The organism is Vibrio sp. 10N.261.45.E2, assembly GCF_002875705.1.
Classification (GTDB): Bacteria; Pseudomonadota; Gammaproteobacteria; order Enterobacterales; family Vibrionaceae; genus Vibrio.
Map to the genome: position 1 here is coordinate 55,846 of NZ_MCZZ01000172.1, position 42,197 is coordinate 98,042.

Here is a 42,197-nt window from a genome sequence, read left to right on the forward strand (position 1 = left end):
ACGTGGTTGATAAAGACAAGATCAGCAATGACCTGTTTGTTCGACACACCACAAACCAAGACAAAGACGACTTCACGTTCCGATCTGGTTGGTACTATTCCGGTCAAGGCGATAAGCAAGCGCTAAAACTGAGTATCGAAAAGACGACTGATGGTGAAACCCAGGTGTGGAATGATGAACACCCGATGGTGGCCTTCACGTTTAAGGAGTTGATCGAGATATTGAAGCCCTACTTTGAGGTGAATATCTTCGAACATGATTACGACAAGCTGATCCCTTGGGATACTCAGTCAGGCAATGCGCTAATCACGTGTGTGAAAATCTAAATAAATAGATACACAACACGTTAATCCAAACCTATAGATCAAAAAAGAACCCACACTCGCCGTTCTCCTTATAGAGCCTCAGCCTGTGTGGGTTCTTTTGTATCAAGCTATCTGTTTTTGAACTATGGGTTTTCTAATTCTGGATTAGAAGTCCGCTGTCATACCTACGTAGTAAGTACGTGGCTCTTCTACATAGCCCATGCTCTCAAGCTCTTGTGACACCGCTTCGTCCGTCAAGTTTGTGATACCCGCACGCAGTCGTACTGAAGCATTCACATTGTAGACAGCACCTAGGTTCAGCGTTGTATATGCGTCTTGAGTTAGGTCGCTTTCAATCTGACGCTCACCACGGTAACGGGCACTAACAAATGTATTCAGGTCGTATGTTGGGCTCCAGTTTAACTTAACTAAACCCGAGTGCTTGTAACGCTCAAGCAGCTCTTCACCTGTTGATTTATCTTCTGTATCTAGGAATGTGTAGTTACCAGAAATGCCCCACTCGTCTGTGATCTGGAATTGACCGGTAAGCTCAGCACCTTGAACTACAGCCTCTGATACGTTTGTATAAGTACGCTTACCATTCACATAGCCAGTTGAGCTTGAACTATCAGCACACCCTTTACCCGATTCAAACACTCCGCCGTTCTCACAGTAGGTTTCATCACGATCAATTAGGTCGTTGATTTCATTTCGGAACAAAGCACCTTCAACATTCCAACGAGGTTGGCTATAAATCGCAGCGATCTCATAGTTCAAACTTGTTTCTGGCTTAAGATCTTCATTTCCGTGTAAATCACACACACCTTTACAGCTGTTAACTGTGTAGTCAGCTTGGTTTTGAGTTAACGTTGGAGCTTTGAATGCTTTACCCACACCACCCTTAATGATTAAGTCATTCGTCGTTTGGTGAACCAAATACACACGTGGGCTGAATTCTTCGCCGTACAGCTCATGCTTATCTAAACGACCACCAATGGTTGCCGTTAGTTGATCCGTCATTAACCATTGGTCTTGAACAAATAACGCACCTTGATAAGCTTCAGATGTACCATTGACCAAGTTTTCTTTGTTGGTTAATTCACTCAACTGGTAGTCCATACCAAACGTTACTGTGTGACTATCACCAAGATAAGTGGTCGCCGACGCTTCAACAATTTGAGTTAGCTCTTCAACATCACTGCTATAGCTTTTGTCAGAATCTGCAGCATCGTTGTCCGTCACGTTCTCACGAGAGTAACGCACTTGCGTGTCACCCCAACTCCAAAAGCCGCTGTGTGTAATCGCTTGGCTCTGACGTACAACACGCGTGTCAGACTCAATCACAGACGATACATTTTCCGCAGATGACTCACGTTCATCATCACTGTAGCCAAAATCGAAATCGATGGTTTGATTATCTGTTGCATTCCATGTAAGGCTTGCAAGTAAGCTTAGCGTGTCACGTTCTTCTAGAGCTGTTACGTCTGAACGATCGTAACCGGAGCTGTGTGTACCAGAATATGGTTGCCAAGCGTTACGGCTTGTTTGGTTAACAGAAAGACGAGCAAACAACTCATCTTCAATCAACGCACCCGATGTCGTGAAGCCCATCGAGTACTCTTCCCCTCCATCACCATCAAGTGGAGATGAAGTGTCCATGCTTAGTGTAGAACTCCAATCGTTTTCCGGAGCCTTAGTGATTATGTTGATTGTGCCGCCCATACCATCTGAACCGTAAAGTGCCGACATTGGGCCAAGGATGATTTCAACGCGTTCGATCGAATCAGCAGGGATAGTAGAAAGGTCGAAATCGTTGCCACGGATAATGGCACTCGCCGAGCTAAGACGGCGGCCGTTTACCATGATAAGTGTGTAATCAGAATCCATACCACGAATAGAGATCATCTGACGCCCAGCACGTGTGCTATAAAGTCAGACTCGACACTCGTCGAATCTGCGACGATGTCAGCCAAGGTGATACCTGGGCTGTCTTCGATATCTTGAGCCGTAATAACCGACATGGAAGCTGGCGCTTGTTTTAACGCCATCTCGGTACGAGTAGCAGTAACAACCATTTGCTCGTCTGTTGCTTGCGCTTCTTCCTGCGCTAATACGTTAGCTGAAAGTGAGGTACAAATAACAGCGACTGCGATCGATAGAGGTTTGCGAATCAAAAGAGATCTCTCAGACATGATATTCATTCTTATATGTGATTAGTAATGATAATGGTTTGCATTAAACAACCAGCTACCATTCTTATCAATTAAAGTTTCATGCCAAAATTTGATTCTCGCTATTCACCTTTCACATAAGATAGATTTCTATATTCAAGTCCATATACATCTCGCGACCACATTCCTCTACCGTATGATTTAAGTGTACAACTCTTTGAATAGCTCACGAACCCAACGGCACATAGGATCGTTGTGGAAGCGTTTATGCCAATACAGGTACACATCTTCTGAGGGGCTTCTGATTGCTTTTGGTACACGTTTACAAATTAGGTCACGCTGTTTAGCGGCTTGTGTCGCAAAGGGTGTAGGCAGATGAAAAATGATGTCGGTCGTCTCTGCAAGGTCTGCAGCAATGTTAAAGTTAGACAACTGGACTGGGATGGATAACTGGCGCTGCTTATCAATCAAACCGAGATCTTTAAATCGATTTTCGATGGAGAGTTTCTTATCCCCTTGCAACGAGATCTGCCCAAGTTGACTATTAAGCAAGTCATCGACCGTGATCTCTTTATCAGCCAAAGGATGATCCTTGCTCATTAACAAGCGGTAATCACGGCTTATTACAAACATTCGATACAGGTTCTGCTCTGAACTTAATGGCTCATGAGTCGACAATACAAAGTGTGCGTCGCCAGATAACAAGGGTTCGAAATGACGTTTTGGAATAGAGTCGATATCAACAACCATGTTTGGCGCTTGCTTGCGGATCTCCGCGACTACCTTGGGTAATAAATGCGAAACCTGTGGCACCAAACCGAAGAAGCGAACGGTACTGTCGCTTGTTTGTGGTTCGAAAACATCGCCATGAACTAATTTTTCTAAACGTGTAAGTACGGAGTTTAGGTCTTGCTTAATCGCTTCAGCTTTCGGCGTTAATTCGTAACCGTAAGCTGCCCTTACCAACAAATCATCGTTAAACACGGTGCGCAGTTTTTGCAGAGATCGGCTCACCGTCGGCTGGCTCATATCTAGCGCCAGCGCTGTGTTAGAAACGTGCTTCTCTTCAAGAAGGTGTTTAAGAATAACGAGTAAGTTAAGGTCGACTTGAGCAAGATTCATTATTTAAATATTCACAAATTTAAAAATTCAGTGAGCGCATAGTGCATTTTTCCATTAACTAATACAATTGATAATCACTCTTGTTTTGATCTGGAGCAATACAACCTAAGACATAAGATAAATAGTCCTTTTATCCATTAGTAAAATGAACTAACGCAACACAGTTTTGACTAATATTGAGCTCTGGTTCTATAACGATAGTATTCTCAAACGGTCGTAACAGTGGAACGAAAATACCCTAGAGTCAGAAGAAAGGTGATAGAAAAGGCAAAAAAAATGCAAGGTTTGAAACACAAAAACTAAACATCAATCAGCACAGTAAACATATGGACTCAGCCTCGTATATTGCTACTATACGTACCATCATAAAAGTTTAAGCCGTACAACAAGGTGTTCCCTTTTGGAGGGAGTCGAAACACTACGATGGCAACGGTTATAGCACACTTAATATAAAGAACATTATGGCAAACATAAGAGACGTCGCGAAAGAAGCTAAGGTATCCGTTGCTACTGTATCGAGAGTAATCAACAAATTACCTCATACGAGTGAAACAGCAACGAAAGCAGTTCACGAAGCGATGGAAAAATTGAATTATCGCCCAAATGCGAACGCAAGAGCTCTTGCAAATAAAACTTCGTCTTCCATTGGTGTGTTAGTGGCAGACGTATCTAACCCATTTTATGGTGCTATGGTTCAAGCTATTGACGAAATCGCGCGTGAACACAAAAAGCATATATTGATTACGCATGGTTACCACAACGAAACCTATGAAAGAGAAGCGATCGAGCTGTTGATAAACAACCAGTGTGAGCATCTTGTTATTCATAGCAAAGGCCTATCGGATCAAGAGCTGATTGAGTTTTCGAAACAGATCCCTGGTCTTATCATCATTAACCGCTTTATCCCAGAAATAGCCGAACGCTGTGTCGCTTTAGATAACATTCGAGGCAGCAACCTGGCACTAAGCCACCTAATCCGCTTTGGCCATAAGAGAATTGGTTACTTAGCCTCTTCTCATAATATCGATGATTCAATAGATAGAAAACTGGGTTATCGTTCTGAACTAGAAAAGAACCAACTGCCCTACTCGGAGGCTCTGGTGGTGTCCGGCGAACCGAATGAGCTTGGCGGCGCAGATGCCATGCGTAATTTGTTAGCGAAGAATGAACCGTTTACCGCGATTGCTACATACAACGATTTAATGGCTGCAGGTGCCATTGCAGTGCTTAAAGAAAACAACCTACGCGTACCAGAAGATGTCTCTGTCATCGGGTTTGATGATGCCATGATAGCCAGCTATTTACAGCCAACCCTGACCACCGTCCGCTACCCAGTACAGATCATGGCGAGCCAAGCGGCAAAGCTGTCTATCCAGTTGGTAGAAAAGTCTCCTCACGAGCATAAAGGAAACCTTTACCTTCCTACACTGGTGAGCCGCAATTCCATTGCTTCACCTAACAATTAACCTATGATTTGTTAGGGAATCAACACTGAATACAATTCTCGCATTCTGTTTATAAAAGAAACCCCAGCCTTATTCAGACTGGGGTTTCTTTATTATTACTAGCTAAATTTTACGTTATAGTGAGCCAACAAATGTCACTGTTGAGCGCGGAGGCACAAGGTAATCGTCTTGTTCTTTTTCTAATTCAACCAACGCCAAATCATGCTGCGCATTGGTAATGTGTGTTGTATAAGTGGCAGAATTAACAACGCCTTCTAAGTTAATAGAAACATTCTCTACCTTGTCACTCGTATTAACGGCAACAATCACCACTTTATCTTGTGTTGGACTGACATAAGCCGATGCCATCAAGCCATCAAGGTTGTCTACCCCACTCAGTTCTACACGCTGATAACCCGGGCGAACAAAGCGACTGAAGTTACCGACAGTCCACATCATTTTCGAATCTTCTACCGTATTGGCTTCTAAAGATGGGTCAATTTTCACCATACCATCTTTGTAATCATATGGCGTCAAACCTAACCACCAATGCCATGCTGAAGCGTTCAAACGAGTCAGGTCTCGATGCATGATACGCCCCACATGTAACGCATAATCCATATCATCAGCCTCAAAGCCATGACCATCAAAGTCACGAGAATAACCGCCACCACCCAAGATGCTCATTTCACTCATCCAAATTTCTGCACCCGGAGACACATCCTGTAGGTTTCCATATGTCATATCACGCAGCTTGCCTAAACGGTCTGGCCAAGCGTCAGAAAAGTAGCCATGTACTGAGATTTGGTTACCAATAATGTCTCTAATTTCAGGATCCCCTAACAGTTCATCAATGTAGTTTCGGTACAAGCCAACACCACGAGAATTCATACCATTAGTTTGAGATGAACCGTCAAAGTTACGCTTATAAGCATCACGAAGTGCTGCTGTGAATTCGACCACTTCACCGCCATCAATATGAATGTCGCTACGAATACCCGCTTCGGTCAGCTTTTTATCTAAACTACGGTATACCGCTTTAACTTCTTGCATATTGTAGCGATTGCCTTCTTGAGTCTGTCCTTCCCATTCCCACGTTGGCTCGTTAATTGGACTGATGTAATTAACCGGGATCCCTACTTCTTCACTACGTAAGTAGGTCAACACTTCAACCAAAAAGTCGGAAAATGCATCCACATTTTCAGGTTTAAGGTTAGTAGAGCCTAGGTCATCAGCTGCCGTTGGGTGAGTTAAGCCGTTTTTTGTTAGGTAATGCGGTGGGCTATTAGAAAACGCGATAAAGTTATCGACACCACGTTGATGAGCCTCTTGCATGAAACGAATTTGTCCTTGCTGCTTAGTCGTGTCTATTGCGCCACCCGGCTCAGGGACCAATAATTCCGCACGGCGTAATGGATCACGAATAAAGCTACCATCACCTTGCTCGGTACTGCCTGCACCTATATTAAATCGCCACGCTGTTAAGCCAATACCATTGTCAGTAGAGAACAATAAATCAGCGAGGTGGTCGATAGCCGCATCGTCCCCTTTTTTCTGCCACTTGTTAATTGTTGGGTTAATAGACCAAGCATCCGAAGCACCAAAGCTGTGTATTGTTTGTTTGGTATTTTCAATTTCCACATCTAGTGTTTGGGCATAACTCGGCACTGACAGTATTGATGCGACTGCCATTGATAATAATATTTTTCTCATTTCACATCTCGATATTATTAATTTAATAATCGTATAGATTTAGGATATATTCAGAATTAATTAGAAAGAACGGCGATATCCAAGTTTCACAAAGAAGTAATCATCTTCCCACTGATTTTGGTTCCAATCCTGTTCAAAGTTCTCTTTATCTTCAGTTTGGTAATAAGTTTCGAATACAAACTTAGACTTATCATCTATTTTATAGTCACCCCAGAAGCCCGCTCGAATTCGCAGTTCGTCTTTATCACCGTAATCAACACTCTCTGCGTTTCGGTAGAAGGTATAGCGCACAAATGGCGTTACAGTCAGGTCATTGAATGTCTGTGTATAGTTCATACGCACTTGCCACTCTACGCGCTTTTCTTCTTCCCAAGCACGGTTATCCCCTTCGAACTCGCTTTGCTTACTGACTTCACTATATAACGTTAGTTGCAATGTTTTGTCGTAAGCCAAACGAGAGCGAACACCAAAATCTATCTCGTGATAATAGTCTGTATAGCTGGTTCTTAGGTCGTTGTTTGCTTCATCCTGACAGCCATTTTCGCCGACACAATCTTCACCACGAGGGCGATTTCTAACACCAACGGGGGCGATAAAACCATCAAGGATTAAGTCATGGTCTTCTGCTAGGTAATACGCCATATTGTTGTAAAATCGATATTCCGTGCGGCGAGTATCATTCGCGTACATTTCATTTCGAATTTGGAATTTAGGTCCCCACCAAAAATCTTTGTACCCCTCGGACCAACCAATCGCGACATCCTGTCGAGAACGGTCATTCCAAGTTCGCTCTTCACTCTCAATCATGTGGCGGTAGCTGAAGTTAGCGTACAAAAACATAGATGAATCTTCGATTGGATTAAATTCCATTGCTATGTATGGCATGGTATTCGATCGTTGCTCTTGGTCACCCCAGTTCTCATATTCATTACCTAGCTCGATATAACCAGCCATAGTCGATGAAGAAAAAGCAAGCGCTGAGCACATCAAATAAGATGCCTTATTATTTAATTTCATTGTTAACCTTTATTATTGGATATAATTATGTAGAAGAAATTTCTTTTAAAACCATATTTTGATATTCACCATTCAGGCGATATGTTTTTTGATATATATAAGCGCTAAGTAATACTAACAATGTAGGAATACCAACCATTAACGCTCTTAAACCTAATATAGTTTCTTCACTCTGCTCAATATTAGGAACATAACCCACTGCGGTTAATCCAATGCCGACAAAGAAACCTGAAAGCGCACCTGCAAATTTAACTAGCATGGTTTGAATAGAGAAAATAATACTTTCACTGCGGTGCCCTGTTTTGTATTCTCCATAATCGACTACGTCAGCTAACATCACTGTCGATAGGCCGTTTGATAAACCACCACCAAATTTGAGCGCTGCACCAGCAATACCGACTAAGATGCCGTTTTCAGGAGCGAAAATGCCCGTTAGAACAAGAATTAAGCTACACAGCAGCGGGAACAGACATGCTACCAGCCACATAAACTTTCGGTTGATTAAGTTACAAAGCTTAGGGAACAAAAACACGCCAGCAATTTCAGCCATACCAGATACTAAAGCGAACATTGGGAACAAATCTTCACGCCCAATTGCGTAACTGAAGTAATAGATAGCAAAGCCGCCAACCAACTGAATAGCGATATTGAACGTTAGCACTACGCCAATTAGTGACTTCAATTGATCATTTTTGCCAATAATGTCTTTTACATCTTTGAACGTGAATTTGTCTGTAGATACACGCTTATCTTTAATGCGTTCCTTGACGTTAAAGAACGTAATCAACGCGCTCGCTATGAATGCCGCGATAATTGCCAAGCTCAGATATACAAACCCAGAACCCTTGTCTTCACCACCAAAGAAACCAACTAAATACAGTCCGTACGTCCCCATTAGTGTCCATGCACAACTAGCAAACAGACGGGGCCAAACCACTAATTTTTCACGCTCAACGCGCTTTGAAGACATTGAAGGAATCATCGACCAGTAAGGAATGTCCATGATTGTGTAAGTTACACCCCATAGAATATACGTGACCGTTGCGTACACATACACCATGTTCCCTTCAATATTATGGGTGTTAAATACCAACAATAAGAATACCGAATTGACGAGCGTACCTATCACAATCCAAGGTCGAAACTTACCAAAACGAGTTCGAGTGTTATCAACAATCATGCCCATAACAGGATCTGTCACTGCATCAACAAATCGCGCGACAAGAAATAGCGTACCAACGAAGGCGGCAGAAATACCAACCACATCGGTGTAATAGAACATAAGAAAAATGTAAATAATGGAACAAGCGAAGTCTTTTCCCAGCGCACCAAGGCCGTAAGAAAATTTTGTTTTTATCGATATACTACCTTCAGACATATAAGGCTCCTTAGCCTTTGTAGTTAAAATAATTCAGAGTTCAGAGGGTGGCTCACCCCTCAATGGAGGTGAGCTCAAGTTGTTATTTTAAAACGAATTTCCATTGATATTGGTTGCGTAGCAAGCGATATTCAGGTCGAACACTTGGTGTCCAAGAATCATCCCCGCCTACTCCCATATGGAAGCCATCGAAGTAAACAAATAACCCCGGTTGCCTTTCCAGTTCATAAGTATGTTTAGCTCGAGCGAGTTGTTGCTGCCCGTACTGACTAACACTGAAATAGAAGTGACCTAATAGCTCAATGTCACCGATTTGAAGTTGTTGGGTATCGCAACGTAATCCGTTATCAGACGGGAATATGTATGGCGTATGCATACTCGCAATTGGTTGAATCCAACGGCCAAAGTCAGCACTTGCCTTACGGTCAGGATAGTTTTCATGTGGACCTCGCCCTAGCCAAGCCACACTTTGAGGACACTCGCTCAAATGCATTTCAGCGCCAATTCTTGGCATTGGTGGCATTGAGTTATCAACATCGACAGATACCGATACTTGAGCCTCACCCTGCTGCGTAAAGCGGTAATCCCAAACAGATGTTAAAACCAACTTATCGGCTGAAAAATACGCATGTCGCACACGTACTTCTCCAATCGCGACATTAACCTCAACACCCTTACAGCGGTGCTCTAAGTCAAACAATCCAGCATTTTGCCAACGAACCATCCAAGCATTTGGGTCTTGGCGGTCGACTTCACTCACACCAATATCGTTATCAAGTGGTGCTCGGAAGAAGTTATCGCGAATTGGAGAAAGCAGCTGTTCACGGTCCGCTTTTTTCCAACTTTCCACTTCACCGGTGGTCGCATTGATATACCATTGATTATCCGCTGCCGTGACACGCAGCCCGCCATCAACCTGTTCGAATTTAGCGGGTACAAATGTTTTGCTCTCAACGACTTCAAGCTGAAGTTTTTTGCCTAATGTAGCCTGATGTTCCGCAACAATATGTCCAGCATTAGCCCAGTTAGTATCTTGCTGCAATCGAATAGCGACATTAAGATGAGCCTCAGCGTTAAGCAGTCCAAACTCAGAATCTAATTCAATCAGCTGCGTCTGTTGAGCTGTTAGATTTAGGCTCAATTCACCGCTTCTGATGACAGCCCCCTTATCATCAATGACATTCCAATCTAAGCTGTGGTGAGCCGTATCAACAAACAAATGTTCACTGGTCACTTTAATTGCGAGCGGTTGTGACGACACAAGTTCAAAACTGAATGGCTGCTGAGCCCGTTTTGCTTCGAATAATGTAGGGTGTGGTGTTCTGTCAGGAAAGACTAAGCCATTAATACAGAACTGACGGTCGTTAATTTCGTCACCGAAATCGCCACCATATGCCCAGTAATGAACACCATCTTCGCTGATTTTATCTAGCCCTTGGTCGACCCAATCCCAAATAAAGCCACCTTGTAGACGTGGGTGAGCTCTAAATGCATCCCAATACTCTGCGAAGCCACCAAGGCTATTACCCATAGCATGCGCGTATTCACACAAGATGATTGGACGGTTTTCATCACCAATACCAACCCATTTCTTTAATGAAAGTTTAGGTTCATTGGTATGCCCTTGCTCTTGATCAGCGTCGGTTCTAGCATACATAGGACAGATAATATCGGTGACGCTTGTGTTAGAACCGCCTCCCTCATACTGAATAACACGAGAAGGATCGACTCGTTTGGTCCACTGATACATCGCGTTATGGTTTGAGCCATAACCAGACTCATTGCCAAGTGACCAAATAATGATACTAGGGTGATTAAAGTCTCGCTCCACCATGCGGGTCATTCGCTCTAAGAAAGCACTCGCCCATTGAGGATCATCGGCAATTCGTCCCATTGGTGTCATGCCGTGAGTTTCAATGTTCGCTTCATCGACAACGTATAAACCTAAGCGATCACATAGACTGTAAAAGCCAGGCTGGTTAGGGTAATGAGAGCAGCGGACAGCATTAAAATTATGCTGTTTCATCAGTTTTAAATCCTGCTCTACACGTTCAAGGCTTTCTGCATGACCTGTTGTTGGATCGTGCTCGTGCTTGTTTACACCACGAATCATCAGTGCTTGACCATTGATGCACAACTGACCCCCTATGACTTCGATTTTTCGAAAACCGACATCGTAGCCTTCACACTCAATCACATCACCTTCACTTGTCACTAAGCTCACAACCAGGCGGTAAAGGTTTGGAGCTTCAGCACTCCACTTCTTTGGGTTGTTTGTCTTTAACGTTGCGAAACAACGTTCGCTGTATCCGCCTTTTTCATCGACCGGCGCCGTACCGACTTCCGTAACATTTGACGCAATTTCTTTCTCACCATCATACAGTGAGGTTTTAACCGACAAGCCGTCACCATTCATGGTATCGACATTGATTTTCAGCTCACCATCTCTATAAGCTGCATCAAGGTCTGGCGTCACTTTTACGTCTTTAATGTGGCGAACTGGTTTATTGAGTAGACGAACAGAGCGGAAAATACCACTCATCCACCACATGTCCTGACCTTCCATGTAACTGCCATCACACCAACGAAGAACTTTGACGGATAATGTGTTATTGCCTTCGATTAGATATGGACTAAGGTCAAACTCAGCAGCAAGGCGACTATCTTGTGAGTAACCTACAAACTCACCATTGCACCAAACGTAAAATGCACTATTTACCCCATCGAAAATGACTCGCGTTTGCGACTCTTGCTCCCAATTCTCAGGTAGTTCAAAAGTCGTCTGATAACAACCTGTTGGATTCTCTTTTGGAACAAATGGAGGGTTGCATGGAAATGGGTATTTCACATTGGTATAAATTGGGAAATCATGCCCCTGTAACTGCCAGTTACCTGGAACTGTAATTTTCTGACTCGGAAGTTGTTCATCTGCCATCCAGTTTTCAGGAACAGAATCAGGAGATGGAAATAATGAAAAATCCCACTCTCCATCTAGGCTCATTACCGATGAGCTTATACCTCCAACCTGAGCACAAAATTCACTACGCCAACTAGATAGTGGCGTGTGTGCTCGTAGTCGATTGAAAGAAGTAATTTCTGGACTTTCCCAGACACGTGTATTCGTAACGTACATTTCAGGACCTAACGTTTAAATGATCTTGGAATCATGTTAACGAAGACATTTAAACCACACCGTGATTAAAGCCACAGTAATTGTAACCGGTTACAATTGAAACTCAAAAGATCCACCCCATCTAAATTTCACACACCAAGCAGCATTTTATAATTATCAAAGTTAAAAACTGACACAGCAACAGCATAAATCACTACTTTAGTCCATAAAAAAGCGTTAAGCTCGAAATGTATCATTTAGAAAAGTCATACATCGACTAACAACCATACAGCCCCGTTAAGAAATCTTTGCCATTACATATACAAACCCCATTGTTACACATGCATTTACAGGCGCTGTTACAGTAACACTTCATAGTATTTGCACCGCACATTACTTTAATCGTTCATAGGTCATTTACCGTGAGAGTAACGTTTAACTTCGGTAAAGTTGGTTAAATCTATAGCGAAGATCACACCTTTTTAGGTTGCTTTATAGGTTTGAAATTACCCAAATAAAAAAGAGAGGCACAATGGCCTCTCTTTGATCGTCTACTTTATATTGCTAGCGTTGAGTTATAATACTAAAGCTTTGTCCAAGCATCCTGCCAGTACTGACTATCCCCTGGCGCATACGAAGCACTTGCACACCATGCCGTGTATGGCCAAGGCTTACATTCGTACAAGCCATTGTCGCTGCCTACTACAATATCGCCCGCTTCGTAATTCGTTCCGGCTTCATATGGAGGGTAGTTCCCCGGAGGAGGTGTTGTGCCGCCCTCTTCTTTTATCGAGAACGAGTTATCTACCATCACCATTTCGCCGTCTGTCGCAGTACCTACCACTTCAAGTTTATACTGACCTTCTGCTACGTCGTACAAATCCATGGTAACGGTACGATTATCAGTCAGATTCACTTTTGTCTGTCCAACAACAGTGCCTGCGTTTTTGATTACCATTGCAGTTACATCAAGCGCTTCATTTGACGCGAGTGTGAACTCTAAACGTACATTGCCATTATCTAGAATGTATTCAGACTCAAGGCCAGTTACGTTTAGCTCTAGATCGCCACCTGGGTCTGGGTTACCGCCACATGAGCTGTCTGATGCTTTTCTCCAAACACCCCACTCACCGGTTGTTCCCGGCTCTTCGCCGCGAGTGTACCAACCTGCGTCCCACGTTGCTCCGTCATGTGATACTTGGTCACCTTCAACATACACGGTGTTAGCATCCCATGCAGGCGCACAGTTAGAACCATCAGTCACAGACACTTTACGCTCTGCAGTTACCGTTTGGTTAGCGCTATCTGTTACACGATATACCAGCGTGTAGTTGCCAATTTCATTCACATCAACACTGCCAGTGTGTGTGATAGCACTTGTTAGGTCGCCATCTTCAGCATCATTCGCCGTCACGCCCGCCATAGGGTCAAATGCAGTGCCAAGTACAACGGTAGTATCAGACACACCATTGAAGACTGGCTTCTGGCTGTAAACTTCTATCGTTCTTGCTTTAGTGGTTTCGTTATTATCGCTGTCTTTCACTCGGTAAGTCAGAACATACGTGCCAATCACACTCGTTTCAACGTAACCTTCAACGTCGATTGAAGACGTTAGGTCACCATCTTCTTTGTCTGTTGCCGTCACGCCTTCCATTGGGTCAAATGCTGTACCGTGAAGAACACGCGCGTTTTCGATACCTTTAAGAACGGGGTCACCCTCTACTGGCGGTGGCGTCACTTGACCGTGTACAAACGGGCCGTAATCTTTAATAAATTGCTCGTTATATTGCTGACCATTTTTGTTGGTACCCATGTCCCAGTTGATAGACCAAGTCATCACACCACGTAGCGGTTGGCCTTGTGCTGTTAGACTATCAAATGCGTCGTACAAATCTTGTGGCTTTTGCACAAAACCCGTTGCGGCTGCATCAATGCTAGAAGGGATACCAAACACAAGTTTGTCGTGTGGGATCTTATGGAAGCCACGCGTTCCGTTGATAAGCGAATCAGAGATGTAGTAGATAAACTCTTCTTTTAGTGCATCGTTATTTTGAGCAATCCAACCCACGCCCTCAACCCAAATACCATCCCCACCTTGGTTGTAGAACTGTGGGTTAATCCAGTCGTAGTAACCTTCTAGGTTATCGATGTAAGGTACGTACTTACCACCCGTCGTTAGATACGGGAATTCAGGTGCCATGGTAATAAGGAAGTTTTTGCCTTCAGCACGGTAGTGATCTTTCACCAACTTAAGTGCGTCTGGAATCACGGTTTGGTTGTTGGCTGCTGTCACTGCGGCTTGTTCAAGGTCGATATCTAGACCATCAAAACCATAGCGTTCAGTAAGGCGAATGATCTCATCAGCAAAGGCTCTTTCATCACCTGTTTCTAGTTCTACGTGTGCATCTGCACCACCCAGAGCCAACAATACAGAGCGACCTTGCTTGTTGAGTTCTGAAATTTGGTCAATAAATTGTTCTTCTGAAAGCCCAATAGTTGGGTCCAGTTTAAAAGTTGGGATTCGACCATCAGCCACATCGTAAACCTTCATGAATGATACATTCACGATGTTGTACATCGGGTTCACTTCATCCAGCGTCACACATGGCGCATTACCACCTTGATAACCCGCTCCATCACACCAGTTATGCCAATACCCAACCACAACGCCTGAGTCTGGATTCGTCATATCTGAGCCATTCGCATAAACAGCGCCAGACATAGCCGCCATGCCGACCGATATTGCTAATTGTAGAGCTTTACGTTTCAACATTAGTCCCACTTCCTTACTTAACAGCTGTGCCAATCACAACCGAACCCATTCATTTTAGCCATGAATATTTATAGATAAGTAATGGAATTTATAGGAAAAGATGACCTTTGATTTAACTTGGGATTTTAAGTCACAGATTGAATATCAGAATCAATTATATTTTGACTTTTTATTGAAATCAAAGTGCTAAAATATTGTAAATTAAGCCATTTTCATTCACCAAGCAAATTATTCAAGTGCACTTAATTTTCTTGGAGAATTATCAATTTTTGTCAAAGCGACTTAGATGAGGGTTCTGAATGTTCAATCGCTTAGTGGTTTCGCTCACACAATAAAAAGGTATTGATAAAGGCTTCTAGATAAATACGTACCTATTACTTTTTAGCGCTATTGTGTTAGTCTTCTAACTTAAATTTCTGGAGACATGTATGGCAAGAATCACCAAAGCACAATGGGAAGAAAATTTCGCTTCGTATAACGCTCTTATCCTAGATATTTTTCTGAGCGAAGGTTGGGACAACGTTACTTATGATCGCTTAAGTAAAGAAACAGGTCTTAGGAAAAGTACCTTGCAAGGCTATTACCCAAGCAATACTGATTTTGAAGCCGCACTCAAAGGCAAGATATTCCCCATCATTGTGCAGCATCTAGATTTCTCGTCAAAGAGTGCACTCATTGAATCCTGGAAAAGTGCTATGCACGTTAATCAGTTCAGAATGATAATGCGCATGTTCGTTATGCACGCTCATAAGAAAGGTTCTGAAGGAAATGGGAGAATTGGTGTTCTTGGCTTAGCCAATTTCATCTCCGATAAAATGCCAAACGAAAATACTCTTGAGGTAATTCAATTGCTGTTTGGTTTAACTGTTACTGAACTACTCGGTATCGATCAATCCCATATGCCAAGTTAGCTCTCTACTTATCGCTTCCGAGAGACTCAGAACTAAGACTCATTACGCAAGCAATCAAGGTTTTAGTTCTGTCTGAATAGTATGCTGCTTTAACAAGAAACACGGCTAAAATCGCACACTCAGGTTCGATAATATTTCGTTAACGCTTCGATGAAACGCTCTTTATCGGACTCTGGGAGTTTATTGATGCCCGCAGCCGCTTTGCGTCCGCCTCCAGTTTCAAAACTAGAACAAACATCATCCGCGCCAGTTCTATTTGATAACGGCGCTCTTAGACTCACTGTATAAGATTCACCATCTTGATTTTTCGTTAATACCGCTTGTGCTCGACCGGGGTCTTGATTAACGATTTCATTGCCAAACACCCCACTGATTCGTCTTGCCCAGGTTTCAGCTGGCAGCTCAAACACACGTGCGACTTCATTTTCATAAATGGGAGTAAAGTTTGATAGCTGCTGGCGATCATTTTGATAAGCAGCTTGGAGTTGATAAAACACACTATCTTTATCATCTAAAAGAGAAAACGGATTCGGGTATTGATAAAGGGCTTGGTAAAGATCAACTGGCGTGAAATGCAAATCACTTAGTGACGAACCGTAACCATTGTAGTTGACCAATATTCCTAGTTCCTCCAAGAACTCTGTTTGAGATTGATTGAATCCATTTTCATCCGCTAACCGTGAAGCGACAGTCTTTAAATTATCACCAAAGGTAGCCGCGATTGCCCATGCCACATGTGCACCATTCAGCTTTTGATTGATGAGTAAACTCGTACAACTCTCTGGCGCGGTATCAATCAGAGTATTTAAATAGTGAGAAGTTGGAACATCCCCTGTTCGATGATGGTCGCAATAAAATACATCGATGTTTGCCTCTAGCAGTAACTTCAATGCTGGTAGGTTTTTCTCCATCGACACATCTAAAACAGTAACAGATGAAACGTCACCTTGTTTACCCTGTTCTACAACTTGAGAGACTAAGTGAATATCACGTTTTACACCAGTAACGAGCACGCTGTCTTTTGGCTCACTTAATCGAAGTTGTAACAACGCGATAATACCGTCTGCGTCCCCATTAAATACGTCGTAGTGCATCTTGTACCTCTTCCGTAGGATTTAACCGTTTGAGTGAAACGCACCGAGAGTATGGATTACATCTAGACGTTCGTTTCTTATGTAGTCTGTCACCATTTTAGTTATATTTCACAGATACTTAAGTCTATTTTGGAATGCCTTATTCTCATTTGATAAAAAACCCACACAAGATTAATAATATTGTATGACTTATATCACAGTAAGTAAGACAAGAAAGGTTATAAAATATACATCCCCAACTTAACGATAAAGAGACGAATGAACACTACCACCACTCTTGTTTATGACACTTTGAAAAGCCTTGCTGCTCACGCTCCTGAGCAACATGCCGAGATTCGCCAGCGTTTATATGAGCAGTTGAGCCTGCCATTTAACAAGCAGCTCTCGTTATACGCTAACGTACTTGGGCCAATCAGTTCAGGTAAATTAGCGGGATGCGAAAACATAGATAAAGCGGTTGAGCTGGCACTTGATGTGTTAGAAGGTCGTAATAAGTAATTCCCCTGTAAAACTAAGATACAACGGCCCTTGCTTCCCCCAATACACATAGCAAGGGCCGTTTTCTTTTTGTTCATTCCTCTTCAAACATCTGTATTCCATCAAATGTCAGGCACAAAAAAGGCGCAGATTATCCACGCCTTTGGTTTAGCTTGCTCTAAGCATTTATGAAGTCTTAAACTGCGCAACCGCTTTGTCCATGTCGCTCGCTTGTTCGGCAACTTTGTCTACTTCAACTAAGCAGTGTTGCGCCGATGCATTGTTATCGTTTGAAATGGTGTTCAGCTCGGTAATAGAGTCGCTCACCTGCGCCATCACAGCGCCCTGCTCCTCAATTGCAGATGCAATACGCTCTGAGTTGCCTTGGATGCTCTCCATATCGCTCAAGATAAGTTGCAAGCTCGCGTCCAGTTCTTCCGAGTCTTTGAGCGTTAGTTGACCTTGTTGGTTACACTCGCCAATTTCGGTCATTGATGCCTGCATCTGGCTTTGAATTGCGCTAACCACAGAGGTGATTTCAGTGGTGGACTGATGCGTTCTGCTAGCCAGTGCGCGTACTTCATCGGCAACCACAGCGAAGCCACGCCCTTGTTCACCCGCACGTGCTGCCTCAATGGCTGCGTTGAGTGCCAATAAGTTGGTTTGTTCGGCAATGCCTTGGATGATATTCACTGCATCACCAATTTGATCAACATGATGGTTCAATGAGCTGATTGAGTCTTGGCTACTTGAAAGACGTTCAGATAACTGAGTAATGTTGTCGATTGTCGCTACAACCACTTCGCGGCCTTTGTCTGCATTCACTTTCGCTTGATGAACACCTTCGGCTGCAACGGATGTGCTTTCAGAAATCTCACCAATCGTCAGTACCATTTCCTGCACGGAAGTCGTCATAGTTGAGGTGTGGTTTGCTTGTACTTCAAACTGTTGGATAACCGATTCAAGCTCATCATGCATGTTGGATGTGCTTTGGTTTAACTGTAACGACTTAGCTTGAGATGCGGAGATCAAACCTTCAAGTTGATCCAGTAACTGGTTGAAGTATTCACCTAACGTTCCAAGTTCATCTTTACCGTTGTTTGTAGAACGAATAGACACATCGTTTGAATCAACGATATTGCGGATCACTGACAGCAGCGATTCAATCTTACCGATGATTGAACGAACGATAAGCCAGCTAAACAGGATGATTGATGCAAGTAGGATGGCACAAAGGATGTTGTTGATTAACGAAAGTGTTGCCATTTCTTGTTGGGTTTCTTTGTCTAACACCGCAGAGAACTCTTTAAATTGAGTTTCAATGATGTGAGAACCAGAGCGAGCATCACCAAGCAATCCAGATTTATGATCTAAACCAATCACTTTTTTCTGTTCGACAACTTGCTTAGCCGCTTCTAATAGTGCGTTTGAATTCGCTGAAAGTTGGAGTAAATCAGAAGACAACACGCTAGGGTCAAACTCACCCTTTTCAATTAAGTCATTGAACAGGTAAAGCTCGATTTTTTGTTCAGCACTGGCTGTCGCACTGATGTTATCGAGTAAAGCATGAAACTCGCCTAGCATGCCTTTGTCACGCGCTAACCCATACACTTCATAGGCATTCACCAATTCAACAAAGCTTGTGTGGTAGGTTTCAATGTCTTCTCTTAGATGGGTGCTATTAGCAAGGCCCAAATCAGCAAGCACAGTAGTAAGTTGAGATTCAGACGCCAAGAATTTGTTGTAGTTTGCATCAAATTTATCGAGGTATTTTATGTCGCTGCGCAGTAAGAAATCTTTCTCGTTACGGCGTAGGTTGAGCAAGCGAACTTCAAGCTCTTTGGTGATCTGCTTGGCTTCATTCATCTGAGCCGTGGTGTCTGCAAAATGCGAAGTGGTGAACAGCAATGAAATCATGCCGAAAATGGAAAACATTCCCAATGAATAGAGCTTTTTCTTTATATTCATATGTGTGACTCGTCTTTACTAATAATAGGTATCTAAGGCTGGGCAACTAACTGTGTCATCTCGCCCATGTCATTTTGTTATTTTTATCGTTTTTACCAATAGTGGGCGTCTTACAGGGGCTGATTCGCCCTTACTTCTTGCTGCTTTCAAATCGATTGAAGCAGCAAATAGAAATGCCACTAAAGTTAGAATTATCAATAACACAATTTATTAAGATGTACATTAGCAAGATTATAAAATTGGGATACAAAGGTTTCTCATGTTTGATACAAACAGGAAAAACAGCCCTACAGCCTTTAATTTAAAGGCGTTTAAGCATTTTCTAGATCTGATTGATGTTTACATCTTCAAATAACACTAAGCATCTAATCTTACTTAATAAATCATTATTAAAAGTAAGGATTTGCCCATTCGCGATGCAGTAAAAAGCCGACTAACAATGTCGGCTTTAATGGTTCACACGCTAATAAGTGCAGAAAACGGTGTTAGTTGAAGGTATGCGTCCAGAAGCTATTGGTAGAATAAGTAGAGCTAAGAACGATATAAGGGGTGTACCCGATACCAACTTCGGTGTGTTTTGGATCCATCATATCTGAACATGATGTCACACGACCGGCTTGTGAGCCTGAACCTGCATTGTTGCTCTGACCGAAGACATTCGTTGGTGTCGGATTCTTTCTGTTGGGCTAGTTATTAAAACGCTTTTACCATCTTGGTTAGGCACTTCAATAACACCGCTTTTTCGTCTTCTTCGATGTTTTGGGTCAACTCATTAACGAGGTTGAGGTGCAGTTGATTATGATGAACGTGGATCTTCTGACCGGCATCAGTTAATGCCACCACAATTGCGCGGCGATCGGTTGGATGTTCATGTCGCTCAATCAATTTAGCTTTAACCAACTTTTCGATTTGAACAGTAAGTGTACCTGTGGTGATACCAAGCTTTTCAGCGAGCTCTTTCATTCTTAAAGCGCCATGCATACCCAACACTTCAATAGTGTGGACCTGTGCGAGTGAATAACCCGTTTCTTTAACAACGGATTGCTCCCACGAAGACATTTTGTCGTAGAACTCAGTCAATATTTGGTTAAGCTGTTCTATATTTCGCATGGTCGTTTGAATGCACTTCAAGAGTAAGATGATTAATCTTATCAAACTTGGCGAGCATTTGTTTATATTCAGAGACGGTTTTACCACTGTTTGATTCAAGAGTAATCGCTGCTGAATAGTGATGTCCACTTACCTTCCACATATGGAAATCAGTCACCGACGCATAAGGCGTTAATGTTTCAATTACTGAGTCACGATAATCTTGATGGATATTCTCATCAAGAAGGATTGGACTGGTTTGTTTCATCAGGTTCATCGTCCACTTGGCAATGACAAATGCGCCAACCATTCCCATTGCTGCATCTAACCAGTTCCAACCGTAAAACTTACCAAATAGCAGCGCAACAATCGCAAGCAGTGAGGTTAAAGTATCGGCCAACACATGCATGTAAGCTGCGCGTAGATTGTGATCATGATGGTGTCCGTGGTGCTCACTATGTTTATGAGCATGGTCGCTGTCATGATCATGACTATGTGAATGACCGTGATTCTTACTATGATTGTGGCCATGCTCGTGTCCGTGATCATGATGGTGATCGCCAAGTAAAAACATACTCACCACATTCACAGTTAAACCAATACAAGCAACGATGATCGCTTCATTGAACTGAATCGCTTGTGGGTTAAACAAACGATGCACCGATTCCACCAGCATCAACAATGCCACAATCCCCAACGCAATCGCGCTAGTGTAGCCCCCTAAAACGCTGACTTTACCGGTACCAAACGAGAAACGTTCGCTCTCAGCATGTTTCTTCGCATATCGGTATGCAAATAAGGTAATACCAAACGCTGCAGCATGCGTCCCCATGTGCCAACCATCGGCAAGTAATGCCATAGAGCCGTAAATAGTGCCCGCTACAATTTCGACAACCATGGTAACGACGGTCAATAACAAGACATAGAAAGTGCGTTTCTCACCTTGGCTGCTATGTGAAGAAAAGTTGTGTTGATGACGTGCTGTAAAACTCAAAATGGCGTCCTTAGCTGGTGTTAGTGGTAGATGGTCGTTGTTAATAAAATCCCTTTGATGAACAAGTAATTTGATGATCAAAGTAATTAATTGGAATTTAGTTTGATTATCAAACTTTGTCAATGAAGAGTTTTGAGGCTCTGATTTGTAGAACAAAGAGTTGATGGGGAGCACTAGGTTGTTACAGGGCTTGCTTATGCAGTAAAACCGGGCTTTACAGAAGCAAAAAAGCCCACATAAAGCGGGCTAATTGAAACAAACTCAATGATAGTATTTATTTGTTTTGCAATGAAGTGATCTCATCATTCACCCAACCTAACAACTGCTTGGTCGCTTTCGACAATACTTGGTTCTGCCGAACAATATAACCAAGACTGGTGCTCGAAAAGTGGGTCAATGGTGTCACTTTCGAATGCAGATGCTGCTTGGTTGATACCGCGAATTCAGGGACTATAGCCACACCAAAGCCGGCTTCTGCCCAGTCGATTTGAGCATCGACACTCCCTACTTCCATCACCCTATAATTTGGTAGATTAAGGCTTGGTAAACCTTCATCAATGAAGTCACGGGTTCTCGTATCATGGCCTAGTAAAATTAATGTGAGCTCTGCATCAGAGTCTTGGATATCAAACCCATCGCCCAGCGCACACCAAGAAAGCTCTTGCAGCTTAGTAAAATACAATGACTCGTTGTGCTGTTCTTTAGCGATAACAAAGCCAATATCCGCCTGAGCATTTTTAACTAAACTCGATGCCTGAGATGACGTGGTATTTAAGAGCGTAAGGTCAATACCAGGATACTTTGCCTTAAACTTCTGGAACGGGCGAATTAGCAAGAATCGAGAAATGATGTCGCTCACGGCAATGGTTAAAGTCCCTATTTTAAGATCGTTAATTGCATTGAGGTCAGCCTGACAAATCTGCAGTTCGAGTAGCGTTCTTTGGCTTGTTTCCAATAACCGTTCACCCGCTTGAGTCAATTGAAATGGGCTTCTCTCTATCAACTTTATGCGTGTTTGTTGTTCTAATTGTTTTAGGTGCAAACTCACATTGGGTTGTGTCATATGAAGCGCATTGGCCGCTTTCCCGAAATGCTTGTACTCCGCAAGCGTCACAAACGTCTTCAGCAAATTAATATCAAGCATCATACCTCTCCTGTTTTTCTTGCATCATTCCCTAAAAATGAAGAATGCCCAACCCTATTATTCCTTCAGTAAGGAACACCGTTCCCCTTCATTCCCTACAGTGAGGAACGAACATGATAGGGAATCTCACTTGTGGTTTGAGATTCCTGATACCTCGGTTCTGGAATGACGATCATGGGTAGATTAAGACTTTAAAGATATATGGAATCCTTATCAAGATAATAAAGATAATTAATTTCTCTTATCCAGACTCCAGCACTAACATGATTTCTCAATCAGTTAGGAGATAAAATTATGCCATCTATCGTTGTTGTAGGCGCAAACTGGGGTGACGAAGGCAAAGGCCGCATCGTCGATTTTTTAGCAGACCAAGCTTCTGCTAGCATTCGTTTTCAAGGCGGAAACAATGCAGGTCATACTGTGGTAAATGACTTTGGTACATTCAAACTACACCAGCTACCTAGTGGTATTTTTAATCCTGATTGTACAGCGGTTCTTGGCCCTGGCATGGTGATCAGCCCTGCTGCGCTAACTCAAGAAATTGCAGAAGTACAAGCGGCTGGCATCAAAGTGAAAATGGCAATTTCAGACCGTGCCACTCTATGCCTACCTTTACACGCCCTTGAAGATACGCTTGAAGAAGAACGTTTAGGTGATGGCGCTTACGGTTCAACACGTCAAGGTATTGCACCAGCATACGGCGATCGCGTGATGAAGAAAGGCATTCTTGTTGGTTGGTTGAATCAACCTGAGATTTTAGAGCAGCGTATTCAATTCTTACTTGATTGGAAGATGCCTCAGCTTAAAGCGCTATATCCTCAATGTGACTTCTCTCAGACTGCTTCTGAAATGACAGAATGGCTACTAAAAGTAACGAAAGAATGGCGCCCGTTCATTTGCAACGTGACAGAACCGCTTAAAGCACTGCAATCGCAAGACGCAAACTTACTGTTTGAAGCTCAACTCGGTGCAGGTCGTGACTTGGTTTACGGTGAATACCCTTGGACGACATCTTCGAATGTAACTGCAGCTTATGCAGGCATTGGTAGCGGTTTACCTGCCCTTCGCCCTGAGCGCGTTATCGCTGTTGCTAAATCGTTCAGCTCGTCTGTTGGTACTGGCACGCTTGTAACTGCAATGGAAGAGCAAGACAGCTTCCGCGAAAGCTCTAACGAGTATGGTGCAACCACAGGTCGCCCACGTGATATGGGTTACTTTGATGCAGTAGCAACTCGTAACGGTGTTGACCTGCAAGCTGCAACAGAAATCGCATTAACTAAGATCGATTGCCTGTCTGGTTTATCTGAACTTAAGATCTGTACCGCTTACTCTGGTGAACACACTGAGAACCCGATTTGGCCACAAACGGCTGAGCTAAAACCTGTATATGAAGATATGGCTGGCTGGGATGAAGACATCACAGGTTGCCGCACGTTTGAAAGCCTTCCTCAAGCAGCACAAGATTACGTGACTCGTATCGAAGAACTGATAGGTGTGCCAATCGTAATGGTATCGGTAGGCCCAGAGCGCGAACAAATGATCATTAGAGCTTAGAGCTCAGTTCAAGTATTTCAGCTAAAATGATTGTTTTAGCTGAAATACGACAGACACAAAAAAGCCCACGCTAGGTGGGCTTTCTGCTTGTTCATAAAGAACGAATTTGGTGCCGCTACTGGACTCGAACCAGTGACACCTTGCATGTCATGCAAGTACTCTAACCAACTGAGCTAAGCGGGCGATGTTCTAATTTCTTATTACTACCATTGTGACAAACTCAATAGTTATGCAATAAAAACTGAATAAGGAATGGTGCGTCCGAGTGAACTCGAATCACCGACCCCCGCCATGTCAAGGCGGTACTCTAACCAACTGAGCTACGGACGCATTCCTTTAGAACGAGGAAGATATTAACGACTGATTTATTGTGGTGCAAGTAGAAATTACACTTGAATCAACCGTTTGCTCTTATTCCCATCAATACGTTGAATTTTTAGACGTCGAACATCAATAAAGTTGAGTTACATCACACTCGAAGATGTGCCCTACTTTGCGTTATTCCTCATCCACATCGAATACAACGTTGTAGTTTTCGGTATAGGTACAGTTTGGCTGACGGCTACACGTAAAGAAACGTCGGCCTTTATAGTCGCCTTGGCTTGCCAGTTTGATGATCATTGGGCTGCCACATTTCTTACAGAATCGAACTTCTTTGGATGGCTCGATCAAATCGATGTGTGCTGCCAGTAACCTCTTCAAACGACTCACTTGATAGCTGTGTTTAATAGATGCACCAATCAGCGGCAAGCCAGCCGATTTACAAACATGAATCAGAAGCTTCTCGCGGTCGACTTTCCCTTTATTAAGCTCTTTGCCGTTATCAAGTTCGATGATAACTCGAGGTTCTAGCGTTCGCGGATCACAAACAACAAAATCAAAATAACTACGTGAAATCTTATTGTTGGCGATAAACCAATTCTTTTTGTTGTTGGCTTTAGCGGGAACAAGAACGTTCGACATGCTGACTTTGGCAAACACTTCACCGTGGTTACCCACTGCGGATTTAAGCGCGTTATAAAATGTAGCCTGTTGCGCCGACATCAACGCCCCTTTCTTCTGATAAGCATGGTCTTTGGTGTCATCGTGTTTCACCACATACTTTTGAATAAAGTAAAAGAACACAACCAGAACAATTACAACGATAAAGATATTAGTCATTTTCCAACACAATCAAGTCTGTATAGGGATTAGAGAGTGGCTAGCGTATGTAGAAAAGCATCACCTGGCAAGCAAAAGAGCGAGAGTTACCAACCAGAATCACGACCTTTGAGCACCGTGCTCAACGAGAAGCCGCTCCTTCGCTAGACACACCTCTCCTATTTTGATGTTCAAATCATCAATTACACTCTAGATTGATTTAGATCAATTTACCTGAATTTGTGATCAACTAGTCTGAAAAACGTTAGGCAAATGTTAATAAGGAAATTGATATGGAACTTAAACAAGACCCAAGATGTTATACCGATGTGTGTGTAGATGGTAAATGGTTCCACTATGACCATTGCGGAACTCAAGCCTATATGTTAAAAGGCGGCGCTTCAGCGGTGATTGAATTAACGAGTGAACCGGCAACAGAAGGCGAATTGGTTGAAATGCTTCAAGGTGTCGCTAAGTAATTCACCAAGCCAAATCAATATATGAATTAAGCGAATAAGAGTAGATAGCTGTATTAGTTGAGACAGGCACTCTTATTCGCTTAGTTATTGGAGTTCAGATTTGATTGATTAAAGGGAGCTACTAAACTTGGGCATTCAAGCGATAACCACTTTATTACGCCCTGACTGCTTAGCTTGATACAAAGCATCATCTGCCGATTTCAAGTGCTTCTTGTAGGTACGGCTATTTAATTCTTGGTCCGTTAGTCGAGTCGTCGCACCGATTGATGTGGTTAATTCCAGGCGGCCAGAATGTGTTTCAATTGGCCGGTCTGCGATTGCTTGTCTTATCAACTCAAGTTCTTTATCTGGATCTTGATTTCCAGCTAACAACAAAACAAACTCTTCCCCGCCCCACCTTGCTACTACATCGTTCGATGATGAGATTTGCTCTAAACGCTTAGCGACCTCAACCAGCACTTGATCACCAATATCATGTCCATAGGTGTCATTGACTTGTTTGAAGCAGTCTAAATCTAGAATAGCGAGCGTATACCCGAACGACGACAAATGAGGTGACATTGGCTGAGTTAACAATTGTTCCAAGTAGCGCCTATTGTATAAACTCGTCAGTTCGCATCTTGTTGATTGCTTGAGTAACTCTTGATTGGTCTTTTGAATTGAGCGCAATCGAATCAAAAGTAACGCAGCGCTGAACATCACCATGGTGCCCAGTGCGACAACAATTCGATTCCGTAATTGCTGTTTATCTAATGTCAGCTCACCAAGCTCTTTTTCTGCGTTAAGCAGTTCATTTTCTTGAGCCAATGATGCCGTAGCGAAATCTTGCTCGAGTAAAAAGATATCGCTCTGGCGCTTATCAAACAACAGCGCTTTATTACCCTTATAATAAAGCTTGAAATAACGAAGTGCGTTCTCGCTGTCGCCTCTAGAGTCATAGTACTCTCCAAGTGTTCTTAAACCGAGAACCTTCCAACTGCGGGTACCGACAACATCGAACATTGCCGATGATCGTTTAAGATCAGCAAAAACAAAATTATCTCGGTTCAACCCGATATTTGCCAATGCTCTATTTAAGTAACACTGACCCTGTTGAAGTGTGTATTTTTCCACACCCGGATATTTAAGACATAGGTTTGCGACTTGCCTTGCTGACTCAAAATTCTCTTCAGCCAACAGCACATCACTCTCTGCTTTTAACAGGATGATTTTGTAGCGCTCATTTACATTATCGCCATTGAGCTTAGCTGCACTTTGATACGCCTCTCGACCTTTAGCAATGTTACCGCTGCGCAGATAAGCAAAAGACTCATTCACATACAGCACACCAATGGTTGACGCTTCGAGCAACCCGCTCTTGTAATAGAGCTTTTTGGCCTTCTTAATCAGCTTGAGCGCTTTAGGCCAGTCTTCCAAATAAATATAAAGCAGTGCCATGTTTGACACTAACTTGCTGTTATAAATGTGGTGTGGGTACTTCTTACCGAGGTCTAAGCCTTTATGGAAAAAATATTGAGCCTCAGGAAAGTCATTGCGGATATTGTTGATGACACCAGCCGTGTTATAGGCCTTAATCAACAACTCTTCATAGTGGAGTGATTCAGCGATATCGATCGCCGCCCTGATTTGGATTTCAGACTCAGCTAGCTCACCCTTACTGATATGTTCAATTGCCAATTCAACTAAAGATTGAGCCTTTAGCCACGCCATGTGCTCTTGCTGTGCGAGTGCTTTAATCTGTCTAACGTATTCGGAAACCGCTTCGGTATCCAACTTGTGTTGTGCGAGGTTCGACAAAATCATCAACTCGTAAGCACGATAGATGGCTTTATCTTGGTCTGGGAACTTGGCTTGGAGAGCGTCGAGTTGTTGAGAGGCTAAATTAGGATCACCACGGGATACCTCGAGAATATTAATCAACGCAGATCCATATTGAGAGAGTAATAACTCTTTCTCAGGGCTGTAAACACTCGGGTTTTCAGGGCGAATATGCTTTAAATCGTCGTCGTAAGTTGGATAGAGCAAATACAGGCCTAGTACAACACTCATCAACACTACTAAAAGGAATGAACCTAACACATTGTTTCTATTCATTTATTAGTGCCATTATTGATTGTATTCCAATTTCATCGATGTTTTTTCAAAGCGGTTAAACATTATACCCGACAGATATACAGATTAAAATCCTGTACGCTGGTGGATCTGAGTAGGGTTTTTCTCATTAATTAGAATAATCAGGCAACTTTCTTGATTTAACTCAGACAATCATCTACCTCATTGGCGGTATAGTGATTTTCCTGTTCCTACGTCCGGGGCTCATTTAGAGCTCACGGAAGCATAATGAGAATTAACAATGACCCAAATTAATGAGCAACGTCTTGTAGAACATTTCTGCGATCTAGTGAAAATTGATAGTGAATCTCGTAACGAAAAAGCGATTGCTGAAGCTTTGGCTGAGCAACTCGGTGAACTGGGTTTTGAAGTTCACAAACTGGCAGTTCCTGAAGAAGTATCTAACGGTTTCAACATCTACGCTCGTCTAGACGGCACGCTTCCAGGTAGCACAGTGTTCAGCTGCCACATGGATACAGTAACGCCAGGTATCGGCATTGAGCCAATCATCGAAGACGGCATCATCCGTTCAAAAGGCAACACGATTCTGGGTGGCGACGATAAGTCTGGTATTGCAGCTATCATGGAAGCGGTTCGCGTAATTAAGGCAGAAGGCCAAGAACACAAAACTATCGAGATTGCGTTTACCGTATTCGAAGAAGGCGGTCTATTCGGTTCTTTGAACTTTGATATGTCTTACATCCAATCTGAGCACGCTATCGTTCTAGATACAGGCGGCCCGATTGGTACTATCGTAAATGCAGCGCCTGGTCAGCAAAAAATTGTTGCGAAGATCAAAGGTCGTCCTGCTCACGCTGGTTTAGCACCAGAAGAAGGCATCAGTGCAATTCAGGTGGCTGCAGACGCAATCACTAAGATGAACCTACTGCGTATCGATGAAGAAACAACAGCAAACGTTGGTATTGTTGAAGGCGGTCAAGCGACTAACATCGTAATGCCAGAGCTTAAAGTCGTAGCTGAAGCACGTTCTCTAAACGGTGAAAAGCTAACAGCTCAAGTCGAGCACATGATCTCTACATTCCAAGAGAGTGCAAAACAGTTTGGCGCTGAAGTAGAAATCGAATCTACTCGCGCTTACGATGCATTCGTAATTGCAGACGATCACCCGCACATTCTTTCTATCAAGTCGGCGTTTGAGAAGCTTGGCGTAACAGCGAACACTAAACGCACTGGCGGCGGTAGCGATGCAAACAACTTCAACGCGAAAGGCTTGACAACAGTTAACCTTTCTACGGGTATGGCGAAAGTTCACACCACTGAAGAGTACATCGCAGTGAAAGACATGGTCGCTATCACTGAGTTTGTTGTGGCTTACGTAACGCAATAATTTAGCGAGCGATTCGGGCGTTAACACTCCCCTCTTAGATACCACAAAGCCGAGCATCATTGAGATTCTCGGCTTTTTTTGTTTAGGTGAGTATAGAAGGTCGAATCTAAAAACCCCTGCGCTTCCAGAACTGTCCTTCGTCTTTTGCTACTAGGTCGAATGTCTTGTCCGCAATGATGCTGCCTTTTAACTCGACCGTCATACGCCACTTACCTAACTTATTTGAGACAGGCGCCCAGATGGTATCGCCTAGGTAGAAATCCCAGTCGTTGTTACCGACATACTCTTCACCATCGAACGGTTCGAGCACTTCACCTTCGTCCGTAGTGATGTTCGGGTGATAAATGCAGTAACGGATCTTCTCACCTTTGGCTTTTTTGATATTTAGGATATAGCCAAATTCCACGTCAATTTCAGCATCAACCGTGGTGGTGAACTCTTGGATTTTTGGAAGGTCTTTAGATTTGGAATCCCACGTTGAGTAAACCCCGTAAGAGGTCATGTCGACGATTGCCGATCGCTTTGCCATGTATATTACCTAATAATTCTCTATTAACTATTTATCGTCTTAGTGTTTGACTCGTTCGCCAGTCATTAGTAGCAAAAAAGTTGGCCTATTCTTGCCAATCTTTCGCCATTCGTTTAATCACCGAAGGTTCAATGTCGTGAATAGTGCCATATTGCTCTCGGCAGACCTCAATGATCAGATTGGCTTTATATTTACGTGCAAGTTGGCGGTAAGCCTTCATTTCCCACTGCTTAATAAAGGTATTCGAAACAACCACATCAAGCCCTTGCTTTAAGCCGTTTTCAGCCGTGTTTTGACACCACTCATGTGCTTGTTGCAGTTGCCTAGGGTCAAAATGGTACTCACCTTGCTCATTCACGTAATACATATCCGCTTCGACGTGCAATGCATCGTAAGTTTTTGCTTTTGTTGACTTGCCTGAACCTGGCAACCCTCGAATGAGTATTAACTTCATCTGTCACTTTACAGGCTTATTCGAAAACGTAAGTTTATCTTAAATGCTAAACCGTTGCTCTGATAACTGCTTCGCTCCACATAGAAGAACCAAACACTTACCTCTTACCCCCTTTTGCCCAGTTAGTCTTGAAACACAATGAGAACCTCTTTGAACCATCGAGGATGGCTTCTGATAGAAAACCCAAATAATTTACATCTATCCATTTTGCGTATCGACAAGCGTATCAAACTACTATAGATTTAGATGTATAGACGTCTACATATCTAGCTTAGGGAGAAAGCTGTGCCTATTCGCATTCCAGACCAATTGCCAGCATCCGATGTTCTTCGCCAAGAAAACATCTTCGTTATGCCATTATCAAGAGCATCGACACAGGAAATTCGTCCACTTCGAGTCTTGATCCTCAACCTAATGCCAAAGAAGATTGAAACTGAAACTCAATTTTTACGCCTACTATCGAACAGCCCGTTGCAAGTGGATGTAGAGCTGCTGCGCATTGATGACCGACCAAGTAAAAACACACCGACTGAACACTTAGATAACTTCTACCGCCAATTCGAAATGGTCAAAGGAAGAAACTTTGATGGATTGATCATCACTGGCGCGCCGCTTGGCTTGGTTCAATTTGAAGATGTGATCTACTGGGATCACCTGAAAACCATCATGGAATGGGCAAACAAGCACGTGACCTCAACCTTATACGTGTGTTGGGCGGCTCAGGCGGGTTTGAAGTTACTGTATGATTTGCCAAAGCGCACTCGTAAAGAGAAACTTTCTGGTGTTTATAACCACGAGATACATAACCCATACCACCCAATTTTACGTGGTTTCGACGATACATTCTTGGCTCCGCACTCTCGCTATGCTGATTTTTCTCAAGAGTACTTAGCTGAGCACACAGACCTCGATGTTCTTGCGACTTCTGATATTGCGGGCGTATATCTAGCGGCAACTAAAGACAAACGAAACGTCTTTGTAACGGGTCACCCTGAATACGACTCTCATACACTGCATAATGAATACATCCGTGATTTAGGTGAAGGCATGGAGCCTGTTATCCCAATCAACTACTACCCGAACAACAATCCAGACAATAAACCTGTTGCAAGCTGGCGTAGCCACGGACACTTGTTGTTCTCAAACTGGCTAAACTACTGCGTTTACCAACAAACGCCTTACGATTTGGATCACTTCAGCGAAGACAACTTTACCAAAGACGATTAAGTTCTTTCTTCCGATTCACAAACAGACAAAGCCGTGTTCAGTAGGTTGTTGATAAAACACCAAATTGGACGCGGCTTTTTTATGGTGTGTGGGTCGCATTCCATAGTAGATTTACCACTTCAATAGGTTTGATTTCATATGATGGGTTGGTGTTCATAAGGAGCTTCACATGCCTGCCAAGCCGTCATTCTCAAATCCGATCTCGTTATCTCGCCCTCTTTCATTATCAAGTCTAGCGCTACTCGCCTCTCTTTCGTTGGCTGGCTGTGTCTCGGTTACTGAAGGACCACCGAAGATTGAAAGTGACCCTATCGCCATGTCTGAATCTCGAATCGAATTAGGCTTAGGTTACATGGGACAAGGCAATATGGTGAGAGCGCGTGAAAACCTAGAACTCGCGATCAAACACGCACCGAGTTACTACCGTGCTCGGCTTTCAATGGCGCATTACTACGAACAAGTGGGTGAAATAGACGAAGCAAGAACGACTTATCGCAAAGCACTCAGCCTCGATTCAAGAAACGGCAATGTGTTGAATAACTACGGTACATTTTTATGTAAACAAGGCGAATACAAGCAAGCGGATAAGTACTTCAATCGTGCCATTGATCAACCCTACTACTACTTGGTGTCTGCGAGTTATGAGAACGCCGCGTTTTGCGCGTTGAAAGCAGGGAATACAGACCAAGCTAAGTACTACTTCACTCGTGCCATTGACCATGACCCAAACCGCGCAAAGTCGATACTCCAGCTATCTAAGATTGAAGTGAGTGAGGCCGACTACAATGACGCTCGACTTCGTTTATTCAAATTCCACCAGCGCTATGGCTATCAAATTCCATCGCTTCAAATCTTGGTCGATCTTGAAAACAAAGCGGGTAACCCTGCTCTCGAGGCGAAATATCAAAGTAAGTTAGACGAATTGCTTGCTGTTTAACATACAAAACACAAAAAACGGGCTTGTTGCGTTAACAATAAGCCCGTTGGAAATTTCAGATTAGTATCTTAACTGAGCACCGTCGCTATTTCAACGCAATCCACTCTTGTCTTTGCTCGTCGTCCATAAAGGTCCATGCGATAAAGCGACTCACCTTCTGGCCTTGCGACATCTCAACCACTTTTACTTGTTTAGCTCGCAGCTTACCCAGCTCTGAACGAACCATGTCGACGTTGTCTTTCTTAGAAATCAGTGTCGTGAACCACAAGACTTGAGTAGCAAAAAGCTGACTCTCTCTCGCCATTTTCATAATAAATGCAGCTTCGCCACCTGGGCACCAAAGCTCGGCTTTTTGACCACCGAAGTTTAAGGTTGGTTTATCTTGCTTAGCGGATTTGTCTAGTTTAAATGTATGTTTATTCTTTTCAGGTTTGAATGACTGACCGGCTTTCTTAGCACGGTTCGCCGCTAGATTATCCAGTTTACGTTGTGAACCCTTTTCCGCTTCTTCTAGAGAGCTGTGGAATGGAGGATTACAAATAGTGACATCGTAACGTTCATTATCCTTAATCACGCCCTTAAAGATTGATTCGGAGTCGGCTTGCAGGCGAGCTCGGATCTTACCTTTTAGGTTGGCGTTACTTTCCGCAATGAAGTTCGCTGTTTTGATGGATACTGGATCAACATCAGTGCCCGTACAACGCCACTTATATTCTGTCGTACCAATGATTGGGTAAATACAGTTTGCACCTACACCGATATCCAGTGCTTTCACAGAGGCATGATTATAAGGTTCACCTTGGCCATCGCTATTCAGAATATCTGCCACTCTGTGGATGTAATCTGCACGTCCAGGAATTGGCGGGCACAAATAACCCGCAGGAATATCCCAATGTTTAACGCCATAGTGATGCGCCAATAAAGCTTTGTTAAGTAGCTTAACGGCCAATGGATCAGAGAAATTAATGGTGTCTTCGCCCACTGGGTTCTTGATCAGATGCTCTTTTAGCTCAGGCAAGGCTGCAACCAATAAATCGAAGTCATAGCGCCCTGTGTGCTGGTTTCTTGGATGCAGTCCCGCTTGAGGTTTTTCAGCCGAGCGTCTTTTTTGTGCTGCGTTTTTGTTAAAAGCAGTTTTATTAAAAGAACCTTTATTCGCACCCTGTTTGCCTTTGCTGTCTTTTGCAAAAGGTCGCTTGGTTTTGCTATTGCCCGCACCTTTCGGAGCGGTATTTTTACGACTTTTCTCTGAAGTGTTCTTGGTAGAAATACGCTTGTTAGTACCTTCTTTAGCTTGGTTGTCTTTTGTTTTTTCTGATGAGGTACTGCTCTTCGACAGGCTTAGCGTCGTTCTATTTTGTGATTGGCTCATTGGGCTACTTCTTTAAATCTAAATACATCATGAATAAACGGGCATCCAACTCAAGTTGATGATATTCCGGCTCCATGTGACAGCATAGTTGGTAAAAGGCTTTGTCGTGCTCTTTCTCTTTGATATGCGCCAGTTCGTGTACCACCAGCATTCTCAGCAAAGGTTCCGGTGCATTTTTAAAAACACTGGCGATACGAATCTCATTCTTTGATTTGATCTTTCCACCATGATTCTTGGCAACGTAAGAATGCAGACCTAATGCATTGTTGATTAGGTGTATCTTGCCATCGTAAATCACTTTGCTGATCGGTGGTGTTTTTTTCATGTAGCGATTTTTTATCTCAATCGCATAGTCAAACAGGGCTTTCTCGCTTTTTATTTCATGATTCTTTGGGTAGCGAGCTTCAAACCACGGCACTAATTTTCCCGACTCAACAAGTTGCGTCACAGGATCAAGTATGTGCTTTGGATAGCCTTGAATATAGCGTAAAGAAGGATGCATGCTGAAAGACCGTACAAGTTACACCACGACAATACGTTGTGGTCTTGAAAACTGAGCCGCATAGTGTAACTGATCACACTTTTCTAATCACCTAGGATTCGTTACACTTTAACGAGATTCACCAAGAGAATGAAAAAATGAAACGTGTTGTATTGTACGTCGCAGACAAATGCCCGCACTGTAAAGATGCCCAAAGGTATTTAGACTCTAAGAAAATTGTTTACCGCCTGACGAATGCAAAGATGCAGCGTGGCCGTAAAGAGTTACAGGCGATGGGTGCTCGCTCTATCCCAGTGCTTAAGATCGGCGATCAAGTGATGGTCGGTTGGAATCAGAAGAACTTCGATAAGATGTATAACTCAAAGAACACATAACGTGGTTTAGAGACTTATATTTCTACAAACAAAGCCCGAATGTCCAACCAAGAATGTTCGGGCTTTGTTTATTTATATCTGACTTAATCACACATACTGCTTCACGAAATCAATAAAGGTTCTATCTGCTTTTGATAAGTAACCTTCTTTTCTCCAAGCTAGAGACAAATTCAATTTAACCGGCTCTTTAAATGGTAGCCCCACCACATCTGACTCATATTCTGTAACTAAGCTAAGCAGCGCAGTAATGGCAAACTCTCGCTTCACGATAGAAAGGATCATCGGCAATAAATTGGTTTCGAACGCAATGGTCATATCGAGGTTGTACTTCTTACAAGTCGCATCGATAAAATCGCGGTGGAAGTAACCCGATTTGAACATGATCAGCTCTTGAGCGAAAAACTCTTCAAAGTTGATGGATGGTTGCGTTGCCAGTGGGTGATCTTTGCCAACGACCGCTAACATTTCTGAGCTTAACAGGTGGTCAGTTTCAAGGTCATCTGGCACATTTTCATGGTTGATTACACCAATATCCAGTTCGCCGTTTAACAACATTTCTCGAATAGATGCGGTGCCAGCATCAATCAAGGTCAACTTTAGGTTTGGGTATTGGCTTTTAAATGCCATCACGACTTGCGGGAAAAAGTAACTGCCCATCATGCTTGGAGCGCCTAACCGCACTTCTCCTTTCTCCAACCCCTTTAACTCGTTCATTGCGAGTTGAGCATCATCGAACTGTTGAGCAATCCTCTTGGCGTGTTCGAACAATACTTTTCCCTCTTCCGTTAATGTTACGGATTTATCTCCTCGACGGAAGAGAATCAACTCAAGCGTCTGTTCGAGTTTTTTAATAGAAATACTCAATGCAGGCTGTGCGATATGCAGCGCTTTGGCGGCCTGGGTGAAGTTACCAAACTGCGCAACAGCCAGAAAATGTCGAAGTGGTTTTGATTCAAGCATGGCGATATATAAAATATATAGAGGTGATATTTTTAATATATTTCTTTAATCACAATAGTGCTGATAACTTGTTCACAAATAGCTTACTAACTCGTACAGGTACAACGTAAATGTTTGATAAAGGCAGCCTTCAATACAGACGTATCACCCAGTCATTGGCGATTGGCTCATTTATCATTTTCTGTAACCTATATCTGTTTCAACCTATCTTGCCGCACATGGCTGAGCACTTCCAAGTATCTGAAACTCAAATCAACTGGTTGTTTGCTGCGACAACACTTGGGCTTTCCATGAGCTTGGTGCCTTGGGCAATCGCTTCTGAAACTTTCGGCCGAAAACCCATCATTCTTTTCAGTTTATTTGCTATCCCGTTAATCGGCTTGAGCATGGTGTTCACGACCACTCTACTGCAACTTGTTATTGCCAGAGCTTTCATGGGAATCGCGGTTGCCGCTTTTGCGGGTGTGGCGGTTGCCTACATGGTGGAAGAGTTGTCGCCCAAAGCATTCGCGGTTGCGATTGGTGGTTATATTGCGGCTAACTCGTTAGGTGGCATCTTCGGGCGTGTATTAGGTGGCTTGATTACAGATTATTTTGACTGGCATGCAACGGTTTTGTTTTTCGTGGTCGGCTCTTTGCTTGGCGCACTCTATATTGCGTATAGCCTGCCTGACCAACAAAACTTCAAACCGCAGAAAGGGTTGTTCTTTCATCATAACCGTTCAGTAATGCTGCACTTAAAAAACCGCACATTGTGGCTCGCTATGTTGATTGGCGGTGCGAACTTCGCACTGTTCGTTAACCTGTATTCGGTAATGGGCTTTAGATTAGTATCAGCCCCCCACTCTGTGCCTGTGGGCTTAGCTTCGCTGATATTCCTATGTTACTTAGCTGGCACTGTAAGCTCTAAGCTATCGAACAAATGGACACTACGTTTTGATCCATTAAACGGTATCTTAATCGGCGTATGCGTTAGCTTAATCGGAATGCTGGTTTCTGCCATCGATAAAGTCCCGTTCATGTTGGCTGGCTTATTATTGATTAGCGGCGGTGCATTCTTCGCTCACACCCTTGCCTACTCTTGGGTGAGTCAAAAAGCGCCAAGCGCGAAAGCGACAGCTACGGCACTTTACTTGGTTCACTACTACATAGGCGGAAGCCTGGGTGGGTTCTTACTCTTGTATTGTTGGCAGTTGTTTGGCTGGAATGGTGTGATCGCAGGTGGCTCAATCTTCTATGTTGCGATATTTGTATGGGTCTACCAATTGAAACAACTTCAAGTCTCGGCGTCTAAACTCGCACAAGCATAACCAAGACTGAATTTGTAACTCAATTATTGCTTTTGATTAACGTCCGTTCTGATATCCTACGCAAAATTTCATTTCGGAACCTGTTATGTCGAACACTCAAAATACAGATCTTCAAACCATCCACGACCAAGTAAAGCAGTGGTTAGGCGATGTCGTTATTGGCCTAAACCTGTGCCCATTCGCAGCCAAGCCACAACGTAATAAACAGATTAAGATCTTTGTGAGTGAAGCGAATACAGAAGAAGCGTTGTTGGAAGACATCATGACGCATTTCGTAGAGTTAGATAATACGCCAGTCGCTGAATTAGAGACGACTCTAGTTGTGGTTCCTAACATGCTGCAAGATTTCTTCGACTACAACATGTTCATTGATTGGATTGAAGCGCTGATCAAGCAGGAAGATTGGGAAGGCGTTTACCAAGTAGCAACTTTCCACCCAGACTATTGCTTTGGCGGCGCGGATCCAGAAGACGATGAAAATCTGACCAACCGTTCTCCGTATCCGGTATACCATTTGATTCGTGAAGCAAGCATGGAAAAGGTGTTAAAACACTACCCTAACCCAGAAGCGATCCCAGATACTAACATCGCTCGAGTTGAATCTTTAACGCCAGAAGAACGTCGTAAACTGTTCCCGTACCTATTCAGCTAATAGTTCAGTTAATCGCTGACGTGATGGCTCATATTCCTGAGCGCTCTTGATGATATGGACGAGATATAAACTGATCTCGTCCATTTTGTTTGGCAATGTACAGGCATTCATCGGCAACCTTGATCAGCTTATCTAACGCCGACATCCTTTCCCCCTTGGTGTCACCAGTACTCAGTTCAAAGTGACACGCACCGATTGAAACAGTGACTGGCTTTCGATCCAGTGTGATTTTCTTCATCTCTTGTAAAAGAGTGACGAACTTGTCTTCAACACAACTTGGCGATTTGTTTGGATACCAAAGAATGAACTCTTCGCCACCAAAACGTGCGACAAACTCATCCTCTTGAATATTATTGCTCAGCACATTCGCCACTTTCTTTAATACAACGTCACCCATTTGGTGACCGTAAGTATCGTTCACCTGTTTAAAGAAATCGATATCGACAACCGCTAACGTTCCCTTTCCTAACGACCCTTTTAGCTGTTCCACTTCTGCATTCAACGTTTTGAACAGGCAACGTCTATTCGGCAAGTGCGTTAAGGGGTCGTACAGAGCTTGATACTCCAATTTCTCATTCAGCTCTTTGAGTTTTCGTTCTTGTTGTCTTCTAACCAGCTCTACTTCGATCCATGAGGCCATTAGCCTCATCACGTCGATATCGAACTCTTTGAACTCACGATGATAAGGCTCTGGGCTTGAAAAGTTTAAGGTGCCATAGAGCTCATCATTGACGAAAATAGGGACACCAATGTAAGACTCCAGACCGAAAGATTGGTAGGCAGGATGAGTCGCATACTTATCATGTTTGCCACAGTGTTCAATGCAGATAGGCCTGATCGATTTACACGTGATCTCACAGTAGGTCGAGCGATAATCGAAAGTGTCACCACTATTGAGTTCTACCCCTTCAGGTGTAACGCAGTGCTCAACTAAATAAGAATTGCCATCGACTTTAGATAAAATACCAATATCTAAGTTGAAGCGTTCAAGCCCCATGATAAGCAGCTGAGCGATCTGAATATCGAAGCCCTTTCGATAATCATTGGTGATTTGATACAAGCGGCGTATAACAATTTCACTTTCACTGGCTTGGTTCATAACTGGGATCCCACTGCTGCCGAATTTAATGACAACATCAATATTTGGTATATTTAGAAGAGTAAAGGGTAATAAAACACAATAATCAATTGGTTTGTATGCAAAATACCTCATTGGTCCTATGAATAAAAGTCGACTTCTTCGACTTTGCGTTAGCACCCTATACCTAGCTTTGGTAAAATAATCCATTAACGAAACAAAATGGATAGGAATATGAACCTTTCTCAACTAAGCCAAGAAATCTACGCTCACCTTTACCGCGACATTGAAGAGTTCCGCAGTACTTTTGATCTGCCTGTTGCTGCTCCTGAAACAATGGACGAAAAAGGCGATACGCTACATACCTCTCTAGCGATCGAAGAACTAACAGAACTGGCAGAAGCTGACTCTAAAATCGAACAAGCGGACGCTATTGTAGACAGCGTTTATGTTTTGATGGGACGTTTGGTTCACCTTGGCCAATCTAAAGTAGAAGACAACCTAGCGATCAGCTACCTAATCGACCTACTGTTGAATGTTTCTAAAAACCGCTCAATTGACTTCTTGCCTTGCTGGGACGAAGTACACTCAAGCAACATGAGCAAAGTATGTCGCAACGAAACAGAATACGCTGAAACAGAAGCTTTCTATGCAGAGCAGAACATCAAGCTGATGGCGGTTCAAAAAGGCGAATACATCATTGCTAAATGCGCTGAAGATTTTGTATCGGAAGGTAAAACGGTTCGCCAAGGTAAAGTTCTGAAATCAGTGCATTACCGCCCAGCAAACCTTGAGCCACTAACGGCTTAATTTGCACGGATTATGGGCCATTTAAAATAATTGCCCACTGAAATAAAAAACGCCACGTTACGATAACGTGGCGTTTTATTATCTATCAACTCAATCTAACGGTTTGTTAATTGTAGCTGTGTATAGTGATAACTATGTGTAGTGCCGAGTGTTATACCAGTCGCGCCATGTGATAAACCGCAACATATTCACCGTTTCTAAAGGCAAACCCTGCCGACTCACCCTCTATTACAAAACCGAATTTCTTATACAGGTTAATGGCTCTTTCATTGTCGGTGTAGACCGTAAGTTCCATTCGCTTGATATTAATCCAGTTATCACACAAGTCGATCGCAGTTGCGAGTAGTCGACTACCCACTCCTCTGCCTAACACATCGTCTTTAACACCCATACCAAATGAAGCAACGTGGCGCCGTCTTGGGTTAACACACACTTCCATTCCTAAATTACCGACAATTTCCCCATCAATTAACGCGACATAGGAATACACGTTATCCGGGATATTGGAAATCCGTTTTTGCCAGCTTTCCAGAGATGGATTTGGGAGTTGCAGCGTACCAGTATAAGCATTTGTGCATTCGTAAACTTCTTTAATTCCCCTTGCATCTGACGACTCAGATCGTCTCACTGTAATACTCATCGCAACTCCTACTATTATTCTCTGCAAAATCTACTGTGCACTTTTCATGTGCACCTAGACACACTATCAAATAGTAAATATTTAACAATAGCTTAGAGAAAATTGTTTTTTCGAGCGTTAAATTGGGTATGTAATAAGGGGTTTAGTTTCGAAGAGCAAACGGGCTGAATTGGAAGTAATACGATCTGGACAACGTGGTGTCGCCCAGATCATAAGGTTGGCTTAATTAATCACGCTCACATTGAACTTGCATGACTTTAAGATCTGTCGCGTTTAACTTTTCAGCTAGGGCCGCACCTTCTTGGTTACATTCCTCAAGGCTTGCAAATTGAGTGTTCACTTCCATTTCAGCCGTGCTTGGTGCACCACCCATCATTAGGCTTAGAATCAGAGTTAGTTCGTACATCGATTAATCCTCTTTCGAGTTCTCAAGGCATCCATTCGAGTAAGATAAAGTGACTAGAATCAGTTCCAATTCACTCATTTCGTTAGAGCTGATTCTACTTACACACTTAATTCATGATTTATCATTTTACGCCACGGTTGAAGATAACCAATTCGCGAACGTTCTTGGCGTTAATTAATGCTCAGTAGGCGTCCACGTTCAATATCTTGCTCAAGTACATCGGGAGATAATGTGCCTTGGTCATGGTGATGTCCGTGACTGTGTCCATGATGATCATGTGAGTGATCGTGATGCACTGCTTTGGTTTGAGCAAGCTGTTCAACGTCCAAATATGTCTCGGTTAAATCCGCACAATACTCTTGGTTCCATAACTGACGATCTTGTTCATCGCTCATGATTTGTTCGGCTTTCGGCCCTAATTTGTCCATATAAAACATCCCTAACTCCTCGCCTTCAACCCCAGCATGCTTGATAAGGTTCATGAAAGCCGGCTCTTGGTCTTTATCCGAAAGGTAACCATTTTTGTAGCATACGGTTAGCCCGATAATATCGTTGCCTAATTGCTCTAGTGCAGGGTTAAAGTGACTATGACTATGATTGTGTTCAGCGGCTGTTGCTAATAATGGTAGAAACAGTGCAGATAATACAATCAGTGGTTTAGTGATGTTTTTCATGGTCTAACCTTGTGTATTCAATGATACAAATTTAATGAGTGGTTTCAACGGGGACTCAATCGTTATTGGCGATTGAGATCCCCTCATCCCTTGATGCTTAGCTCCTTGCTAATGTCTTGATGTTACGTGCTTAAACGCTATCGCTGTTGGTTTGGTTTATTGGTCAACAACAATTCTTGCCGGTGCGACGGTATAAGCCATCTGCTTCATCTCCCATTGCCCTTTTGCTTCCAAGGCAACCGCTAATGCTTGTGCCTCTTCGCATACCTTCGCTGGTTTTCCGTCAGCCCAGAATGAAGGACCCGAGGTGTATCCACACATAACAGAAAAAGCGTGTTGGCCATCCTTTATTGTGTATTCCGTCATAATGCCTCCACCTTCACCGTGCGTTATTTTTAGTGAGCCTTCATCGGCAACATGCATTGCATCGGAAGGGTTCGGTTTGACATACGTTGTGTAGGTGCCGCCATCTGACATGTATTGGTTATCGTACATGGTGTAGCCTTCTTTTTCTGAAGGTAAGGTCAGTTCGTAGTTAGGATCAATGTCCGCTAAACGTTCTGAGTTATTCGTCGCACCAGGTTGATAGTTGTGAGCATTTGATTGTCCGTTAGCGAAAACAGACGCTGACACTAAAGATAGAATGACGACCGCTAAAATTGATTTTTTCATAATGAACTCCAGATATTCTAAGCAAAGATGTTGTAAGCAATAGTTTTTATGATTGAGTAAGATAATGGGTTTATTTACCTAACTTTTTAGGATGTGAGGGCAATATCAGCCCTCACTACAAACACCCTATTTGTTATCGGTTCCTGCTCCTTCACCAGGCTCAGTTGGACGACTGACCGACTTGCGCTCAAGATTGTGGTGAGCACGCACTCTATCCATGTATTCTTGCTTAGTGTTCTGTAGTGGTCAAGTAA

36 protein-coding genes, 2 tRNA genes and 1 pseudogene (1 of these 39 running past the window's edge) are annotated in these 42,197 nt (G+C 43.1%); 13 read left to right on the forward strand and 26 right to left on the reverse strand.

What is annotated here, in order from left to right; translation table 11 throughout:
- On the forward strand, window positions 1-326 hold the 3' end of the coding sequence (locus BCT34_RS23155) for a class I SAM-dependent methyltransferase (RefSeq protein WP_076657155.1). The gene continues 418 nt to the left of window position 1, outside the view; 326 of the gene's 744 nt are visible here — the last part of the coding sequence; its start codon lies beyond the left edge, outside the window; the stop codon is at window positions 324-326.
- A gap of 144 nt (window positions 327-470) precedes the next feature.
- Here BCT34_RS23155 and BCT34_RS23160 read toward each other — a convergent pair.
- Window positions 471-2,497, reverse strand: a pseudogene (locus tag BCT34_RS23160) (TonB-dependent receptor).
- A 180-nt stretch (window positions 2,498-2,677) separates the two neighbouring features.
- The gene (locus BCT34_RS23165; RefSeq protein ID WP_076657148.1) at window positions 2,678-3,598 is read right to left on the reverse strand and encodes a LysR family transcriptional regulator; all 921 of its coding nucleotides are present in this window, start codon (window positions 3,596-3,598) and stop codon (window positions 2,678-2,680) included.
- 461 nt (window positions 3,599-4,059) lie between these two features.
- Between BCT34_RS23165 and BCT34_RS23170 the strand changes: the two genes are divergently transcribed.
- Complete coding sequence (locus BCT34_RS23170) at window positions 4,060-5,064, forward strand: substrate-binding domain-containing protein (protein ID WP_076657146.1); 1,005 nt, start codon at window positions 4,060-4,062, stop codon at window positions 5,062-5,064.
- A 114-nt stretch (window positions 5,065-5,178) separates the two neighbouring features.
- Here the strand turns inward: BCT34_RS23170 and BCT34_RS23175 are convergent, their stop codons facing one another.
- From BCT34_RS23175 to BCT34_RS23195, 5 genes are all read right to left on the reverse strand, one after another.
- The gene (locus BCT34_RS23175; protein WP_241902819.1) at window positions 5,179-6,756 is read right to left on the reverse strand and encodes a glycoside hydrolase; all 1,578 of its coding nucleotides are present in this window, start codon (window positions 6,754-6,756) and stop codon (window positions 5,179-5,181) included.
- A 60-nt stretch (window positions 6,757-6,816) separates the two neighbouring features.
- Window positions 6,817-7,773 (reverse strand): hypothetical protein, encoded by a 957-nt coding sequence (locus BCT34_RS23180; RefSeq protein ID WP_131828438.1) that lies wholly within the window; start codon window positions 7,771-7,773, stop codon window positions 6,817-6,819.
- Between the two features lie 25 nt (window positions 7,774-7,798).
- The gene (gene melB, locus BCT34_RS23185) at window positions 7,799-9,151 is read right to left on the reverse strand and encodes a melibiose:sodium transporter MelB (RefSeq protein WP_048611272.1); all 1,353 of its coding nucleotides are present in this window, start codon (window positions 9,149-9,151) and stop codon (window positions 7,799-7,801) included.
- A gap of 82 nt (window positions 9,152-9,233) precedes the next feature.
- Window positions 9,234-12,284 carry a beta-galactosidase gene (locus BCT34_RS23190; RefSeq protein ID WP_076657141.1) on the reverse strand — a complete coding sequence of 1,017 codons (3,051 nt, stop codon included), beginning with the start codon at window positions 12,282-12,284 and terminating at the stop codon, window positions 9,234-9,236.
- A 562-nt stretch (window positions 12,285-12,846) separates the two neighbouring features.
- Window positions 12,847-15,036 carry an immunoglobulin-like domain-containing protein gene (locus BCT34_RS23195; protein WP_076657139.1) on the reverse strand — a complete coding sequence of 730 codons (2,190 nt, stop codon included), beginning with the start codon at window positions 15,034-15,036 and terminating at the stop codon, window positions 12,847-12,849.
- A 428-nt stretch (window positions 15,037-15,464) separates the two neighbouring features.
- On the opposite strand from BCT34_RS23195, the gene BCT34_RS23200 reads away from it, so the two are divergent.
- Window positions 15,465-15,947 carry a hypothetical protein gene (locus BCT34_RS23200; RefSeq protein ID WP_076657137.1) on the forward strand — a complete coding sequence of 161 codons (483 nt, stop codon included), beginning with the start codon at window positions 15,465-15,467 and terminating at the stop codon, window positions 15,945-15,947.
- 119 nt (window positions 15,948-16,066) lie between these two features.
- Here BCT34_RS23200 and BCT34_RS23205 read toward each other — a convergent pair whose 3' ends face one another.
- A complete protein-coding gene (locus BCT34_RS23205; protein ID WP_076657136.1) occupies window positions 16,067-17,041 on the reverse strand; it encodes a DHH family phosphoesterase in 975 nt (324 codons plus the stop codon).
- 258 nt (window positions 17,042-17,299) lie between these two features.
- Here BCT34_RS23205 and BCT34_RS23210 point away from each other — a divergent pair, with 258 nt between their 5' ends.
- Window positions 17,300-17,539: a PAS factor family protein gene (locus BCT34_RS23210; protein WP_076657134.1), complete on the forward strand. Its 240-nt coding sequence runs from the start codon at window positions 17,300-17,302 to the stop codon at window positions 17,537-17,539.
- A 165-nt stretch (window positions 17,540-17,704) separates the two neighbouring features.
- Here the strand turns inward: BCT34_RS23210 and BCT34_RS23215 are convergent, their stop codons facing one another.
- The 4 genes from BCT34_RS23215 to BCT34_RS23230 form a co-directional block, all read right to left on the reverse strand.
- A complete protein-coding gene (locus tag BCT34_RS23215; RefSeq protein ID WP_076657154.1) occupies window positions 17,705-19,435 on the reverse strand; it encodes a methyl-accepting chemotaxis protein in 1,731 nt (576 codons plus the stop codon).
- A 744-nt stretch (window positions 19,436-20,179) separates the two neighbouring features.
- Entirely contained in the window at window positions 20,180-20,596 is a 417-nt protein-coding gene (locus BCT34_RS23220) for a MarR family transcriptional regulator (protein WP_076657132.1), read from the reverse strand.
- Window positions 20,574-21,569, reverse strand: a complete 996-nt coding sequence (gene dmeF / locus BCT34_RS23225) for a CDF family Co(II)/Ni(II) efflux transporter DmeF (RefSeq protein ID WP_076657152.1) — start codon at window positions 21,567-21,569, stop codon at window positions 20,574-20,576. The genes BCT34_RS23220 and dmeF overlap by 23 nt, the downstream gene beginning before the upstream one ends.
- Window positions 21,570-21,843: 274 nt before the next feature.
- Window positions 21,844-22,716 (reverse strand): LysR family transcriptional regulator, encoded by an 873-nt coding sequence (locus BCT34_RS23230; protein ID WP_076657130.1) that lies wholly within the window; start codon window positions 22,714-22,716, stop codon window positions 21,844-21,846.
- Window positions 22,717-23,007: 291 nt separating this feature from the next.
- Between BCT34_RS23230 and BCT34_RS23235 the strand changes: the two genes are divergently transcribed.
- On the forward strand, window positions 23,008-24,267 hold the full coding sequence (locus BCT34_RS23235) for an adenylosuccinate synthase (RefSeq protein ID WP_076657129.1): 1,260 nt from the start codon (window positions 23,008-23,010) through the stop codon (window positions 24,265-24,267).
- Window positions 24,268-24,374: 107 nt separating this feature from the next.
- Here BCT34_RS23235 and BCT34_RS23240 read toward each other — a convergent pair.
- The 3 genes from BCT34_RS23240 to BCT34_RS23250 all read right to left on the reverse strand — a co-directional run bounded on the left by BCT34_RS23240 (window position 24,375) and on the right by BCT34_RS23250 (window position 25,428).
- Window positions 24,375-24,450: transfer RNA gene (locus tag BCT34_RS23240), tRNA-Val, on the reverse strand.
- Window positions 24,451-24,520: 70 nt separating this feature from the next.
- Window positions 24,521-24,597 (reverse strand) — tRNA-Val (locus BCT34_RS23245).
- 168 nt (window positions 24,598-24,765) lie between these two features.
- Window positions 24,766-25,428 (reverse strand): DUF2726 domain-containing protein, encoded by a 663-nt coding sequence (locus BCT34_RS23250; protein WP_076657127.1) that lies wholly within the window; start codon window positions 25,426-25,428, stop codon window positions 24,766-24,768.
- Window positions 25,429-25,700: 272 nt separating this feature from the next.
- Between BCT34_RS23250 and BCT34_RS23255 the strand changes: the two genes are divergently transcribed.
- A complete protein-coding gene (locus BCT34_RS23255) occupies window positions 25,701-25,886 on the forward strand; it encodes a hypothetical protein (RefSeq protein WP_076657126.1) in 186 nt (61 codons plus the stop codon).
- 135 nt (window positions 25,887-26,021) lie between these two features.
- On the opposite strand, the gene BCT34_RS23260 is transcribed toward BCT34_RS23255, so the two are convergent.
- Window positions 26,022-27,980 carry a GGDEF domain-containing protein gene (locus tag BCT34_RS23260; protein WP_076657124.1) on the reverse strand — a complete coding sequence of 653 codons (1,959 nt, stop codon included), beginning with the start codon at window positions 27,978-27,980 and terminating at the stop codon, window positions 26,022-26,024.
- A gap of 259 nt (window positions 27,981-28,239) precedes the next feature.
- Between BCT34_RS23260 and BCT34_RS23265 the strand changes: the two genes are divergently transcribed.
- Window positions 28,240-29,346 carry a M20/M25/M40 family metallo-hydrolase gene (locus tag BCT34_RS23265; RefSeq protein WP_076657122.1) on the forward strand — a complete coding sequence of 369 codons (1,107 nt, stop codon included), beginning with the start codon at window positions 28,240-28,242 and terminating at the stop codon, window positions 29,344-29,346.
- Window positions 29,347-29,452: 106 nt separating this feature from the next.
- On the opposite strand, the gene BCT34_RS23270 is transcribed toward BCT34_RS23265, so the two are convergent.
- On the reverse strand, window positions 29,453-29,875 hold the full coding sequence (locus tag BCT34_RS23270) for a DUF3859 domain-containing protein (RefSeq protein ID WP_076657120.1): 423 nt from the start codon (window positions 29,873-29,875) through the stop codon (window positions 29,453-29,455).
- 85 nt (window positions 29,876-29,960) lie between these two features.
- Entirely contained in the window at window positions 29,961-30,329 is a 369-nt protein-coding gene (locus BCT34_RS23275) for an ATP-binding protein (RefSeq protein ID WP_076657118.1), read from the reverse strand.
- A gap of 285 nt (window positions 30,330-30,614) precedes the next feature.
- Here BCT34_RS23275 and metA point away from each other — a divergent pair, with 285 nt between their 5' ends.
- Together metA and pilW are read left to right on the forward strand one after the other, a co-directional pair.
- Window positions 30,615-31,556: a homoserine O-succinyltransferase gene (gene metA, locus BCT34_RS23280; protein WP_076657116.1), complete on the forward strand. Its 942-nt coding sequence runs from the start codon at window positions 30,615-30,617 to the stop codon at window positions 31,554-31,556.
- A 169-nt stretch (window positions 31,557-31,725) separates the two neighbouring features.
- The gene (pilW, locus tag BCT34_RS23285; protein ID WP_076657115.1) at window positions 31,726-32,493 is read left to right on the forward strand and encodes a type IV pilus biogenesis/stability protein PilW; all 768 of its coding nucleotides are present in this window, start codon (window positions 31,726-31,728) and stop codon (window positions 32,491-32,493) included.
- 85 nt (window positions 32,494-32,578) lie between these two features.
- Here pilW and rlmF read toward each other — a convergent pair whose 3' ends face one another.
- Together rlmF and BCT34_RS23295 are read right to left on the reverse strand one after the other, a co-directional pair.
- Complete coding sequence (gene rlmF, locus BCT34_RS23290) at window positions 32,579-33,865, reverse strand: 23S rRNA (adenine(1618)-N(6))-methyltransferase RlmF (protein ID WP_076657113.1); 1,287 nt, start codon at window positions 33,863-33,865, stop codon at window positions 32,579-32,581.
- A 4-nt stretch (window positions 33,866-33,869) separates the two neighbouring features.
- Complete coding sequence (locus BCT34_RS23295) at window positions 33,870-34,367, reverse strand: M48 family metallopeptidase (protein WP_004734935.1); 498 nt, start codon at window positions 34,365-34,367, stop codon at window positions 33,870-33,872.
- Window positions 34,368-34,504: 137 nt separating this feature from the next.
- Here BCT34_RS23295 and BCT34_RS23300 point away from each other — a divergent pair, with 137 nt between their 5' ends.
- Window positions 34,505-34,741: a glutaredoxin family protein gene (locus tag BCT34_RS23300; RefSeq protein ID WP_016786183.1), complete on the forward strand. Its 237-nt coding sequence runs from the start codon at window positions 34,505-34,507 to the stop codon at window positions 34,739-34,741.
- A gap of 87 nt (window positions 34,742-34,828) precedes the next feature.
- Here BCT34_RS23300 and BCT34_RS23305 read toward each other — a convergent pair whose 3' ends face one another.
- On the reverse strand, window positions 34,829-35,701 hold the full coding sequence (locus BCT34_RS23305) for a LysR substrate-binding domain-containing protein (RefSeq protein WP_076657111.1): 873 nt from the start codon (window positions 35,699-35,701) through the stop codon (window positions 34,829-34,831).
- 110 nt (window positions 35,702-35,811) lie between these two features.
- Between BCT34_RS23305 and BCT34_RS23310 the strand changes: the two genes are divergently transcribed.
- Together BCT34_RS23310 and BCT34_RS23315 are read left to right on the forward strand one after the other, a co-directional pair.
- Window positions 35,812-37,011, forward strand: a complete 1,200-nt coding sequence (locus BCT34_RS23310) for an MFS transporter (RefSeq protein ID WP_076657109.1) — start codon at window positions 35,812-35,814, stop codon at window positions 37,009-37,011.
- An 85-nt stretch (window positions 37,012-37,096) separates the two neighbouring features.
- Window positions 37,097-37,663, forward strand: coding sequence for a DUF1415 domain-containing protein (locus BCT34_RS23315; RefSeq protein ID WP_076657108.1), 567 nt, complete (start codon window positions 37,097-37,099; stop codon window positions 37,661-37,663).
- A gap of 28 nt (window positions 37,664-37,691) precedes the next feature.
- Here BCT34_RS23315 and BCT34_RS23320 read toward each other — a convergent pair whose 3' ends face one another.
- Entirely contained in the window at window positions 37,692-38,762 is a 1,071-nt protein-coding gene (locus BCT34_RS23320) for a sensor domain-containing diguanylate cyclase (RefSeq protein WP_076657106.1), read from the reverse strand.
- Between the two features lie 213 nt (window positions 38,763-38,975).
- On the opposite strand from BCT34_RS23320, the gene BCT34_RS23325 reads away from it, so the two are divergent.
- The gene (locus BCT34_RS23325) at window positions 38,976-39,551 is read left to right on the forward strand and encodes a nucleoside triphosphate pyrophosphohydrolase family protein (protein WP_076657105.1); all 576 of its coding nucleotides are present in this window, start codon (window positions 38,976-38,978) and stop codon (window positions 39,549-39,551) included.
- A gap of 151 nt (window positions 39,552-39,702) precedes the next feature.
- Here BCT34_RS23325 and BCT34_RS23330 read toward each other — a convergent pair whose 3' ends face one another.
- From BCT34_RS23330 to BCT34_RS23345, 4 genes are all read right to left on the reverse strand, one after another.
- Window positions 39,703-40,191, reverse strand: coding sequence for a GNAT family N-acetyltransferase (locus BCT34_RS23330; RefSeq protein WP_076657103.1), 489 nt, complete (start codon window positions 40,189-40,191; stop codon window positions 39,703-39,705).
- Window positions 40,192-40,417: 226 nt separating this feature from the next.
- Window positions 40,418-40,597, reverse strand: a complete 180-nt coding sequence (locus tag BCT34_RS23335; RefSeq protein ID WP_076657102.1) for a hypothetical protein — start codon at window positions 40,595-40,597, stop codon at window positions 40,418-40,420.
- 170 nt (window positions 40,598-40,767) lie between these two features.
- Window positions 40,768-41,271 carry a hypothetical protein gene (locus BCT34_RS23340; RefSeq protein WP_076657100.1) on the reverse strand — a complete coding sequence of 168 codons (504 nt, stop codon included), beginning with the start codon at window positions 41,269-41,271 and terminating at the stop codon, window positions 40,768-40,770.
- A gap of 156 nt (window positions 41,272-41,427) precedes the next feature.
- The gene (locus BCT34_RS23345; protein ID WP_076657099.1) at window positions 41,428-41,943 is read right to left on the reverse strand and encodes a hypothetical protein; all 516 of its coding nucleotides are present in this window, start codon (window positions 41,941-41,943) and stop codon (window positions 41,428-41,430) included.
- Window positions 41,944-42,197: the final 254 nt, after the last annotated feature.

What these genes read in the sequence shown, in the direction of transcription:
- BCT34_RS23165 (WP_076657148.1), bottom strand. Translation starts at nt 3,598, where the DNA reads ATGAATCTTGCTCAAGTCGACCTTAACTTACTCGTTATTCTTAAACAC.
- BCT34_RS23170 (WP_076657146.1), top strand. Translation starts at nt 4,060, where the DNA reads ATGGCAAACATAAGAGACGTCGCGAAAGAAGCTAAGGTATCCGTTGCT.
- BCT34_RS23175 (WP_241902819.1), bottom strand. Translation starts at nt 6,756, where the DNA reads ATGAGAAAAATATTATTATCAATGGCAGTCGCATCAATACTGTCAGTG.
- BCT34_RS23180 (WP_131828438.1), bottom strand. Translation starts at nt 7,773, where the DNA reads ATGAAATTAAATAATAAGGCATCTTATTTGATGTGCTCAGCGCTTGCT.
- melB (WP_048611272.1), bottom strand. Translation starts at nt 9,151, where the DNA reads ATGTCTGAAGGTAGTATATCGATAAAAACAAAATTTTCTTACGGCCTT.
- BCT34_RS23190 (WP_076657141.1), bottom strand. Translation starts at nt 12,284, where the DNA reads ATGTACGTTACGAATACACGTGTCTGGGAAAGTCCAGAAATTACTTCT.
- BCT34_RS23195 (WP_076657139.1), bottom strand. Translation starts at nt 15,036, where the DNA reads ATGTTGAAACGTAAAGCTCTACAATTAGCAATATCGGTCGGCATGGCG.
- BCT34_RS23200 (WP_076657137.1), top strand. Translation starts at nt 15,465, where the DNA reads ATGGCAAGAATCACCAAAGCACAATGGGAAGAAAATTTCGCTTCGTAT.
- BCT34_RS23205 (WP_076657136.1), bottom strand. Translation starts at nt 17,041, where the DNA reads ATGCACTACGACGTATTTAATGGGGACGCAGACGGTATTATCGCGTTG.
- BCT34_RS23210 (WP_076657134.1), top strand. Translation starts at nt 17,300, where the DNA reads ATGAACACTACCACCACTCTTGTTTATGACACTTTGAAAAGCCTTGCT.
- BCT34_RS23215 (WP_076657154.1), bottom strand. Translation starts at nt 19,435, where the DNA reads ATGATTTCATTGCTGTTCACCACTTCGCATTTTGCAGACACCACGGCT.
- BCT34_RS23220 (WP_076657132.1), bottom strand. Translation starts at nt 20,596, where the DNA reads ATGCGAAATATAGAACAGCTTAACCAAATATTGACTGAGTTCTACGAC.
- BCT34_RS23230 (WP_076657130.1), bottom strand. Translation starts at nt 22,716, where the DNA reads ATGATGCTTGATATTAATTTGCTGAAGACGTTTGTGACGCTTGCGGAG.
- BCT34_RS23235 (WP_076657129.1), top strand. Translation starts at nt 23,008, where the DNA reads ATGCCATCTATCGTTGTTGTAGGCGCAAACTGGGGTGACGAAGGCAAA.
- BCT34_RS23250 (WP_076657127.1), bottom strand. Translation starts at nt 25,428, where the DNA reads ATGACTAATATCTTTATCGTTGTAATTGTTCTGGTTGTGTTCTTTTAC.
- BCT34_RS23255 (WP_076657126.1), top strand. Translation starts at nt 25,701, where the DNA reads ATGGAACTTAAACAAGACCCAAGATGTTATACCGATGTGTGTGTAGAT.
- BCT34_RS23260 (WP_076657124.1), bottom strand. Translation starts at nt 27,980, where the DNA reads ATGAATAGAAACAATGTGTTAGGTTCATTCCTTTTAGTAGTGTTGATG.
- BCT34_RS23265 (WP_076657122.1), top strand. Translation starts at nt 28,240, where the DNA reads ATGACCCAAATTAATGAGCAACGTCTTGTAGAACATTTCTGCGATCTA.
- BCT34_RS23270 (WP_076657120.1), bottom strand. Translation starts at nt 29,875, where the DNA reads ATGGCAAAGCGATCGGCAATCGTCGACATGACCTCTTACGGGGTTTAC.
- BCT34_RS23275 (WP_076657118.1), bottom strand. Translation starts at nt 30,329, where the DNA reads ATGAAGTTAATACTCATTCGAGGGTTGCCAGGTTCAGGCAAGTCAACA.
- pilW (WP_076657115.1), top strand. Translation starts at nt 31,726, where the DNA reads ATGCCTGCCAAGCCGTCATTCTCAAATCCGATCTCGTTATCTCGCCCT.
- rlmF (WP_076657113.1), bottom strand. Translation starts at nt 33,865, where the DNA reads ATGAGCCAATCACAAAATAGAACGACGCTAAGCCTGTCGAAGAGCAGT.
- BCT34_RS23295 (WP_004734935.1), bottom strand. Translation starts at nt 34,367, where the DNA reads ATGCATCCTTCTTTACGCTATATTCAAGGCTATCCAAAGCACATACTT.
- BCT34_RS23300 (WP_016786183.1), top strand. Translation starts at nt 34,505, where the DNA reads ATGAAACGTGTTGTATTGTACGTCGCAGACAAATGCCCGCACTGTAAA.
- BCT34_RS23305 (WP_076657111.1), bottom strand. Translation starts at nt 35,701, where the DNA reads ATGCTTGAATCAAAACCACTTCGACATTTTCTGGCTGTTGCGCAGTTT.
- BCT34_RS23310 (WP_076657109.1), top strand. Translation starts at nt 35,812, where the DNA reads ATGTTTGATAAAGGCAGCCTTCAATACAGACGTATCACCCAGTCATTG.
- BCT34_RS23315 (WP_076657108.1), top strand. Translation starts at nt 37,097, where the DNA reads ATGTCGAACACTCAAAATACAGATCTTCAAACCATCCACGACCAAGTA.
- BCT34_RS23320 (WP_076657106.1), bottom strand. Translation starts at nt 38,762, where the DNA reads ATGAACCAAGCCAGTGAAAGTGAAATTGTTATACGCCGCTTGTATCAA.
- BCT34_RS23325 (WP_076657105.1), top strand. Translation starts at nt 38,976, where the DNA reads ATGAACCTTTCTCAACTAAGCCAAGAAATCTACGCTCACCTTTACCGC.
- BCT34_RS23330 (WP_076657103.1), bottom strand. Translation starts at nt 40,191, where the DNA reads ATGAGTATTACAGTGAGACGATCTGAGTCGTCAGATGCAAGGGGAATT.
- BCT34_RS23335 (WP_076657102.1), bottom strand. Translation starts at nt 40,597, where the DNA reads ATGTACGAACTAACTCTGATTCTAAGCCTAATGATGGGTGGTGCACCA.
- BCT34_RS23340 (WP_076657100.1), bottom strand. Translation starts at nt 41,271, where the DNA reads ATGAAAAACATCACTAAACCACTGATTGTATTATCTGCACTGTTTCTA.
- BCT34_RS23345 (WP_076657099.1), bottom strand. Translation starts at nt 41,943, where the DNA reads ATGAAAAAATCAATTTTAGCGGTCGTCATTCTATCTTTAGTGTCAGCG.